Below are 51,117 nucleotides of genomic sequence, written 5' to 3' on the forward strand. Positions count from 1 at the left end.
GATACCTATAAGCGCTACTCTGCCTGATGGCGTGACTGAATTGGTTTGCTCGATTCCGATAGAAGTCTGTCGTTTTATAGCGGATAGGCGGGGGAAAGTTGGACTGTTATGTATGTGTCTGAAGATAGCCTTAGCTCGTTTGGTTAAGTCAGTGCGGTAGTCCGTCTCATCGCGAATATCCATAGGATAGGCTTCCAAACTGAACTGAGTCGATTCTGGCTTTTCCTTCAGCTCTACTGAGATTGGAAATCGCAAATCTGTGTACTTGCTGGTCTGGGCAACGCGGCGCAGAATATGCATGACTTGGTCAACATCAACCTGGTGACTCAGGTAGAACTCAATGACGACCAGCGCCTCTAGCTGGCCACGATTAGCATTGATCACAGGTTGCGTCCAAACCTGATTGTGAGGAATGGTGACCTCCCGATCTTCTAGCGTTCGCAGTCGAATGCCGCGCAGGCCGTAACGTGTTACCTCGCCATACTGCTCTCCAATTTGAATGCGATCGCCTACCTGATAAGGCTGCTCAAACAGAGAAACCAAGCCAGCGCTGACGGAGCTAGCGTAGTCTCTAAAGGCAAAGCCCAAGCCCAGCAGAAAGAAGGCAGTCAGGGCTAGCAAATTACTAGGAGAAAGCTGCAAGAAACGGCTCAGGAACAGAACAAGCGCCACCAAAAGTACCAGGGCGCGGCAAAAGGGAAGCGACTGCTTGATGCTGAGACGAAACTGTAGGGGTACCTGCTCTGATAGCCAGCTAATAGCTTTGTCAAGCAGGATGAAAATGAGATAGGTAAGTCCTAAGATTGAGACTGCTTGGACTACCCGATCAAGCGTAATTTTTTGAATAAGGGCTGTGATTTTATCAGCGGATTCAAACAGAGTTTCAAACATACGCTTTTCTCATCAAAACAGCTAATCAACAATGAAGTTATTGCGCCTAAGATTAGCCCGTAGGGATAGATAATAAGCTGGATTGAGCTGATAGCTAGCATGAGCAACGGCAATTAAATCTTGACGCTGCAAGGGCAAAGACTGGTTCATGGTTTGATCAATACTGTTGCCTAAAGACAAGGCTAGGTGGGCAATACTCAAGGTGCGATGCAAGGTCAGTGAAAACAGCAGATAGCGATCGCTGGCCGTCAAATCAGGTAGCTGGGTAAAGGCTAGCTTTTTGAGAATGACAGAATTGCTTTCACTAACTGGCTCTGATGTGGACTCGGCTTCCTGATAGCCGAGCGATCGCAGCCACAGAGCGGCTGCTACTTGGCTAATGCCGCCAGCTGCCGCCGCCAGAGTTTCAAAATACTGCTGCTCGGTTGGGGAGGCCCACTGCTCTGAGACTTCATCGCCAGCGGCGGCGGGCTTCTCTGAGGCAGCTTGTTCTGCCGTCTTGAAGGTGTGGTCTACACTGGCCTCTAAGGGAGAAAGCCACTGCTTGAGCGCTAAGCCGTCCAGCTTAGGGACCCTAAATATCTGCTTAAAGTAGGCTTGAATATGGCAGACACTGTCAAGGTAGCGCCAAGCCCACTGGTTGCAGCTCAATACCCAAAAATGGTTGCGATCGCTCGTGACGGCATCCCTGAGATAGTCAATCCCCGCCAGCCCGTCGGCACACCGCAGAAAACACTGGTCCAGGCTGGGTAAAACAATCACCTGTCCCGGTTCATCACCTGCTTGAACGGTTTCTACCGCCTGGGTCAGCTTCTCCACCATCACCGTGTAGTCCGGCGGACGCTCAGCCCAGTCTGACAGCAGCGCCACCGCTGCCCAGTCACCCTGCTCTAGTATCCAACGGCGATATTTTTCTAACGGCTCGGTTGGCTCGGTGATGATAACGAGATGGTTGGGGACTTGTGGGTCTGAGCGCCACTGTTGAAGGGCCTCATCCACCTGCGATCGCAGAGTGTCTTGATATGTTTGTGGCAGGGATAAATCTGCAATCGCGAGGGAAAATTTCTGAGCGATCGCAGCGGGCAAAGGAACCGTCGCTAAAATAGAACCCGTCGTTTCTGAGTCAGTCACCTCCAGGCCGTCAGTCGATGAGGCCGAAGTCAGCCAGCGCCGTATTGGCTGCCATGAACGGCTTATGGCACTAAACATAGCCTCTCTCATGGGCTAGTCCTGCTGTAACTTGGCTTGCTGCTGATGCATTTGCGCTTCCAGTCCAGGCGGAGCGTTGCGAAACAGCAGGGTGTAAATCTCGGTGGGCATCTCTACATCAGCCTGCTGCAGGGCTTCCTTGATGGCCTGAGCCACGTCAGAAGTGGTGCCTAAAAACTCGCCTCGGCGCGAATCGACCCAGAAAAGCACCTCCAGGTTAACGGTGCTAGCTGCCAGTTCCTGCACTAAAACTTCAACCGGAAACTCAGGGGTAACGCCTTTAATCTGGCGAGCAGCGGTGGTCATAATTTGCTTGGCGCGGGCCACATCAGCGTCGTAGTCAATGCCGACAACGACAGAGCTACGGCGCTGGGTCGAAGCCGTATTGTTAGTGATACTGGCCTGAAAGACTTCCTGATTGGGAATATAAACCATGCGCCCATCGTAGGTTTTGAGGGTAGTGGCTCGTAGCTGGATCTGCGTGATGGTGCCTTCGTAATCGGCAATCATTACCTGATCTCCTAGCCGGAAGGGGCGAGCGGCCAGCAGAATCACGCCGGAGATATAGTTGCTCAACACGTCTTTCAGGCTAAAACCAATGGCCACACTGGTCAGCCCCAGCGCCCCCAACAGCGCCCCAAAGTTTAGTCCCATGACCCCCAGCGCAATGATCGAGCCAACGACCCAAACGCCGCCGTAGCCCAGGCGGCCTACCAGGACTTCTGTACTGCGATCGCCTTCTGTCTGCTGCGCCCAGCGAAAGGCGCCGTAGCGAACTCCGCCAGCGACAGCCCAGGTAATTAAAACGATAATGAAAGCCCCGATAAAAGCAGGCAGGCGATCGATAGTATCACGCCCTAGATCCCGCAAAGTGGTGTTAATCCGCTGAGCCACATCAATGGCCAGGGGTGGCTTATTGAGTGCCTGCGTTAGCTGCTCAGCCCAGCGCTGAGCCAAAGCCTCCAGCGGCAGCCCGAAATCGTCAGCATCCTGCTGGGTAATCGTCATCAAGATTCGATTGTTGAGTCTTAAGGTTGCTAACGTCCCCTCTGCATTCAGCTCGGCTTCTACCTGACCAGGGTTTTCGGCATTTTGCACAATACTGGCAATGCGCCGATTAATAATCTGAGCGCGCTGCCTAGCACCAATATCGGCCAGCCCGCCCAGCTGAAAAATCGGACGGCCCCGAACCACAACGTCAGCGAAATACAGTCCATCATCTTGTTGAGAGCCTGTATCTTCTGCCGGTGCAGCCAGCTCGCTGGCTTCAGGTTCTGACTGAGCCTGCAGGGGAATAGGAATTGATATCCAAAAGCTGCTAACTACAATTAAAAATAACCATCGACAATACTGTCGCAAAGCCGAGGACTGAGTCACTATCTTTAAATACGAATAAATTCAATCTAATTCAGCGTAAATCTATTTGTTTATTTACACAAGAAAGGGAGGTAACAACAGTCACCTCCCTCTCGTCAAAAAGCGATTAAGCTAACTAACTGTAAATTAGTCAATTGCTTTTTTAACGTTATCCTTAACGTCTTCCTTAGCGTGCTGGGCTTGGGCCTCAACCTGCTTAGATTTGCCTTCGGCCTTATCTTTAGGATCGCCGGTTACTTCTCCAGCAGCTTCCTGAACCTTACCTTCGACGTTCTTAGCAGTGGCTTTCATTCTATCTTCGGCAGACATAAATATTCTCCTTTTTAGTTGCAAAAATTAGCTTATTTATAACTAACTTTTTTTAGTATAGAGATTGACAGGCTGAAGCTCATCTATCTGACGAAGTATCTTGTTAGCATTGCGGTTATGGAAAACCGCTAAATCCTAAAAATAGAGTAAATGAAGCTTCTAAGTTGCGCTCTTGCCTGCGGAACAGAAACAGACTACTGATACGTCTAAAGATAGGTAGGCGCAGTTAGACGTGAGCAATGTAGGTTGCGGTTGAGGCGCGAGCCCAACACTCTATCAATAATTAGGTTCGCCTACTTAAATAGCCAGTAAGGAAACCTAATGACTGATAAGATGCCCGTGATCCTGTAGGACTATAGCCTTTGGTGTGACTGCGCTAAGGCTTCGCTCTAATTTCGCTCCGATGAAATTTAGAAATATTCATGCCGGGGTTAAAGTCATGTCGTCGAGGGGTGCGCTAACCTTGGTTGCATGTGATAGGTTCGCAGACTGTAATATGCAGTCGCTGTGCAAGTAGGATACCTTTCGATGAAAAGAATTTTAGGTCTCATGTCCGCTCTGCTAGGGGTGATCGCTGTGAGTGAGTTAGGACTACTCACTTCCACGGCGCGCGCGCAAGAGATTTTACAGCAGCAGGGACAGCTCAATCCCGTTGAAGATGAATACACGTTTGCGGGGGAAGCAGGACAGGCAGTCACCATCGAGCTTTCTAGCAGTGAGTTTGATCCGGTTCTATCGCTGCTATCCCCTGAAGGGGAGGAAATTGCGGTTAACGACGATTATGGCGGCACGCTCAACTCAACAATTGTCATTACGCTGCCAGCTGACGGAACTTATAAGGTTCTAGCGCGTTCCTATTCCTGGCAGGGGGGGAGCTATACCATTACCGTTAAGCCAGCCTCTAATTTTGAAATTACTTTTACCGAAGCCTTAGAGGCGGTGCAGCAGAGAGACTTTGCCACAGCAATCGCCAAGTACACTGAAGCCATCGAGTTTGAGACTGTTCATCCTGAAGCCTATGTCGGTCGAGCAGATGCTTATTTAGGCGCTGCTTATGAGGAGTTGGGAGATACCCTCACCGGCCCGGAAGCCCTGAGCACTGAAACGCGAACCGCGATCGCGGCTGACTATGAAGCGGCAGCCGAGCTATATGAGGCTCAAGGTGATCCTGAGCTAGCGGGATCTTTGCGGGAGCAGGCTAGCTACATTCGTACGGGCGAAGAGCCAGAGCTACCGGAGGCGACTGAAGAGAATTCTTAAAAACTTACTCTGTAAACACTTGATTCGGTAAAAAATTAGCGTAGCTGACAACCAAGCTACGCTAAGAGGCAGGTGATTACAGACAAGTGCTGTCCTTACCGCCAGTTGCGCTCACCGTCTTCATCAGTGCGCGCCTGCCGGATGACATCAGATATCTCTTCAGCGTCTTTGACGTGGTGTAGTGCTTCTTTCTCGCCATCACCTTCTTCAACCACGAAGTAGGTCGGCACCGTCACGTGATCGCCGGTGATGTCTGGAGCATCCACAGCAACCTGCTTGGCTTTTTCTTCAAGCGACTTAGGACCATCAACGCGATCGCCCGGATTGACTGTCAAATCTTCGTTTTCAATCGCTTCTTTGTGAGCTTGCTTCTGCTCTGGAGAAACCTGCTCTGGAGAAGTTGGCTGCTGAATATGATTTTTTTCTTCAGGGGCGTTATGAGTAGCCATAATAATTTAATTAATCCGCTTACTTCGTTGATTTATCTAGGGTTCATAGTAAGACAGTCAGCTAAATCACTACATCGCTCAAAGGAGGTAAGTTGCAGCTGATGCCAGTGCGAACCTTACTAACAAACCTAATCAAGCCTAAAAGTTCTGTCGTTGGTTAGAGGTTGCTGATATTTTCTTCGCTGCAACAGGTTAATAGGCAATCGCTCTACAGCCGCGATCGCCCAAACCACCTAGCTATTCAGTGCAGCTTGCTAAACCTGCTCCCGATAGAGCGACTGCAACAAATTCTCTAGCTGATCTTCGGAACAACAGTCAACCAGCATCTCAAATACGTCAATCAGCTTAGCTGCCCGTTCTCCCATCAGCGGATTGAGATCCCAAACATCTTGCATCCACTCCCGCGCCGCTGTTTCATCAAAAATCAGACGCTCTATCAGTTGCTTCGCTTCAGGTTTAGAAAGCGGCATCGGCTCACAATAACGCTACAAAACTCTATCCACAATACACCAGACCATTCTCTCCTTCCCGTCTATCACTCATCTCCGACTGCTGCCTCACTGCCGCCGCATCGCCAGCGTCAGCCCATCCCCCAGCGGCAGCAAACTTAAGGCCACTCGCTCATCCTGATGCAGCTTTTGATTTAGAGCGTGAATTTTTTTAGTGCGATTGTCCTGGTTTGGCTCCGCTACCCGGCCCGACCATAAAACATTGTCGATCGCAATCAAACCGCCCGGACGCAAAAGCTGCAGCGATCGCTCGTAGTAATTGTCGTAGTTACCCTTATCGGCATCGATGAAGGCAAAATCAAACGTACCAGCCGCGCCAGACTCTAGAAGCTGATCGAGGCTGTCGAGTGCAGGTGCTAGGCGCAAATCAATCTTGTCGGCCACTCCGGCCTGCTGCCAGTAGCGGCGAGCGATCGCCGTATACTCCTCGCTGACATCGCAGGCCACCACCTTACCGTCTGCAGGCAAAGCCAAAGCCACTGCCAACGTGCTGTAGCCTGTAAATACGCCAATTTCCAGCGTTTTTTTCGCCCCCATGAGCTGCACTAGCAGCGCCATAAACTGCCCCTGCTCTGGCGAGATCTGCATTTGGGCCATTGGCTGCTGCTGAGTTTCCTGACGAAGTTGCGTCATTAGCGCCGGTTCGCGCAGAGAATTATCGAGCAGATACTGGTAGAGGGAATCTGTCAGATTGAGGGTACGGCTAGACATAAGCTGGCAATCATCCTGATCTAAGCGACCGAGCAATAGGGCTACCTATCGTACCAGCCTAGCGCCAATAACTGCTGGCTGTACCCGCGCTGAGCGATCGCGCTAATTGAGCGCCAAAAAGTCGGGTAGCTGCATCACATGAAAGTAGAACAGACCAACAATGACGGCGCTGTAGAGGGTGGAGGTGCCTAAGCTCAGCAGCAGATCCTGAGTGAAGTTGCGGCGGCGATCGCTAAAAAATAGATCGCCAGCCCCCCACTGCATCATCAAAAAGCCCAGCAGATTGGAGAGCCAATAGCCAGCGATTGTTCCTGGCAGCAGCCAGTCGGCATTGAACCAACTGACGCCGTAGCCAAATCCATAGGCAATGGGCAGGTTAAAAAAGAGATCGTTCCACCACGACAGAGGCGACAGCATATAGCCCAAACCGACGATAAAGCCGCCCCACAACTTTTTCCGCATCAGCCACACATAACTTGGCGCATCGTCTTCATATTGCCAGGTAAATCGTGCTGCATGGCCTGCTCAATCAAAAAGCCGGGAACTGGAATCAGCGCTGCCGCCTGTACCGCATAGGTCAGCAGCGTCCCCTGGCTAAAGGACTGTAGCGTCAAGTCGGCAGAAAAATCTGAGAAAGTCCCTTTTTCCAGCCGAAACTGGAGCTGCTGTGCCTGCTTTTCAAACACCTTGAGATAAATTTCAACTTCTGCCGTCAGCATTAGAAAATGCTTGCGCCCGCGCTGATAGAGTCTTCGCATTCCGGCTTTGCTGACGGACTCTAGGGTTTGACTCTGCACGATATCGGGAAAATATTCGACCCAGCGAGGATAGTCAGTGAGCTGACTCCAAACCCGCTCCGGTAAAAGGGGCAGATACATCTGAGCCACAACCGCACCGCCGCCAAAGCGATAGGGTTTGGTTTGCGTGAGGACCTCCCCAGCGATGAGAGCCTGTTCTGCCGTTTGCAGCGGTTGGCGACAGGGCAAGTTGGACGCAAAGATTCCAGAAGTACTGACCATATAGCAATTCCTCCTAACACCAGCTTGGGTCTTGTTCGCTTTAGCCACTTGAGTAATAGCGGCTTTACGATTCTTGACGAAAGCTCTTTGCCGTATTATCCCTAGTCTCGTAGGTAAAACCATCAGGCTAGGGTGATTTATCGTTAAATTTTTAATGAACTTTGAATAAATGCCAAAATAAAAGCGCTTTCATTTTTGAAAAACTGCATAATTTTTGACAACCTATGAATTCTTCCTCAAATTTGGCGATTAGAATTTTTTTAACGACGCTGGGTGTTGTTTTAGTCCTAGCGGCTATTATCTTGCTGCTGAAGGGATTCGGGGTTATCAGTCAAATTCCTGGTTATGTCATTTGGGCTTTGGTGCTGATTGCGGTAGGGATTGGTATTTTGGGGGGACTGCGCGGCGGAGACTGAGCCGCTATCGTTCCCGGTCAGTAAGTAAAGCAGAGGGGCCTGCGGCCAATCAAGTCAGAACTTAATATAGATTGCCCAGTTCAAGGGCCAATTCAAAATCCTATGATGTCTCGTTTTCAGTTTGATACTCAGCTCTTTTTAGGTGTCCTCGCTCTAACGGTAGTTGTCTGGCTGCTGCGCGGTTTAACCCTGCTAGCCTTTCTACCCGGCATAGTGCTGTGGATTTTAATCCTGCTGTGCTTTGGCAGTGGCATTTTTCTACTGCTGCGGCGTTTGCGCTAGTTCCCAGCTAGGACGATTTACTAGAAGCCGTCAGGCTTTTACCAGACTGGGACGGGAATAAAGGTTTTACCCCCATTGCCCGGCCCACTGAGACGTTGAGCTGATCGCCGATCAAGAGCACCAGCGAGCTGAGATAGAGCCACAGCATTAGCACGATGACGGCTCCTACCGCTCCATAGACTCTGTTGTAATTACCAAACTGAGAGACATAGAGGCGAAATCCAGATGATAAGCCAGCCCAAGCTAGCGCCGCTAAGACTGCCCCTGGAATCAGCGGTTTTCCTGCAATCCAGCGGCTAGGGCCAAAGCGATAAATGAAAGCGATGGTAGTTGAGAGAATGCCTAAAGCCGTCGGCAAGCTCAGCCAGCGCCAAATTCTTAAAATCCAATACTCTATGGTTTCGCCGCTCTGCAAGGCCAGTCTGAAAATAATAATTTCGCTAATCAAAAAGAGACTGGAGGCAATCACGATGAGCAAGATGGTACCTGCAGTGAGTCCCAGGGAAACCAGTTTAGCTTTCCAAAAGGGGCGGGTCTGGCGGTTGGGGATTTGATGAATCTGATCTAAGGCCCGCATAGCAGCGCTGATAGCGCCGGAAGAAGCCCAAAGCGCTACCAGAAAGCTAATTGAAAACAAACTGCGGTTCTGACTGTTGCTAATCTCGCTGGCAAAGTTTTGGATCAACGTTAGCGCTTCTTGAGGCGCAATTTCACTGAGCTGCCAGGCTAGCTGCTCGAAGGTTTTGCGCAGCGGCCCAATTAGGCCGATCGCGGTGAGAACGGCCAGAATAGAGGGAAATAGCCCCAACATTGAGTAGTAGGCCATTTCGGCTGCGAGTCCCGGTAGGCGCTGGTTGAAGGTGCAGCTAATGACCTCTCGAATGGTAGAGAAGTTGATATGACACAAAAATCGCCAAAAGGCTCGAATTGAAAGCGATCGCCTTAAACGACGCAGAGACATAGCCGGGAAGTACCCCAGGTAAAATTTGGCTTGAAAGGTGTTACGGATAGCGGCATTTAACAGGGCAGTTCGCTCTTGCATCAGTTCCTATCACCCACTGGCGAGGGATGGCGCTATGGAAAGCAGCTTCCATCACGCTAGTTGATTTAAATAGTAGAACTGATCTGAGAAATTACGGATTCTTCGGCCCCCTCTAATTAAGTTTTAGCGATTTATACGGGGCTGATAAACTCAAGCCGCAAGCTTTTTTGACTGGCACAGCAACAACTGTCCCGGCTGCTGCCTAGTTTTTAGCGGTCTGAATGTACGGAGAGCAAAAAGCACATTAGTACGCAGAGGCGATCGCCCATGAGGCTAAACAGCTTGCAACTGCCAGGTTGACAGTTAAAGCGGGCTGCTTGCAAAAAACAGCTAAAGAGCATCTATCTCAGGAGGGAATTCTGGGCACATTTACTGGAAAGTGCTAGGATTTTTCCAATCTGCTATGTACTAGCAGCCTATCAAGCCTGCCAGATAGTGATTGTACTTATGGAACAAAAGCTCAGAGATTTGGTAAATCAGCCTCACGTGTGGCTTTATCTAAAAAGCAGCAGCGGCTGGTTTAAAGATGTTCATATTTTGGATGTAAGTTCTGAGGTCGTCACCTTCCGCTATGAGCATGAGTCGGAGGAGGAAAAGCGGCTCTGGGAGAAGACAACTCGCCTAGAGAATGTGGCTGAGGTTGAGGTAAAGCTGCTAGCGATTCCTAAAGATGGAGAGCAAGTGGCCCAGCTCAAAGGACAGCTTTCAAACCTGTTGGAGCAAGACCATTATCGCCGCGATTTGAGCTAATAGTCCAAACAATAAAGCAGCTCTCTAGAAAACTAGAGAGCTGTCAATGTTGAGTCTAGATTTTTCAACAGTCTGAAGGCTGAGAATCTAGGTTATTCCACCTCTTCGCCTTCCATCTCGCCTTCTTCCATCTCGCCCTCTTCCATCTCACCTTCCATGGCGCCCTCTTCCATAGGGGCTTCCTCAACGCCTTCTTCTACAGGTTCTTCAGTTGCTGTTTCACCACAGGCAACCGTTGTCACCATTAAACCTAGGAACAGCGGCAGCAATAGCAATAGTCTAGCCATGAGATTCTCCCACTTGCAAATGAATGACTTGAGACAGGGACAACAATTTGCACCTGACGCAGTATTGCAAGCAGCTCGAAATACAACATCTGTCTACCGCTAGAGACACATATTTGTTTTGCGGCGATTAAAAGCCTAAGTGGAGCTATCGAGGGGCCGCCCGGAACAGGTGAGTATGAGCTGGACTGTACAACTGCGATCGCTGCTGAGTGGCTTCCAGGGCAGGGCTAATGATGTAAAGCGTGGTGCGGATTAGGTCTTCGGCCTCAGTGGTAGCGGCCATCTGCTGCAGCGGAACGACTCGAATTTTCTCATCTTCCCAACCGACCCGAAAACAAATAGCCACAGGGGTTTCTGGCGCATAATGCTGCATCAGTTTGGCCTGAGCCGCCTCCACGTGGCGAGCGCTGAGATAGAGGCACAGACTGGCCTGATGGGCTGCCAGCGAAGCCAGTTCCTCAGCTTCAGGAACCTGAGTGCGACCGCTGATGCGGGTCAGAATGATTGACTGCACTAGGCCGGGAATTGTCAGTTCTAAATTGAGCTTGGCGGCGGCAGCCTGAAAAGCGCTAATACCTGGAACGACTTCAAAGGGAATATCGGCCTCGGCCAAAGCATAGATTTGCTCATTGATGGCGCTGTAGAGGCAAGGATCTCCAGAATGCAGCCGGACAACTGATTTATGGGCCTGAACCCGCTCAATCATTAGGGGCAAAATTGCCTCCAGGGTCATACTGGCAGTGCCGATGCGCTCAGCCTCTGGCCGGGTCAGTGCCAGCATTGGCTGCGGCACTAAGGAATTGGCGTAGAGAATGACATCTGCCTGCATCAGCAGTCGCTGAGCTTTAACCGTGAGCAGTTCAGGATCGCCGGGACCAGCCCCCACAATGTAGACTGCCGGATAGAGAGCAGGTGAGGTTTGCGGTGAGGCGGACTGGGCACTGCGGACAGAAGAGTTGGCTGTAGACATATCAAAAGAAAAACGGCGCGGACGGCTAGTTTTGTCAGCTCTAGGTAGAACCGAGTCGAAGCTTCGAGCTGAGTCGAGAAGACAAAATACTTTGTCAACCGCAGATCTCGAAGGCAGTCCTTTCATTAGAACTTAATACAACTTGCCTTAGATAAAAAAGCGATGAAGTCTTAAGCGTTTTCCGGATTTAGGGCCGCGATCGCCGCAAAAGGGACTGGTAGATGCACCCTGATTAGGCCCCCAGAGACAACTCTGCGGGGCCTTTTTTTGCTTTCACGAGTTGTCGTCGTTTCAGGTAGCTCAGTTCTGCCAGGTGTATTTAGCCAAAACCGATACTAGTTCGGCAGAGTTGATTGGCTTGCTGAGATATCCCTGCATCCCAGCTTCTAGGCAGCGATCGCGATCGCCCGCCATCACCAAAGCCGTCATGGCAACAATGGGAATACTGCGCCAATTTGGATTTTGGCGAATTTGGCGCGTAATTTCGATGCCGTCGGTCTTAGGCAGGTGAATGTCCATCAGGATCAGCATGGGCCGATGGGTTTGCAACCACTCCAGCGCTAAGTGACCGTTGAGGACATGGTGGGTTGTGTAGCCCCAGTATTTCAGCATGTGCTCTAGCAGCATCGCATTGACTGGGTGATCTTCCACCAGCAAGACTTCGCCAGTCTGTCGGGGTGTATCCGGCTGAGCAAATGAGGTGTGATTTAAACCGCGATCGCTGGTATCGGCCTGCTGGAGCTCAAATTGGGTTTCTGAAGGCCCTGAAACAGGAAGATAGACGGTAAAGCGGCTACCTTGATTGACGGCAGACACCACGCTGACATCGCCCCCATGCAGCTTGGCGAGCTTATAGGTCAGGGCCAAGCCCAGTCCGGTGCCCTCATGCTGACGAGACAAAGAGCTGTCTAGCTGCTGAAACGGCTGGAACAACAAGGACTGCTGCTCAGAGGGAATGCCAATTCCCTGATCCCAAACGGTCAGGTGAATTTTATGCTTAACCTGCTTGGCGACTAGGCCAACAGCTCCCCCCCGCCGAGAAAACTTGACGGCATTGGATAGCAGGTTGAGCAGCATTTGCCGAATCCGCAATTCATCCCCCTGAAGGCTGGGTAGATCAGGCTCAATGTCCAGTTCCAGAGCAATCTCTTTAGCGGTAGCCTGAGCGCTAATCATATTCAGCGCGTTTTGGCAGACCCCGGCAATGGAGACAGCCGCCACGTTGAGAACCATCTGACCGGCCTCAATCTTGGAGAGATCAAGGACTTCATTGATAAGGCTGAGTAAATGCTCGCCGCTCTGGTAGATTTGCTGCACGTAGAGGTGCTGGCGCTCATTCAGCGGCCCAAAAATCTGCTGTTCTAGCAGCGAAGAAAAGCCCAAAATTGAGGTCATGGGAGTTCGTAGCTCGTGGGACATATTGGCTAAGAACTCAGACTTCATGCGGCTGGCCCGTTCTAGCTCTAAGTTTTTAGACGCTAGCTCGGCCTTGATCTGCTCTAGCTGGGTAATATCTCGATAAATCAGCGAGACGGCGGTTGGCTGGTTATTTTCATTGCAAACGGGACCGACTGAAACTAAGGCAGTAAAGGTTTTGCCATTTTCGCGCTGACAAACCACTTGCCCGCTCCAACCGCCCTGCTGCGCCTGCTCAATTAGCCAGCCCGACTGGGCCGCGCTAGGATAAAACACCTCGGCGGACTGGTGCATTAACGCTGCAGGCGATCGCCCTAAAATGCGCTGGGTCGCTAAGTTAGCATAGAGAATTTTGCCGGTCAGGTCAGTAATGACAACGCTGTCGTTGGCGGCATCTAGCGCTTTGGAGAACATCTGTAGCTGTCGTTCAAAACGCTTGCGTTCAGTGATGTCGCGGCCAATTCCTAATCCGCCAATGAGCTGGCCATCCCGGTAGAGCAGGCGGCCATTTACCTCGACGCAGATGCGGCTGCCCCCTTTCTGCAAAAGCGTAAACTCATAGTCCCGTAGCTCCCCGGTTAGCAGCAAATTATTGAAAGCTTTGCTGGTGGACTGACGCGATTCGGGGGCAACGAATTCTAGATAGGGTTTGCCAATGATGTCTGCTTCTTCACCGCCAAAGAGCTTCGTGCCGTAGCTGTTGATAAAAGAAAAGCGCCCCTCTAAATCGAGGGTATAAACCACGTCGTTGGCCGTCTCCACGTAGGCCCGAAACAGGTCGTCAGTGATTTGGGCCGCAGCCTCCTCCGGCAAAGCGGGGGGGACTTCAGGGGGGGCTTCCTCAGCTTCAGTGAGGCGACCGATACAGATAGCACCTGTAATCTCCTGGTCCTGTCGCAGCAGACTGGCATTAATAGCGAGGGTGAGCGTTTGTTCTGAAGCCGTACTGAGCCATAAAGTCTGATTCTGCAGGGATCCCCGCGTCAGTAACCGCACCACCATCTGCTGCGCTCGCAGCTTAAACCGCCAAGGAATTAGCTCTAGCAGCGATCGCCCTAGCAGTTCTGCCGGTGTGCGTTCCAATTGCTGAGCGCCATAGGCATTGATATAGCGAATTTCCCCGTCGGTATTAATGGCAAAAACGATATCGTTAGCCGCATCTAAATAGGTAGATAAGCAGGTTGCTGAAAGTGGTTGGGGTTCAGTAGGAGTTGGCGGGGTCAATTCTTCGGCAGACATAGCTTAGAAGTAGCACGGATAAAGTGTAGGCAGACGCGATCGCGTTGTTGCAATCCACTAAGAACTTCAGGGGTAAGTCCGCCAAATCAGGCTATCTAGCAGACAATTTAACCAAGTGGGCGCGCAGGCATAAACAAGCGTAACAATCTCCGGAAAAGCGGCTGTTACCGGATGAAGAAAATAGGGGATCTATGTCTAGACCTAATCACGATAGATAAGGACGGCAAAAGCGGTGAGGCTGTTTCTGAAACGTCGCCAATTTTTACAGTTAGCCGGAACTACTCTGACCGTACTGGGAGCAGAAGCGCTGCGCCAGCGCTACGAACCAGCCCTGGGTCAGCCTAGTCCGCGCCGACTAGCGCTGCTGGTGGGCATCAACCGCTATCCGTCAAATCCGCTGTATGGCTGCGTCACAGATGTAGAACTTCAGCGATCGCTGCTGGTTCACCGCTTTGGCTTTGACCCAGCTGATATTAAAGTCGTCACTGATGAAGCCGCTACCCGCGAGGGCATTCTCAACGCTTTTGAAAGCCACCTGATTCAGCAGGCGCGTCCGGGGGACGTGGTGGTGTTTCACTATTCGGGGCACGGCGCTAAAGTCCTGGATCCGACCCCGCTACCTGACCAGCCGCTCAACAGTACTCTGGTGCCAATTGACAGCCCCGATCCGACCGGGGGGCGATCGCGGGGCGAAACCGTCCCCGACATTACGGGGCAGACTCTATTTCTGCTGATGCAGGCGATCGCCACTGAAAACGTCACCGTGGTTCTTGATAGCTGCTACTCTGGCGGCGGCAAGCGGGGCACGCTGCGGGTGCGATCGCTGCCCGACAGCCTGGAGGTGCCACGTCCGGCAGAAATTGAACTGGCCTACCAGCAGCACCTCATCTCCCGGCTGCAGCTCACGCCAGAAAACCTAGCCCAACAGCGTCAGGCGGGTGTTGCTAAGGGATTTGTCATCTCTTCTGCTGGCCCAGATCAGCTGGCAGTCGATGCTGAATTTGGCGATTTTTCGGCGGGCGCCTTTACCTACTTGATGACCCGCTATCTCTGGCAGCAGGTAGGCAATGAACCCGTGCAGCAGGCGATCGCCAATATTGGCCGCAGCACGCAGAGCTTGGCAATGGATTTCTCCCGGATTATTCAAGAGCCAGAGTTTGAGGCCAATGTCGCTCCCGATAAGCGCGGCGCGCCGCTCTACTTCATCCCCCATCAGACGCCCCCGGCCGAAGCGGTGATCACCCACATGCAGGGCAATCAGGTTGAGGTCTGGCTAGGGGGCATCGATCCGCGCAGCTTAGAAGCCTTTGGCGCAGAGACGCTGTTTACGGCGCTAGATCCGGCTGGTCAGACCTTAGGCCAGGTCAAAATTCTCTCCCGTGAGGGCCTGACCGGTCGGGGCGAACTGCTCAGTAGCCGTCAGGTGCGGGGAGCCGCTGCGGAAATCTTTTTGCAGGAGACGGTCAGAGCCATACCAGAGGGAATCAGCCTCAAAATTGGGGTCGAGGCGGAACTGCTGACGGCGGCGCGATCGCTGCTCTCGGCACTGCCCCGGCTAGAAGCGGTTGCCGCCACTGCGACCCACGACTACTATTTGGGACAAATGACGCCAGAGCTGGTGCCCTTACAAACCGGCTCTGACCTAGCTCCCGTAGGTTCAATTGGGCTATTTCTCCCCGGTCGCGATCGGATTCCCGGCTCATTTGGCCCGGTCAATGAAACCCTAGAAGCGGCGATCGCCCGCCTCGCCCCCAAATTCAAGCTGCTGCTGGCTACCCGCATTCTGAAGCTGCTGCTCAATCCTAATGCCTCCCGGCTCAACGTGGTCACAGCGCTCCGCCGCGTAGACGGCGGTGGGGAAGCGATCGCCTCTGAGGTCACGGTGCGCAGTCGGGGTGGGGCTGAGCCCGGTGAGCCGGGCGTTCTGCAGATTCCCGTTGGCACAGAAATTCAGTTTGAAGTGGAGAATTTTGAGGCCCGTGACCTGTTCATGAGCCTGCTAGTAATCACGCCAGAGGCCGACTTGCTGCTGATTTATCCCAATACCTGGTCGGCTCCGGCTGAGGCGGCGCGGGTGCAGGCCGGGCAGAGCCTGCGGATTCCCGAACCGGGGCGCGATCGCTTCAGCCTGGTGATTGAAGGCCCAGTTGGTATGGTAGAGGTATTGGCGATCGCCAGTGCTGCTCCGCTAAGCAATGCGCTCCAGGTTTTAAGTGCTTTAGGGACGCGCCGAGGGTTGCGCGATGGTGAACCCGCCACAAGTGATGCCGCGCTGCTCGACCTCGCCGATAATTTACTGCTGGATTTTCACACTAGCGCAGGTCTACGAGGCGGCGGCGTCACGGCGACTGAGGACGTTCGCCAGATTGATATGCGAGACTTGGCCGCTTTCTCTCTCATGTTTGAGGTTGTTGAAGAAGTTTTATGAAAAAGGCTCAACTTTGGATTACTGGCATTGTTGGAGCCGCCGCCGTTGCCGGAGGCGGCATTGCCGTGATGCAGTCCCAGCCAGATACACCGGATGTGATTGACTCGGTGACGGCGCCTGGCGAAGAGTCGGTACCTGCTGATGAAGCTCCTCTAGCAGAATCGCCTACCGCCCCTGATACCCCGACAACTCCCCAAAGACCTGACCCGAAACTGTCCGACTTTCCCCATAAGCGACTGGAGCTGACAGATGAGGTGAGCGAGGGCAGTGAGTTTGACCAGTTCCGCGATCGCCTGCAAAAAGCCATTCAAGACCGGGATACCGAGTTTGTCCGCTCGATTTTGCCAGCCGAGGGCCTCACCTATGGCTTTGGCGGGCCGCTACGGGTTGATGATATGGACTTGAATCAGGAAGACGGCTGGTTTTGGCAAGAGCTAGAGAAAATGATGGCCCTTGAGAGCTGCGAAACCAGCGAGTATCCACCCGTCGAAGCGGGTGGTACAGTTTGGGTCTGTCCTAATACGACTCAGGCATTCTATCGCCAGTATCCAGCCCCTGCCGATGCCGAAGGCATTGAGCACGAGTTTAGCAAGGTGATGGTAATGGGTCAGAATGTCAACGTTCGCGCCGCGCCTAACACCGACTCCCCGGTTGTGGGCATTTTGTCCAATGAGCTAGTTGAGTTTGACCAAGCCGCAGCGACCCGACAGTATGAAGCGAACCCTGACGCTCGTCCCGGCGCAATCAAAGGCTGGACGCCCGTTATTTTGCCCAACGACGTGCAAGGTTATGTCTATAACCGCTATGCCTATGCCCCTCTAGACCCCAGAGGACTATTTGAGAACGTCAACGGCCAGTGGCAGCTCATCCGCGTCCTAGCCGGAGATTGAGCAAGGCAAAGTCCAGCGGCCTAAAACCTGCCACAAACACGTAGGGCGGGCACTGCCCGCCTTATTTGCCATAGCCTAATTTTTGCCAGAGATTTCGCTCTGCAGATAGACACGGCGGGCAATGCTTGCCTCGTTGGCCATATCTATTTTTGACAGAAAATTTTGGGGAAGAAAACTAGCTAGCCAGATCTGTACCGGCCACCCATGTATCCAAGCCGATGGGTTCGCCGCCGCCGATAGTGGCATTGCCGCCCAGATAGACGCCGTCTCGAATATTAACCAGCGTCGGCGCCATTTTTTGACTAAAGGGCGAGCAGGATAGGTTGATGCCGCCGATGACTGAGGAAGTCAGGTTCTGATCGATTGGCTGGGTTAAATAGCCAACTGCCTGACGCCCGTGTTTTACCCAGTTAGACTTATCAGCCATGTGTGATCGTTACTCCGCTTCGTTGATCTGCTGTAAAAGTTCCCTAGCCTTGACTGCTAGTTCTCCACTCTTATCGAATGTTTTAACAGACTCTAAGATTATTCTAGCCTGTTCTAACTTGCTTCTATGATAGTAAGCCAGTCCCAGGTTATATCTCGTAACAGCTTGTTTATCGCCTAGCTTGATGGCAGTCTCATAGTGGGCGATCGCCTGATCCCACTGCTGCATCCGAATGTGGGCAGCCGCTAAGTTACTGTGAGTGACATATTGCTCATCGCCCAGCTCAATCGCTTTTTGATAGGCACTAATTGCTTTTTCCACCTCACCCTGTCGCACCTTGAGCAGGCCGTAGTTGGCATAGGCATAGGCTAAGTTCTCATCGCTTTGGATTGCTCGCTCAAAATCGAGATTGGCTTTGCTGTAATAGGCAGGGCCGAGCTGCAAATAGGCATAGCCGCGCCGGGCGTAGTTCTGAGCCGAGCGCTCATTGGTTAAAATAATGGCGCGACTTAGCTTTTCAATCCCGGCTTTGTAGTCACCTAAGCTGCAAAGAGCCAGTCCCCAGCTAGACCACAAGCCAGCACTTTCATAGCCGATTAAATAGGCTTTTTCAAAGTCTGAGACAGCACAGCGGAACTCAGCTTCGCCAGTGGCAAGCGTATTGTAAGCAACTCCCCGGTTATAGTAGGCAACTGCTAAACGATGATCTAGCTCTAGGGCCTTATGAAAGTTTTCGAGGGCAGAATTAGTATCACCCTGGCGCATCAGAGCCAGCCCTAAGTTGTTAAAAGCGCCAGCATAAAAAGGATTAATTTGAATTGCCTTAGTTGTATCGAAGATAGCTAATTCATAGTTCTCTTGATCAATATGGATAAAGCTGCGGTTGCTGTAGGCTTCGGCTAGCCGACCATCTAGCTCAATTGCGTAGTTGTAAGCTTGTAAAGCTTTATCTTTTTGACCCGTGAGGTAATAGCGAATACCAATTTCCACAAATAGCTGAGGCTTTTTAGGATTTAAGTCCAAATAGGTTCTCAGCTTTTCAATTTCGGCTTCAATGGCTTCAACGTCTTCTGCACTTTCTAAAGCTACATCATTGTCGCCTAGCAAATCATGCACATTAGTCAGCAGGCTGCCGCCAATGCTGTACTGAGATCCCAAGGTACTGAGAATAGATTGCTTGCCGCTGCTGGCCTGCTCGCTAGCAATATCGGCGATCGCGGCGTAGTATTCCTGAATGTAGGCATAGTTTGGATAGTTAGAATAATCGCTTAGCCGCTGGACTTCATCAGCCGTCATCACCCCTAAAGAAGCGGCTAAACGTTCTCGGTGATTAGCTTGAGCGTCTTCACGAGGAGAGTTTTCTGCAGTGCCATTGAGCTGTCTGCTAGGGGCCGGATTGGGCAGGCGGGTGAGTGCGGTTTGCAACTCATGAAAGGTAATAATTTGATTCTCGGTGAACCGATCAACCTTTGACCCCACTTTCATATGCAGAATCGCCTGATCGATCCAGTTAATGATTTGCTGAGTATCGAACTGGGTGGTCAGCAGCAGCTTGCACATATCCGCTGTTGCCAAGCTCTGGACATTATCGATGCCCAGTTCTGCGAGGCGGGCCTCATGCCAGGTGTTGATGCCGATAATCTTTCTCAGCGATCGCTCGTTGTAGCGATCGAGCGGGTCACTTAAGGCGCGGCTGACAATAAAGTTGAGCCAGCGCACGCCGCGACTGGGAAAGATGCCGATGATAAAAGCCAAAACCTGCCAGGGCACTAGCTGAACTTCATCTACGCGGCCCTCTGCTTCGCCTGACTCGGCGACGGGACCTCCCTCTGCGGCAGAATCGGCAGATAAGGAACTAAACTCACTGAAATTTTCAATAATTGAAGCAGCGCTAAATGTGACCACAACCGCCAGCAGCGTTCGCAGAATAATAGAGCTGTAAACCTGGGGCTGCAAGTCAAACGTGTTGTAGCGGCGTACAACGAGCTGAATGCCAAAAAAGTAAGCCCCTAAAAAGCCATAGAAAGTGATTTTGACAACGGCTGCCTCAATAAATGAGAAGGCCTGACTGTCAGTGCTGACCGCATAATAAGCGCCAAAAATCAGCGTAGAGAGCGCCGTCAGCAGAATAATATAGACAACAAACTGCAGCGGGCTGTAAACCGTTTGATATAGCTCGTTGATTTCGCTAATTTTTTCGTCTGTCACTAATCCCAGCAGCCGCAGATCATCTTTTAGCCGCTCTCGCTGCACCCGCGAACGATAGAACAGGTAGGCGATGTAAGAAGCTGGGAAAATGCCTGTCAATGCCCCAATCACCAGGGTAAAAATAATTGCTTCACTTTTATTGAGCGTGACTAGGAAGCTAATACTAATGATGATGGCGAGAATAGCCAGCGTCACCAGAACGGCCAGTCGATGCTGAGAGTTGAGCCGTTTGATATTTTTTTGCAGCTTCTCATGCTCTTGATCAAGAAACTGCAAATGCGCCAATACCTTCTGACTCGCCTGTTCAGGCTTTTCTCGCATCAACCGGGCCAGATCCTGTGGAGCAGGTAGCTCAGCGCCGTCAAAGAGTTCTGAGGGTTTGCGGCGTCTAAATTTCATGCTTTAGATAGGTGACGAGACAGTTTCACCTGTATCGTAAGCGACTGTTCCACGGGGAAGACAGGATTGTAACCCTTGTTATTGCTGCGTTTAGCCGTAGTATTCCTGGTACCAGCGAACAAAGCGCTGAATGCCATCCTGCAGCGGCGTATCCGGTCGAAACCCGACATCGGCCATTAGATCATCCACATCAGCGTAGGTAGCGGGCACATCCCCCGGCTGCATGGGACGGAAAATCTTTTCGGCAGGCTTGCCCATCGCCGCTTCAATCACCTCAATGAAGCGCATCAGCTCTACCGGATTGTGGTTGCCGATGTTATAGATTTTGTAGGGAGCTTGAGTGTTGAGGCCAGCGGCGATCGCCTCCTCTGGTGTCGGCGGCTGGGGCGGCTGGCGCATTACCCGCACTACTCCTTCCACTACATCGTCAATGTAGGTGAAGTCTCGCTTCATTTTGCCGTGGTTGTAGACCTCAATTGGCTGATCGTTGGCGATCGCCCGGACAAACTTGAAATAGGCCATGTCAGGGCGTCCCCAGGGGCCATAGACCGTGAAAAAGCGCAGCCCCGTCATTGGCAGGCTATATAAATGGCTGTAGGCGTGGGCCATCAGCTCATTGGCTTTTTTAGTGGCGGCGTAGAGGGATACCGGGCGATCGACGTTGTCAGTGACGGCAAAGGGTACCTGACGGTTAGCCCCGTAGACCGAGCTAGAAGAGGCAAAAACTAAGTGGTTGACCTCAGTGTGGCGACAGCCTTCCAGCAGGTTGATGAAGCCGCTGAGATTACTGTCGGAGTAGGCATAAGGATTTTTGATGGAGTAGCGCACCCCCGCCTGAGCCGCCAGGTGAACCACGGCGTCAAACTGATGCTGCTGAAACAGCTCTATCATGCCCTGGCGATCGGCTAGATCGAGCTGCTGAAATGTAAAGCCAGTATGAGGTAGAAGCTGAGCTAGCCGATCTTTTTTCAACTGCACATCATAGTAATCATTGAGATTGTCAATGCCATAGACAGTTTCGCCTTCGGCTAGCAATCGCTGGGTCAAGAAAAAGCCCACAAAGCCCGCTGCCCCAGTCACCAAAACGTTCATCGCGTACCTACTCTTGACCTGAATGCTGGCCTGTGTAAGGGTTACAGCTAGCAGGGCGGCCTGCTAGCGTTAATAGCTTTCACTATAGCCACTGCGATCGCGGGACTCCTAGTGATTTCCCGTAAGTTAATCGTTTTTTGACAGTGGCTTTACAGCTTGGGCGTAGATGAATTGGTTTTAGCCGGATTCAGCCGGATTTTGCGCGTGAACTGCTCGGTGGTTGCTAGTTGGCTAGTAGCTAACTGAGTTGAATAGCGCCGCTTTAGAGCGCATAGCTGACACATGTCTTCTCTCCTAACCTTTGCGCACGATGTAGTAGCTGTTTTGAAAATCGTGAGCCAGGTGCTTGATTTCAACGCTGCTAAATCCGGCTGCTTCCAGCATTTCCAGGGCTTTTTCTTCGCCCCACATAGTCCCCAGTCCCATACCGCCAGCGGCCAGCGAAACGGTCATGCAGTGCATACAGGAAACGGTGTAGAGCAGTGGCCCCACGGGATGATCGAGGTTGTTCTCTAACCGGCTAGAGGCAGTAATATCCTGCATTAGATAAACGCCATCCGGACGGAGAGCCTGCTGAATATTGCGCAGAACGACATCAGGATAGGCCTGATCGTGAATGGCATCGAAGGTCGTAATCAGGTCATACTGCTCAGTGGCCTGAAACTGAGCCGCATCGGCCACCTGAAAGACAATGTTGCTCAACCCTTGACTAGCGCTTTCGGCCTGAGCCGTGGCGATCGCCTCTGCTGAGATATCAATACCGCGAAACTGGCTATTAGGGTAAAGCTTAGCGAGCTTGTTGAGGGCGCGGCCGCTGCCGCAGCCGACATCGAGCACTTCAATGCCTCGCTCCAGGGCCTCTGATAGATGAGGAATGAGGGGCAAAATGTGGTCAGTCAGCGCGGCGACAACGGTTTGGCCGCTGTCTTCAGCCATGACGGGGTGAAAGCGCTTGAACTCGGCATAGGGAACGCCGCCGCCGTGATGGAAGCAGTCAATAATTTTGTCTTCTACCGTGCCGAGCAGTCCAATGTATTGGGCAAAGGCGGCAATGTTGTCGGGGCTGGCAGCGCGGGTCATGACAGCCGCGTGTTCGGGGGGTAAAAAGTAGGTTTGGGTGTCGGCCTCGTAGCGAATAAACTGACCGACGACCATTGCCCCTAGCCATTCCCGCACATAGCGCTCGTTGAGACCAGCAGCCTGGGCAATCTGTTCGCTGGTGGAGGGCGGCAGCGTTGCCATTGTGTCAAACAGGCCAGTGCGGTGGCCAACCGACGTCATCAGCGCGATCGCGCCGTGGTTAATAGTATCCAGCAGCCGTTCGGCAAACTGGTCAGTGGTTTGCGTATCGAGTTGAGTCGTCATGATATTGACCTCAAGTGACGTGTATTTTAGGGACGTATCTTGGCAGTGGGATTAGCGTTGAGCCGCTCCTCGGCCCGGTTGTGCAGTCGGTGTAGAGACAGGGCGGCGTTGAGTCGGCGTAGCTGGAGCCTTATCGCTGCAGAGATAAGCTAAATCGATGGTTTGGCCCTATTTTGTTGCAGATCGCAGAGGAGAGACGGTGCTGCAGTTTGGGCCAGGATTAGCGGTGCGTATACCCAAATACTAGCGGCGATCGCCCCTGCCGAAAGCCAACGACGGACAGGAACCGAGCGTGAGAGTAGAAGCTGGGTGGAATGGCGTTTCATGATCACTCTTACCTGGTGGGTATAAAACGGTTTCGGACGGTGGTAAGTCTCAACCTAGAGCGCGATCGGGAACAAGCCGTGAATGGTTCGGCCTGAAATCTATGACCAACGCAAAAAACATGACGTGACCTGCCCCGCCAGGCATCCCCGTCTTTGCCAGAAATCAAAAACTTCTGTAAAAGTTCGTCACAAAGTCGATAAATTGGGCAACGTCGGGTGATACGATTCCGAACAAAAGTGTTGAGAGATAGGATTCAAATGGCAGAAGAACTGACTGGAAAAACTCCTATATTCGGCGGTAGCACTGGCGGCCTTTTAACCAAAGCCGAGGTCGAAGAAAAATACGCAATTACCTGGACTAGCCCCAAAGAGCAGGTTTTTGAAATGCCGACAGGCGGGGCCGCTATCATGAACGAAGGTGAGAACCTGCTGTACCTGTCTCGCAAAGAGCAATGCCTAGCCCTGGGTGCCCAGCTTCGCACTAAGTTCAAGCCTCGGATGGACGACTATAAGATTTATCGGATTTATCCCAGCGGCGAAACTCAATATCTCCACCCGGCTGACGGCGTTTTCCCAGAGAAGGTTAACGAAGGTCGGGGCTACAGCGGCACCAAAGATCGCAAGATTGGCGATAATCCCAATCCGGCTACCATCAAGTTTAGTGGCAATGATCCTTACGAAGTTTAGTTCTACAGCTAGGCTAACCTGACTTATCCTTAAGTCATCCCTCAGGGCGCGGCAATGCCGTGCCCTGATTGCACTTTTAGGCATAATTGGTATGATTTTCCCCGATCTGAATCAGTTTTCTCGACTGGCCCAGCAAGGAAACTTTATTCCGGTGTACCAAGAGTGGGCTGCCGATCTCGATACGCCGGTTTCAGCCTGGTACAAGGTTTGTGCCGGTCAGCCCTACAGCTTTTTGCTGGAGTCGGTCGAAGGGGGCGAAAATCTAGGCCGTTATAGCTTTTTAGGCTGCGACCCGCTGTGGATTTTAGAAAGCCGAGGCGATCGCACCACTCAAACCCACCGAGACGGCACCGTTAAAAAGCTTGAGGGGAATCCGTTCCAAAGCCTGCAGCAGTGTTTAGCGCCTTACCAGCCGGTGAAGCTGCCCCAGCTTCCGCCCGGCATTGGCGGCCTGTTTGGCTTTTGGGGCTATGAGCTAATTCGCTGGATTGAACCCACCGTTCCAATCTACGAGCTAGCTGCAGATGACTTACCGGACGGCCTGTGGATGCAGGTAGACAGTCTGCTTATTTTCGATCAGGTGAAGCGGAAAATTTGGGTGGTGGCCTATGCCGACATTCGCCAGAGCGCAGATTTAGCACAGGCCTATCAGCAAGCCTGCGATCGCGTCCAGCAGCTTGTCGATAAATTGCAGATGCCGCTGAGCCGCAGCGATTCTCTGCTCTCGTGGGCCGCTCCGGGCAGCATTGACGGGCAGCAGGTAGACTACACCAGCAATCGCAGCGCAGAAGAGTTCTGCGCCAGCGTCGAAAAGGCGAAGGAGCATATTCGCGCCGGTGATATTTTTCAGGTAGTGATCTCGCAGCGGCTGTCTACCCAGTATCAGGGAGATCCCTTCAGCCTCTATCGCTCTTTGCGGCTGGTGAACCCATCTCCCTACATGGCCTATTTTCATTTCCATGACTGGCAGATTATCGGCTCAAGCCCTGAAGTCATGGTGAAAGCTGATCACAGCGAGACTCCAGACTCTCCTATGGTCGCCACCGTCAGGCCCATTGCCGGGACGCGGCCGCGCGGCAAAACAGCCCAGGAAGATGCCGCTTTGGCCGAGGATTTATTGCAAGATCCCAAAGAAATTGCCGAACACGTGATGCTGGTGGATTTGGGGCGCAACGATTTGGGCCGGGTTTGCCTCAACGGCAGCGTTACGGTTGATCAGCTCATGGTGATTGAGCGCTATTCCCACGTGATGCACATTGTTAGCAACGTGGTAGGGCAGCTCTCGCCGGATAAAACCGCTTGGGAATTGCTAAAAGCCTGTTTCCCAGCCGGAACCGTCAGCGGCGCCCCCAAGATTCGGGCAATGCAGATTATTCACGACCTAGAACCCTGTCGCCGGGGGCCATACTCTGGCGTCTATGGCTACTACGACTTTGAAGGTCAGCTCAATACGGCAATTACGATTCGGACAATGGTAGTGCGACAGCAGCCAGATGGCAGTTCGCAGGTGAGCGTACAGGCTGGGGCCGGACTAGTGGCCGATTCTGAACCCGAACGCGAGTATCAGGAAACGCTGAATAAAGCCAAGGGGATGCTGGAGGCGATTCGCTGTCTGCAGGTTTAGGTCATGGCAGAGGTTCATAACGCTTTAGTAACAGGCGTGGCGTTTGTCCTGGCTCTCCTCTGGCTAAAGCTGATCAATTCCCTGGCCGATCGAGGTTTAATATCGCCTACGCTCAGCCGCAAAATCATTCACATCGGCACCGGGCCGCTGTTTGTGCTGGGCTGGCCCTTTTTTACCGCCAGCGACGGAGCCCGTTTTTGGGCGGTGCTGATTCCGCTAGGGTTGACTCTGCGATTTTTTGCAATTGGTCTGGGCTGGCTGACAGATGAATCAGCCGTTAAAGCCATGACCCGCCATCACGATCCCCAGGAGCTGCTGCGGGGGCCGCTGTACTACGGCATTGCCTTTATAGTCTGTACGCTGCTGTTTTGGCGCACCTCCCCGACCGGCATACTTGCCCTAATGACGATGTGTGCCGGCGATGGCTTAGCCGACGTAGTGGGCCGCCGCTGGGGCAAACATAAACTTCCCTTTGGCTCTGAGAAAAGCTGGATAGGCTCTGCTGCGATGTTTGTTGGCAGCTGGAGTTTGGGCTGGGCCATGGTGGCGCTCTTTGAGACTTTGGGCTACTTTGATCTCTCGCTGGCAACACTGCCCACAGGCGGAATCATTGGGGCGATCGCCCTAATTGCTACGCTGGTTGAAGCCCTGCCGTTTCGCGATATCGATAATCTCACCCTGACGGCGACAGCGGCGGCGCTGGCTCAGTGGTGGCTAGGATAGAGGGCTGCAGCAGACCCTGCCACAGGGGACTATAGGGATGAACGACGTGGGTGATTTGTCCTGCTTGAAACACCGGATATCCCTGATTCATCCAGTCAAAGATTGAGCCTTCCAGGTTGTAGACCGACGAGTATCCTTGACGCTGAAGCTGCTGGGCCAGGCGGGATGAGCGATAGCCAATAGAGCAATAGGTGACGATGGAAAAATCTGGCGCAGGGGCCTGCTGCATAGCGGCTTGAACGGTTGGCGCGTGCCGAGCGTCTTTGAGATGGCTAACGGCAAATTCGCTGGCAGTGCGCGTGTCCAAGAGCAAGATGGGGCTGTCTGTCTGTAAACGTTGGGCTAGCTCAGCCGCCGAGAGATGAGCGACCTGGGGAAACCGCCAGCGAATTGCCTGCTTGAGCACAGCCCAGGCGATCGCCCGCAAATCAGCGGTGCCATATTTATCGTCGCTTGATTTGCTTTGAAGCACTTTTTACGGTGTTTTATAAAGGTTCTATCGACTGCTAATGAGAGATATAGATTTGCTTTGAAGCACTTTCATGCCCAGAAAGGTAAATAGCGAGCATAACGAGTAGATGCTGAATCGGAGGTATCTGATTGAATTAGACCAGCCTCCTTTGTTGCTCTAATGATATTCGAGGCTGCACCTGACTGGTTTGCCCCCAGCCGGAATCTCTCTCTGAGAGTTTGATTGGACATTTGCCTATTACTGACGTAAAGCAAGCAGCAATGCTGATAGCAGGCCCGAATGCGATCTGATTTGCTCATGTCAGCGAAATCTTGATGAGAAAACAGTACAGCTGTAGTGCGGGTTTCTCCAATTCGAAAGTCTGGAGCTGGAAGTTGAAAGACCTCTGCCGCATCAATGACTTTATCAATGCCACTTCCTTTTTCTTCACAAATACCAAAACGGCGCATTATATCGGCAAGCTGTTCATTGCGAGAACGATATTCATCGATAAAGCGCTCGGCTGGAATAGGGGGAATGCCAGGATTGGAGATTTCAACACGATCGCTATACATCTCAATCATGACTGAGCTGCCTGTTGCTACAAAGTCTTGATGTATTAGAGCATTGGCGATCAGCTCTCGTAGAGCTTGTTTAGGAAACATTTTTACTTCTTCCCGCACCACTTCCTCAACGAAGCGATTTTGTGGAGCAGCAGTATGAACATAGTTGACTAACCCTTCAAAACCCACAGCGTAGCCACGATGCCCTACTATTTCATCGCGGGTCTGTAGTTTATTGATCCCCCCGTAAATCACGAAGCGAGGTGCTTTACGAGCCAAGCTTAAAGAAAAAGCGTCAAGCTTTTTAGCCAATAGAACAGCAGCTAAGTTGGTGATTACCCATCCACGGGTGGTTTGTCGAATAAAATCTTCACTTTGAAGTCGTTCTAACACCGCATCGCGCGTCGTTGGGTACGGCATGTCTAAAAGTTCAAAGTAGGTTTGGGTGTCAAGTAAGGCGATAACATCGTCTGCACTAGCATCAGACCGAGCTGAATGAGAAAACCAGTCTTGCTGATCTTCGGCAAAGATAGCTTTGAGCACATCGGGAGTCATAGCAACCAGATCTTCACCTGCTCGCATTAGATAAGCCCCATCAATTGCTTTAGGCTGGCCAACGGGACGAGGTGGAATTTCAAAAACCAACACGCGACCCTTGGGATGTTGCAATTCGTTAATCTCAACGCGGAAGCGAAGCTTATCAACAATGCGAGCTTTGATATCATTCAGGTCTGTCACAGCTGCAAAGGCACGAGTACCTACAACCTGACGTGGAGGCTTATTGGTTACACCCAAGATGAGATGACCGCCTCCCTCATTTGATAAAGCCACGCAGTAGCGGAGTAGCTTGGTAATATCGTACTGCTGCTTGGCTTCTTTAAACTCCAATCGCTCAGTTTCTGCGGGTACGTTGAGCCACTGGTCAAGGGTTTGAAGGGTGATCATGCCGCTATTACGTTTTTAGCGCTTGACTGGTGATAGTGATAATCAATTTGATAAAACCGAAAACCTTTTCAGCCTTTTCAGAATAAATCAATTGAGATTGCTGAAAACAGCATTTTTCCCAAGTGATAGTTTTAGGCATTGTGTCTTAATCGTAAAAGCTAGACCCTACTAAACTCTAAGATAAAAAACTTTACACTGCGGAAGCGATGCTTGACTTTGCTCTTTGGAATAAACTGCTACAGGCTTATGTGGACACTGAGGGCGCAGTGGATTATCGTCGCTGGCAGGCAGAGGCGAAGTCTGACCTTGAAGACTGGTTAGCCACCTTAGACGATTTGGAGACAGATGCCCTGACAGATGATGACAAGCTGGCGCTGCTGATCAATCTCTACAACGCGCTGGTGGTGCAGCAGATTCTGCAGCGCTATCCCCTCAAAACAATTCGTCCTCAAATTCTGGGCATTCCCAACTGGGTGGCGTTTCTCTACTTTTTTATGAAACCGGTCTATCGATTAGACCATCGCCGCCTCAGCCTCAATGCCCTAGAACATGACGTGTTGCGACAGCAGTTTCAGGAACCGCGCATTCACTTTGCCCTGGTTTGTGCCTCGGTGGGGTGTCCCCGCTTGCGTAACGAAGCCTACTGGCCTGACAGAGTGCGATCGCAGCTAGATGCCGACGCTCAGCTTTTTGTTAACAACCCCAAAAAAGTTCGCTATGACCGCGATCGCCAAGTTCTCTACTGCAGCAAAATCTTCAAATGGTACGAGGCTGACTTTTTACAGGTCGCGCCCTCAGTCACCACCTATATTCAGCGTTACTGGCAGAGTGAGCCGCAGCCGAATAGTCAAGCTGCGATCGCCTACCTGCCCTACGACTGGAGCCTGAATCAGCGCACCTCTTCATAAAAGCGCTTGAGCCGCTGGGCCGGAACCCCCAATCCCCAGAGACAGCCAATGCTGAGATAGATAAAATGAGCCTTCAGCGGCCCCCACTTAGCGACGCGGCGATTGGAAGACTGCACCACCCGGTTGACCTGACAAATCCGGCCTAGCTGACTGAGCCGCACACAGAGATCGGCCTCTTCCATAATCGGCAACTCAGCATCAAAGCCGCCGCACCGCCAAAACAGCGATCGCGGACAAAACATCACCTGATCGCCAAACAGCAGCCGACAGCCGCGCCAAAATAGATGAGGCCGAAACAGCAGCGGCGCGTAGTAGGTTTTTAAAAAGTTGTGCAGACTGACGCCCCAGTGAGTGCGCAGCGGCCCCGTCATGAGGGAGATAAAGCCGCCGCAGGCGATCGCCGGATTTGACAAAGTTTTCTCAATGACGGCAGCGAGATCATCGGGTACCTGAGTGTCAGCATGGAGAAAGCAGAGAAACTGACCTGTAGCCTGCTGGGCTCCTAAATTCATTTGGTGAGAACGCCGGGGGAAGTCGGCATAGATCACCTTAATGCCTGCGGCCTGCGCGATCGCTACCGTTTCATCGCCACTGCCGCCATCGACTAAAATCACTTCCCGGACAGGCGGATGCAAACAGCTCAGCTGCCTCAATGTACGCGATAAGTACGCGGCCTCATTCAGCGCTGGGATAATCACAGAGACATCAGCCGTCAAATTCGGGCGGTTTAGCATATCGGAGTTAACAGGCTTATTTGCATGAAGTTCAAAAACGATTTGGGATTTTACGATCGCCAAGCGGCTGAGTGGTGGCAGCCCAGCGCCAAGATTTATGCGCTGCATCAGCTTAATCCCCTCAGGTTTCAGTTTTTCGATCGCTACGTTGAAGACTGGCAGGGGCTGCGGGTGTTAGATATTGGCTGCGGCGGTGGCTATACCTGCGAGTTTTTAGCTCAGCGGGGTGCCCAAGTCTGGGGCTTAGACCAGTCAGCCGCCTGCATTGCTGCCGCTCAGCAGCACGCCGCTCACCTTCCTATTAATTACACAACTGGGGTGGCAGAGCATCTGCCTTACGGCGATCGCCAGTTTGATCTGGTCACCTGTGTCGATGTGCTGGAGCACGTAGAAGACCTACCTCAGACGCTACGGGAAATCCGCCGGGTTTTACGGCCAGAGGGCCTTTTTTGCTTTGATACGGTGAATCGTACCTGGCGATCGCGGCTGATTATGATCTGGCTGCTCGAAAATATGCTGCGAGAAATTCCGGTCGGGATTCACGACTGGCACAGGTTTATTGCTCCGACTGAACTCACCCAGCAGCTCCAGAAGGTTGGCTTTGCTCAGATCAGAATTCGCGGATTTAATCTGTTTGGCAGCAGCCTAGCTGAAACAATTGCTGCCTACTGGCACTATCGCCAAACCGGCCAGTTTCAAATTAGTTTTGATGGCGATACTTCGGTGATGTACATCGGCGTGGCTGGCCATCTTTCACCCGCAAAACTCTAGCCTTTGATTAGCTCAAATTGACCCGCAAGATAGAGGCATTGTGGAAAACTCTGTGGAAAACTAGCCCTCTAAAGGTATTGGGCTTAACAAAAATGTATTCTTCTACCGATCCGAGCGATCGCTTAGAGCTGCTTAAAGGTTCTCGCTGGGGCGTGATTTTAGGCATTGTCATGATTGTTTTAGGGGTGATTGCGATCGCCTTACCTGCTGTCGCCTCGCTAGCGGCTACCTTCATTTTTGGCTGGCTGATCCTGCTAAGCGGCATTGCTCAAGCTATTTATGCTTTTCAAAGTCGCAGAGCGGGGCAAATTGCCCTGAAGCTGATTTTGGGCCTGCTCTATGCGATCGCAGGCCTGGTGATACTGCTGAACCTGTTTGAGGGCGCTTTGGCAATCGCCTTTGTGCTGGGCGTATTTATTCTGGTGCAGGGCATTTTTAAGGTGATTTTGGCTTTTCGCCTTAAGCCTGCGGCTAGCTGGGGTTGGGTGCTAATCAATGGCATTCTTGGCATTGTTCTTGGCATTCTCATTTGGAATCAGTGGCCGTTTGAGGCCCTTTGGATATTGGGTCTGCTGCTGGGTATTACCCTGTTTATTGATGGTCTAGCCCTGTCCCTCTTCTCCCTAGCAGCCCGCAAAGCCCTCAGCGATGAACCACGCCAACTTAATGATCTTTACTGACTTCAGCAGGTTTGACAGCCTGTCTTTTGAATTTGCCTGAAAGGGTGTGTTAATGTCCTAGCACTGTGTATTCAGCACTCTAAAGGTTGCGCCTCTGTCGGTCTCCGCAGAGGCTTTTTCATGGCTGGCTGCAGATTTAGATATTGACGGGTGGGTTCTCAGTCAGCTTAAAGTTATTGTTGATATATTAAGAACCTTTTTGTCTTACCGAAGTATATCAATTTCTCAAAATAAGGTTTAAGTTTGGCGGGCGATCGCCGCATCTATCTTTTGCCCTGGATAAGCTTTTAGTAGGACTCTCTTAGCATTGGCTAAGAAAGCAGTTGCTGGCGTTTTATTCTCAACTATCAATATCAGTTATAGAGCCCACTGTTCTCCACGTTCTAGGAGTTTGAATCCATGAAAGACATGGTATGGAAGCCTGATAAAGAGCAAGATCAAAAGGCTAATCAGTATTTAGAGCAGATTAATCACGCCCCCTATGAGGTCATTTTTACTGTAGGCTTCGCTATTTTCTGCCTGTTTACTTTAGTTGTGCTGATTGGTATTTTTTAAGCCGAATTAAACAGTGAAGCTGAGGTTTTCACATCGTGTGGAAGCCTCATTTTTCTTAAGCATTAAAAAAATCTCAAGTTTCCAGTTAGTGTACTCATCTACACATCGACTGCGGCAGTCGGCGCTTTAAAACAGACTCGGTGGGTTTTATCTCTCACCCAGCGATGCCAGATAGCTCAGCTTTGTCTAATATCGCATTAGCTCACGACTCCATCCACTGAGACGCTATGCAACTGACTCACGGCTTACATCTTCGCAATCTGCGGGGAGATCTCTTTGGCGGGCTCACTGCCGCCATTGTCGCCTTGCCGCTAGCCTTGGCCTTTGGCGTGGCTTCGGGGGCAGGTGCGATCGCCGGACTCTATGGAGCCGTTTTTACCGGGTTTTTTGCCGCCCTGTTTGGCGGTACGCCAGCCCAGGTCACAGGCCCCACTGGCCCCATGACTGTGGTAATGGCAACCGTCTTCACTAAGCTGATTGCCGCTAATCCCGAAAACGGTCTGGCAATGGCCTTCACGGCAGTTATGCTAAGCGGCGTCTTTCAGATCCTATTTGGCATATTGCGGTTAGGGCAGTTCATCACGCTGATGCCCTATACGGTTATTTCAGGGTTTATGTCGGGTATTGGGGTGATCATTATCGCTTTGCAGCTAGCCCCCTTGCTAGGACATCCAGCCCAAAGCAGCGTCATTGACAGCCTGCAGCAGCTACCAGAAGTGCTGGCTGATCCCCAACCCGTCGCAGCCGGACTGGGCATTCTCACCTTGGCTATTGTTTTTGGCTGGTCGGGGCGACTGGCGCGAACTGTACCCTCGCCGCTGGTAGCGCTGATTGTCTGTACCGCGATCGCTATTTTTGTCTTCCCTAACAGCGATGTAGCCCGCATTGGTGAAATTCCTCAAGGCTTTCCAGAACTACAGTGGCCCCGCCTCAATCTCAATCAGCTCAGAGATATTGTCGGCTATGGTCTAATGTTGGCGACGCTGGGGGCGATCGATTCGCTCCTCACCTCCTTGGTTGCCGACAATATTACCCGCACCCAGCACGACTCGGAACGGGAGCTGGTTGGTCAGGGCATTGGCAATCTGCTCTCCGGTCTTTTTGGGGGGTTACCTGGTGCGGGGGCCACCATGCGCACCGTCATCAACGTGCAGGCGGGTGGGCGCACACCCCTCTCTGGCATGTTCCATGCGCTGGTGCTGCTGTGCATTGTGCTGTGGGCTGGCGATATTACCGCTCGAATTCCCCATGCGGTGCTGGCCGGGATTTTGATTAAAGTGGGGATCAAAATTATTGACTGGAGCTTTCTGTGGCGGGTCTGCCAGGTCTCTATGCGAGCCACGCTGGTCACCTACGGCGTGCTGTTGCTCACCGTCTTTGTAGATCTAATTACCGCCGTGGTGGTAGGGGCTTTTGTGGCCAATATGCTGACCATCCACCGGCTCACCAGCATTCAGATTGAGCAGGTACGAGCCATTACTCACCCTGACGAAGATCCCAAAGTCATCCTTACCCCAGAAGAACAACAGCTCATGCATCAGTGCCAGCGACGGGTTGTGCTGATTCAAATGAGTGGCCCAATGAGCTTTGGTGCCGCCCGAACCATCGCCTATCACATGGGCCGTGACTATGAGGTATTGATTTTAGACTTAAGTAACGTGCCGCTAATGGGCGTTACGGCTTCACTAACGATTGAGTCTGAGGTAAAAGCCGCTCGTCGCCGCCGTCAGGGTGAGATTTTTATTGTGGGGGCTAAAGGTCAGGTCAAAGAACGACTGCGGCGATTTCAGATTCAAGAAACGCTGCCGACGAGAAACTTTTTGCCCAGTTGCGACTATGCTCTGAGGTTAGCGCTGGCGCTGCTTGATAATACTGCTGCTCCTGACCCGGTGGTTTCTTCCCCCCATTCTTCAGTCCACCGATAAAGCTGGATGCGACAGTGAATTGCGTCTAGATCAGTTGTACCTATTTCCGAAAAACGGGTGGCTCTTTGTAAAGCGTGCTTTTGTACGTTTCTAAAGGCTGAGCCGGGTAGATTTCCAAAAAAGCGACCGTAGCTCTCTCTGCAGAAAAAGCAATTCCCTGCTGGGGATAGACATAATGTTTCGCTTTTTTACCAGCCCTAGAGCGCAGGACGGCTGTGGCTTCGCCCAGATCGGCCTGCAATTTTTGGGCATCGAAATGCTGCAGGGCTGCATCGTCACCGAGATAGATTAGGACAAGCAGCTTGTCCTTGAAGTAAAAATGAGCTGGGCTAGCGTCCGGATTGTGGACTTTGGTGAGCTGTTGCAAATTACCATAGCCAAAGCCAGACTCCACCTGGCTATCACTGGCTGAGAGTTGCTGCTGGATTTCAGCCAATGGGCGATCGCGCATTGCTATCAGCGAATTTAGTAAGTCATTCATGGGTTGGATCAATGAGCAGTTAGCTTAACAACGTGGAACACCAGGGACTTATTCTGACTTCTTGGGTTTCCAGGCAGCAACCGTTTTCGTTAAAAAGTTGTAGCGCTCAGGGCATTTTTTCTTCAAGGTGGCGGGTTCTACAAAGAAGTACATAGCGGCCTCTGAAAGGTCTTCGCTAGCATTGGTTTGACCATAGTCCGTGATGGGGGCTTCTGCTCCCGCTTTGCCGCTGGCCGTATTTTTGTCTAGCCAGTAGTCGAGCGTACTTACATAGTCACTGATGGCATACTCTAGAAGACCGTGGGCAATTTCATGCACCGCTGTCCCTTCTAGCTGCTTGTCATTGTCTTTGAAGTCAACCGTGCTGTTCGTACCGGCTGAAAACATGCTGAAATTTTTGGAGCTTTCAAAGTATTCGCCTAGCGTTGTCGTATCGAGTTCGCCATCGACGCTGTCCTCATCAATTGCCTGATCAACTTTACTGGCAGAGGTAATTTCCTGATCGGTACCTGAGCGAGACGATTTAGCACGCTTGTCTCCTAAAATAGGCGAGAAATGTTTCAAAGCCTGCTCAAGCGCTTTCAGCTCTTTTAGCTTCCACTGCTTCGTCTTTAAGCTGTCTCTGACGTCTTTGGGCGCGCTGGTGTAGTCTTGCTTGATGGCATCGACGCCCGCCTGAGAAGACACATCAATGCCATACGTATCCTTGATGGACTGGATGATCCGAGTGGCTTCAAACAGTTCTTCCGGACTAGAAATATCAACTTTCTCGGAACCTACCGTTACGGTCTTCTCTTTATCTGATTTGTCAGCCTGAACCAGATTTCCGGGACTGTTGGAGATATGCAAAGCCGCAGGCGGCGAGATGGCCCCCGCTGTTTCCGCTCTGGGCAGGATCGAAACTTTTGTCCAGTCGTAAGCTAAGTCTGCAGGTGCAGATGGGGCAGACGATACGTTCTCCACAGCCGTTTCTCGCTGGACAGGCTGGGCAAAAGGTCGGCTCTGCAACTGGCGATCGCCGTCGGTTTCAGACAGATTTGAGGTTTGGGGCAGCGCGTGGTGAGAAGGCTTGGCCTGGGAAGATTTTCTTTGGGCGTGTGTCATAGCTATAAATGCGATAAGGGAATCGAGCCAATCTGGTAAATGCTTAATTCTGCTTGGGCAGCCACCCCTTCACCTCAGCATCGGTTAGCGGTCGCTCTAGCTTAATGTACTCGGCCTGCGAGGCTTGCAGAATATGATGCATCTGCACAGACTCATCAGCATCTGCGGCCAAGAAAGCGGCATTCAGCGCAATATTACGTATATTTCCCCCAGAAACGCTGAGCTTTGCCAGTTTGTCATACAACAAATCCTTAAGCGGCGTTTGGGCCGGGAAAATGCGCCGCCAGATTTCGGCCCGCTGCTTGGCATCTGGGAAGGGAAACTGGACGATGAAGCGAATGCGCCGCAGAAATGCCTGATCTAGGGAGCTTTTCAGATTTGTGGTCAGAATGGCCAGTCCCCGGTAAGCCTCAATCCGCTGCAGCAGGTAGGCCACTTCCATATTGGCGTAGCGATCGTGAGAATCCTTGACCTCCGATCGCTTGCCAAACAGCGCATCCGCCTCATCAAACAGCAAAATTGCTCCGCCCGTCTCAGCCGCATCAAAAATGCGGCGCAGATTTTTCTCCGTCTCGCCAATATACTTGCTCACCACCGTACTGAGATCTACCCGATAGAGATCTAGCTTTAGATCGTGGGCCAGCACCTCTGCTGCCAGAGTTTTACCCGTACCGCTCGGCCCCGCAAACAGGGTACTAATTCCCAATCCGCGACTGCCCTTACGGCCAAAGCCCCAGTGCTCATAAACCCTGGCTCGCTGTCTCACATGGGCTGCAATTGTGTGCAGCACCTGTAGCTCTTTTTCGGGTAGTACCAAGTCCTGCCAGTCAGCCCCTGGTGGAATCGCCTGAGCCAGTTCGTCTAAGCGGGGACGGGCCTGGGTGAGACAGGCTTCCCAGAGGAGAGGCAGGGGAGAGGCGTTATCGGCGGAAGCGGTCGGCCAAAATTTTGAGTTTTGAGCTGAGGGCGCTGTTGAGTTCCCTACAGTCTGTAACTCTGGATCACTCTCCTCGTCTCTCTCTGTCCACAGCCGCCGCGTCCTATCACACGCTGCTGCAATTCCGGCTGGCGACAGGTTGAAATAGGAAACCAGCGTGTCGATATGGCCGTTGAGCTGAGCGGCAGTTTCGCCCAGGTGAAGCTGCCAGAGGATGCGCTGTTCCTCGTAGGTGGGGGAAGGAATGGAGAAGGTCATGAGCGATCGCTGGCGCTGAGGACGGCGATCGCGGCTGAGAATAATCACCGGACAGTAGAGGCTATCGATGAGGCGATTGACGGCGCTGTTTTGCTGGGCCGCTACGCCTTCGCCGCTCTCAGTGCTGCTGATAGCGCTGCAGTCGAGGATTAAAATGCAGTCGGTTAGCAGGGCTTCCCGCTCGCAGAGAGCCTTAGTCAAGTTGAACTGGCCCAGTTCGACGGGTAAAACATCGGCGGTAATCAACAGTCCCTGATGCTGTATTTGCCGACAGGCGGCAAGGGCGATCGCCCGTTGGGTCGTGTCGTCGCTGCCGTAGAGCTGAATGGCCGGGGCCTGGTTTGAGTCGGCTGGCTGTAAAACATGGGCTACCTGACTGACAATCGCCTGGTAGGACGGAGGCAAGGTTTCAAAGGCGGCCAGCCTCTCCGGCAGCGGCGTCAGAATGCCCTTAAGCCGCGTATCGGTGTATTTGATGCCGAGCAGATAGTGCAGAATGCGCTCGTCAACACGCAGCGGACTGTGGGTCAGGGCATTGCCACCGCCAACTTCAATAATGTGCCAGCGGCGCAGGGCGCTCTCAGGGGTTAAGGCCCACCAGTGGGGCGACGGCAAAATCGATAGGGCCAAGCTATAGGTGGGATAGCCCTGCTGCGGGTCTGCTTGAATCGTGGCGCACAGGGGCGCGACCATCGGATTTAGCTCCATCCCCGCACAGAGGACGAGAATATCTCGCTCAAACCGAGAAAGCCCCAGCAGCGAACAGAGATGGTCTAAGGCGGCCAGCGGCTGAATTGGCGCCGGATCGGCAGGGATGGTAGTTGTCTCTGCTGAATGGGCCTTGCGCTCTAGGCGGGCAATCACCTGAGCGATCGCCTGCATCAGATAGCGGTGATTTGCCTCGCGCCAGAGTTCGGTTGCCGTCGCCATATCGTCATCCCGAAACGTCTCGAATCAAGTCCTGTAAATAAGTCAGCGCTTCTTGAGGCGGCAGCAAAATAATTTTGCCCTGCCGCAAAATTTCGTACTGACCGCGATGGTAGCCATGACCCGCAATCAGACCCATCTGAATGGCCTGGTTGCCTAGCTCGGTGAGCTGATTGACGCTCATGCCTTCTAGTTCCAGATTGAGCTGCTGTCTGATATAGTCATCCTCTGCCATGTCACTGTCCTCAATGAAGGGTGATGCGGGGGCCGGTGAACCAGTTCTCCGTGGGACTTCCTGGCGTATTATCAATTTCTAGCTGGCTCTCGGCCCCGTCAATTTGCAGCCGCACCAGGTATTCTCCCGGCTCAACGTCTTTGAAGGGAATGGCGATCGCTGGGCTATCTTCTGCTCTGGGTTCCGCTTCAAAAGAATAGTCTCTGGGATTTTCAGTAGACCACTCATTGAGGAATACTACGACCCGCTGCCGCATCCCAACGGTCAGGTTAACGGTGATGAAAATTTCTCCGGCTCGTGGCTCATCACTGCTCTCTTCAGCGACTTCAACCCTAACCTGGGTGACGACCGGACGCAGCACAAACGGCGCGGCGTTAGACTCAACCCCGCGCCGAGGACTTTGGCCGTAGGTATCAGCGGGCGGATGAAATACCTGCAAGCTTTGTACTCCTGCCCGGATCACGGCGCTGGGTATGTCAGCTAGAGCAAGCTGAATTTCGGTGGGCTTAACCAGAGTGGGGAGGATGTCAACGCCGCACAGCCGCACATAGGTCGCCTGATCTCCCTTGAGATTTTTGCCCCGCAGAATCAGGTCACTGTCTAGCAAAATTGGCTCATAACGGCCTGCTGCAGCTATCACCTGCTCGACGGCGGGCTGGCTGAAGTAAGGGGCTAAACCGCTAGCACGGCGATCGCGCACCGGCAGCGCCCGCCGCGCCGTTTTCTCCCCTTCAATCAGCACTACCATAACTTTATAGGCCACTGATAGCACGTAGGGCGTTTGAAAAAAGACCGTCCAGCTTTTGGAAAGATCTTCTAGGTTCAGATCGAGCGGCATCAGGGTAATCTGCTGAATCTGATCGGCCAGGCGCGAGTCCTGCAGAAAATTCAGCGTTGAGTCTTCGCAGGCATCACGAATAATTTCCGCCGGAATCATGCGGTAGTCATTGAGGGTGCTGACAACGCTGCCTAAGAGCCGCTGCGGTGCTAGCTCGGTATCGTTGCCATAAAAACTCAGCATGTAGTACAAGTCCAGCGCTGCCTGCCGCTTCACTGGATTGCCGCGACTGCGAAAGGGCGTAGCGTCAATATTGTTGAGGGCCGGATTGGTGATGATCTGGTAGAGAAAAATGTTCACGCCGGTTTCTGGCGTGCCGTTACCAATGTCGCTAGGGCGCACCGTCGTCACCCGTGACCCTTCAACATCGAGCTGCACCGCCGCCTGTAGCGTTCTCTGCAGCGTAGCCGTAACTGTCGCAATGGCGAGGTGATTACTCATAGGGGCCGAGAAGAACCATGATAGGACTCAAACCCGCACCCGCACCCGGAGCCGCAGGGAGCTAGATGAACACCGTCTGGATCACACACTAGCGTTCCCTGGAGCTGCGATCGCAGCCAGTCTAGTTTCTGGGTTAAATCTGAGCAGACTGTAGCCATAAGCCAACACTAAACTTATATCTGAACCTGCCTCATGCCGCTACTAGTCCCAGCTTTAGGGCTTTGACAATGGCCTGGGTGCGGCTGCTGACTTCCAGCTTTTCAAAGATGCCGGTGAGATGGGCTTTGACGGTAGCTACTGTAATATGCAGCCGTTTAGCGATCGCGTCATTAGAAGCCCCCTGCACTAACCAATGCAATACCTCCTGCTCGCGCTCGGTCAGATGTACTTCAACATTGGCCAGCATGGTGCGCCCGCTATAGAAATGAAATAGCCGAAAGAAGCGAGTAGCCACTTCAGCGGAAAGATATACCTGGTCTTGCATTACCGTAGCGATCGCCTGAGAGAGCTGATGGGCCAACCGTTCTTTGAAAATATAGCCGCAGGCCCCGGCCTGCATAGCCCGAAAAACCCACTCATCTTCCTGATGAGCTGATAGCACTAGAACCCGGCTCGGCTGCTTGAGCTGTCGCTGCTCGATTAAAAAAGTAACGCCATCGTTTTGAGCCAGCTCCATATCCAGCAAAACAAGCTGGGGCTGCTGCTCTTGAACGAGCTGTAAACCTTGCTCTACCGAAGCTGCATGACCGACAACGCGGCAGGAAAGCGAGCCGGTAGTGTGATAGAAGCCTAGCAGCGTTTCCAATCCGTGTCGGAACTGATGATTATCATCTACCAGCAAGACAGAAAGGGTCTGTGTGGCCGGTTTTGGCAAATACTCTACTGACATCATCCCCAATGGCTCCCAATGTTCCGACTAAATTAATAAGGGTCATAACGCTAAGGAAACTAATCTAAGGAAACACTCAATCTAGGAAACGCTTACGCCAATCGCGGCAAACTAATACAAAACTGCGCCCCCCTTTGAGGCAAATTATCGGCCCAAATGCGCCCCTGATGCTGCTGGACGATTTGCTGAGCGATCGCCAGTCCTAGCCCTGTGCCGCCGCTGCGACGGGAATAAAACGGCTTAAAGATTTCTTTCATGTCAATATCAGACAATCCCGCACCCTGATCACAAATCTCAATTAAAATTTCTTGTTGAAAGTCCGTCCAGCGGCAGGTAATCGTGCTTTGAGGCGGACTAAAGTAAATGGCATTGCTGAGCAAATTATGAAAAACCTGTTTCATCTGCCAGGTGTCCATTTCTATGACTAGCGCTGCCGTCGGATAGACAACCTGTAACCCTTTTTGCTCAATCCACGGGTGTAGTCCCCTCAGGCTATCTTCCAGTAGCTGTCGCACATCCTGGGCCTGAAGCTGCAGTTGAGCAGTGCGACTATACTGCCGGATCTGCTTGAGGCTGTTACCAATGTCGGTAATCGTATCGCTGATCTGCTGGGCCTGCTGCTGCTGTTTGGGCTGGCTTAGATTTTGCCGGAGCAAATCGGCATAGAGTCCTACCAGTGCTAAGGGGTTGCGCAGCTGATGCTCAATCCGCTGTAGTATCTCCTGCAGCAGATTGAGTTGGGGAGACTGGAGCGGCGGAGATTTTGGGCACAGCGTCAGCCCCATTAGGCGGGTCTGCTGAGCGATACAAAACTGCTGGAGCTGGCTCAGTGGCTGCTTTGACCATATCAGCAGATAGTAAGGCGCGTCAGGATTATCGCCGCAGAAGTAGGGGATTAGATCGCCAACGGCTAAGTCGAGCCGCTCTACCTGTAGCGGCACAAAATCGGGGCATAACCAGTCTTCTGATTCAAGGTAAGTGAGCATAGCCGAATTAAAGCAGCATTCTCCTTGCCAATAGCGGGCAACAGCCTGGTAGCGGCTAGTCGGCCCGGCTCGAAAAACGCCCCAGATGGCGGTGACTGATAGCTGGTCAAATAGCTGATCAATTAGCTGCTGACAGCTCGACACAAAATCAGTTGGCTGGCGATCCTGTTTAACAACTCTTAAAGGAGAAAGTAAATTGTTTTTAACCTGAGACTGCATTGTGATGGCAAATTGTTAAGAAAATAGACGTTCTTGAAAAATTTTCCAGTTAAGCAGATCGGCTGAATGAAAAATTTGAGTTGGGCTAGGAAATAAAGCGAAGAGCCTTTTGTTAAAAAGAAGCCTCCCGACCTACCTTCTATAAAGAATTTGGGGCTTTCTAATCCATTATTAACTCAGCGAAATTAAAGAATTTAAGCAAATCAAATCCTCAGCGAAAATACTAAGACCAAGCTATTTAAGATGAGCCTATTCTATTCGCACCCTGTGAGCGATCGCACAGAGTTTATACAAAGACTTCACAATAAATAAGCCAGGCGATCGGGAAAAAATCGGGATTTTTGTAACGGTTTGAAATCTCGACCAAAGTCTAATGACCAAGTTCTGGGCCGCTGCCTAAGGTTAGAGTGTGTTTTCGACGCCCTAACGCCTTATGATTCCGGCTGTCGCCCAGACACTTGCGGAGGTTCTTACCAGCCGAACTTCCCTCATTAGCAAGGAACAAATCTCTTTTAATCCTCCCCAAGTCAATCAGGACAACCGGCCGGTGGTGAGCCTCTATTGCTATCACATCCAGCCGGGGTACGGGCAGCCTGCTATGCAGTCAGGCTTAGCCAGACTTGAAGATAGCGCTGACGGGTGGCTTAACCTACTTTTCTTGATCAGTGTTTCAGACTTCACGGCGTTAGGGGAGCAGCGGTTGCTCTCCGAGATTTTACTGCTGTTCTTAAACTGCCCATACTTACCGGAAGACGCTTTAGCGCCGCAGCTAAGAGGGCAGCCTGCGATACCTGTGCAGGTATCGATCAAGAGCGCTCTGGATGCCATGACGCTATGGACGGCGCTTGGCGTACCCTTGCGTCCGGCCCTTCATCTGCAGGTGACAGTCCCTTTAGGATCCTGTCCGCCTCTTTCAAAACAGGTATCGCAGGCGATCGCAGGGGTGACTCACCACACGGGTAACCCGTTGCCGGAACCCAAGGTTCTGGCTTTTTAACCATTGGCTGCAATGGTTTATGAATTGCTTATTAACCCACTGGGTCAGGAGGATAAAAAAAGCATGGCATTGGATTATTTCGCCCCTGGGGTCTACGTCGAAGAGGTCGATCGCGGCAGTCGCCCGATTGAAGGGATTAGCATGAGCGTCGCCGGGTTTATTGGCTTCACTGAAGATGTGCGCGGCGACGCCGAACTCTTCAAGCCCATGTTGATCACCAACTGGAGTCAGTACCTAGAGTATTATTCTCGGCCTGGCTCTGACGGATTTACTGACTTTAACGCCTATTTACCTTTCGCCGTCCAAGGCTGGTTTCAAAATGGAGGTGGTCGCTGCTGGGTGGTCAGTATTGGGACCAAGCTACCGGGTACGCAGCCTCCTTCGGCTGAAGAGTTGGCCACCAAAGTCCTGACACCGGGAGGCAAGCCTTCTCTAAGCCTTAACCTGCAGGGATCTGGCAGCAATGAAACTGGCACCCTGGCTCTGCCGCCCAGTAACGAAAGCCGCATCCTCGTTCAGGTAACTGAGAGCCATCCTAAGCTGGACGAAAACGCGGATGAAGATGCGGAGCCGCCGCTAGATACGGGTGAGTATTTTACGGTCAGCGTGCAGCAGGGCGGACGCGAAGTGGAGCGCTATGAGCACCTGACCATGAATCCCGAAGTGGATACTGCGGTTGGTGACTACGCGGTGACGGCGCTGCAGGAGTCTGAATATCTGCAAATCGCCGATATTTCCCAGAACGGCCAGCCCCTCTCCCGCCGCCCGGCCAACGGCTACTACGAAGTGGCCCCGCCGCCTTACATTGCCCCCCCGGATCGCCTCCCCCGGGACGTGCAGGGAATGCGAGATGACCGGGAAGGTCTGCAGGGTCTGTTTGAAATTGACGAAGTGGCAATGGTGGCCTGCCCTGACCTGATGCGAGCCTACCAGGAAGGTCTGCTGGATATTGAACAGGTACACGGCATTATGGAAATGATGCTGACCCTGTGCGAAAATTCCTTCCCCGGCCCCGCCTACCGCATGGCTGTCCTGGATTTGCCGCCCGTCAAGCTAGGCAAGAACGACAACCAGGCCGTACCGCCCCAAGAGCAAAAGCCTCAGCACGCCGCCCAGTGGATTAAAACCTTTAACCGCCGCTCGATGTTCGGTGCGCTGTATTATCCCTGGATTCAGGTGGCCAATCCCCGCAACGGTGGCCGACCGCTGATGGTGCCCCCCTGCGGCCACATGATGGGCATCTGGTGCCGCACGGATGAGTCGCGCGGGGTGTTCAAAGCGCCTGCCAACGAAACGCCCAGAGGCGTTACGGGTCTAGCCTACGAAACCAACATGCGCGAGCAAGAACTGCTCAACCCCCTTGGCGTCAACTGCATCCGCAACTTTGCCAACTACAACCGAGGTATTAAGGTCTGGGGCGCTCGGACGCTGGTTGAGCCGGACAACATTCAGTGGCGCTATATCAGTGTGCGGCGACTGCTGAGCTATATCGAGAAGTCCATTGAAATCGGTACGCAGTGGGTCGTCTTTGAACCCAACGACATGGATCTGTGGGAGCGGGTGAAGCGTACCGTCAACAACTTCCTAGAGCGGTTGTGGCGAGAGGGCGCTTTGTTTGGCGGCGCGCCGTCTGAGGCGTTTTACGTCAAGTGCGACGGAGAACTCAATACCCACGAAACCATGATGATGGGTCGGCTATATGTAGAAGTCGGCGTTTGCCCTGTCCGTCCGGCTGAATTTGTCATCTTCCGCATTAGCCAGTGGGCACCGAATCAGTAAGCCAACGCCTTGTTCTACAAGCGGTGGGTAGGTTGGGCGGAGCGATCGCAAGCTAGATTTCATCAAGCTCCACCCGACCTACAGAAAATCCATATTCAAAGAAATGCGAAGTACGCGGTGCGTCATGCGCTGTGTGGCACACCCTACAAAGTATCTACATTTGATCTATTGACCTATAGCTGTGCTTGAGGAGCAGTAACAATGGCTGATCTCAGACCTATCCCAACTAGTCGATTCTACGTAGAATTTGACGGTCTGACCGAAAAGATGATCAAAAGCGTCACCGAGGTGACTTTCACCGGACAAACTGCCGGACACGAAAAGCCCCTCGCTTCTACCAAAAGCGGTAAAACCCTGTGGCAGTCAACCTCTGCCGGCTTTGAAGAAAACCCCAATTTCACCATTGAAACCTTTCTCTGTGAGGGAGATTTGGACTGGTACAACTGGATGAAAGCCACCATGCCCAAAAGTGAGGGTGGCGACGGCAAGTGGTCTGACAACCGCAAGAACGGCTCCATTGTCGGCTATGACGCGGGCGATGAAGAAATCCTGCGCTGGAACATCACTAACGCCTGGATCAAAACTTACAAGGTTTCTGATCTTGCTGCCGATAGCAAAGACTTAGCCACCGAAACCTTTGAAATGGTTTGTGAGCAAATCAACCGGACAAAATAGCCTTGGGCTAAAAGCGCCTTAATCTGAAACGAGGAACATTGCCATGCCAGACAGTAATGATTTCAACGTATTAGCCTGCTCTAAGTTTTATGTGTCCTTTGATGGCCTAGAAGATCTGCTGGTGAAAAAAGTCAGCGGGATTGAAATTAAGCTGGCGACCGCAGGAGACGCCAAGCCTTTCGGCGTCGGTAAGGGCGGTAAGAGCACCATGCAGGCCACCGTCACCGGCATTGAAAACGGCAAAATCACCATTGAGTATGTAGATACGGTGGAAGACGATCGCCTGATGAAGTGGTACGAAGACTTCCACTCTGAACCGATCAAGGGCGGCGGGTCCGCAGCCAAAGGTCAGCTCAAAACCGGCTCCATCGTACTCTATAACCAGGGTGGGGATGAGGCTGCTCGCTGGGATCTAACCGGCGTTGCCCCGGCTAGCTACAAGTCATCTAAGTTTGAAGCCGGAGCCACCGATCTCGCCACAGAAACCGTTGAGATTGTCTATCACTCGATTCACCGGGTTAAATAACAGGTAGTGGGCACTGCCCACCTGCTGATTCGTTGAGAGGTGTCGTTGTGGCTGAAGACAAGTCTTACGAAGTCATTACCTCTTCGCGCTTCTATTTGGAGATTCATCTAGACGGCAGCGATGAGCGCATTGACGGCTATTTTATGGACTGTCAGGGATTTAAGCGATCGCAGGAGGTGATTGAGCTCTGTGAGGTCACACCTCAGAAATGGGGAAAAAATGGTACGCCGCGCGGACGCATGGTACGGGTGAAAATGCCCGGCAATATGAAAAGCGAAAATATCATGCTGAAGCGAGGCATGACCATCTCCAAAGCCATGTGGGACTGGTTTGCCGCTGTTGAGGAAGGCAAGTGGTCGGAGCAGCGACGCGACGGCGATCTGACCCTCTACGATCAGGCGGCGGAAGAATCAGTGCGCTTTCGCTTCAGCGGCGCTTGGCCAGTCAGCTACAAAATTTCCGATGTTAAAGCCGACAGCAAAGAGTTTGAGCTAGAGGAAGTGGAGCTGTCAGTCGATGAATTCAAGCGGGTGAAATAAGGGATGCAGACGGAGTTCGAGTTCATGCTGCCCAAAGGCTATCTAGATGCTGAAGGCAACGTACATCGCAAAGGCGTGATGCGGTTGGCTACCGCGATGGATGAAATTACGCCGCTGCGGGATGTGCGCGTGAAGTCAAATCCGGCCTATGCCACTGTGATCATTTTGGCCCGCGTGATTACTCAGCTAGGGGCTTTAGACGAAGTGAACCCTACCGTAATTGAGCGGCTGTTTGCCTGCGACTTAAACTATCTGCAGAAGTTTTATCGCCATATTAATGAGCTGGAAGAGGCTAATCTCTCCGAGCCGGTCACGCCCGCACCCGCGCCCTCGTCTGAATCTTAAAACGAGGGCAGAGGGGGGCATATCCCTACCACGAGCGTCTTTGATTTTGAACTGCGTAACGCCTAAAACTGATAGCCCTTTGCCTGAAGAACGATGACCCCTCTAGATCTAGTTACCGAATTTGAATTCACCCTGCCGAGGGGGCTGCTAGATGAATCTGGGCAGATTCATCAGCAGGGCAAAATGCGGCTAGCCACCGGACGCGATGAGCTTGTAGCTCAGCGCGATCGCCGCGCAGCTGACCTTCCCGGCTACCTCAGCCTAGTTCTACTCTCCCAGGTCATCACTCAGCTTGGCACCCTGCCTCAGGTACAGGCCGAGCAGCTCGAAAATCTGTTCACTCAGGACCTAGCCTATCTCAAAGAGTTTTACAACCGCGTCAATCAGCAGGGGGACGCTCACATTCCGGCGCAGTGTCCTCAGTGTGGGAATGCCTTCGAGGTGGAGCTGGCCCTGTCGGGGGAGTCGTAAGCTACCCCTCAGATCAACTCCACGAGGAGGTAGCCTACATTGCCCTACATTTTCACTGGTCTTTGGAGGAGATTTTAAGTTTAGTCAACAGCGATCGCCGCCGCTGGGTGAGTGAAATCCAGGCCGTTCGGCAGCAGTTAGCTCAGCAATAGCGGTGCAGGAGGGAAGATATGGCATTTCGGTTTCTCAGACGGGCTTTTAGCCACACCGTCATTGTCACTAGCCTAGTGATTACGGGGGGTGTGGTGCTGATTCGCTTTTTTGGCGCGCTGGAGGGGTTAGAGCTAGGGGCTTACGATCGCTTTATCCGCTGGAAGCCTGATGAGGGAATGGACGAACGACTGCTGGTGGTCGGCATCACCGAAGAAGACATTCAGCAGCGCCAAGAACTGCCCCTGCACGACGGTACCCTGGCCGACCTACTAGTCAAGCTGGAAAGCTATGAGCCGCGGGTGATTGGGGTAGATATTGGTCGCGATATTCCCCAAGGGCCAGCCGAAGGCCGCGATCGCATGTTGCAGGTCATGCAGAACAATGAAAATATTATTGTGGCCTGTCTGCTGAGCAACCCTGATTTTCCGGGAGTGCCGCCGCCAGAAGGGATTCCCGATACTCAAGTAGGCTTTGCTGAGCTGCCCCAGGATCCTGGCGGTGTGGTGCGCCGCAGCATTTTGCTGTCAGTGCCCTATCTGCTGGAGGATTCAGTAGTCGAATCTCACTACTGCAATACGCCGAATGTGCCGCTGGGCAAAGACTTTCCCCTGCCCCAGGAGTCCCTGGCTTTTCTGCTGTCGCTAATTTATCTAGAAGGCGAAGGCATCATTGCCGACCAAACCGAATACGGTGAGGTGCTGATTGGTGATACGGTGCTCTCCCCCATCAGCCTGACGTTTGGCGGCTATGCTTATTCCGACGCAGGGTATGACCTGATGCTTAACTACCGCTCTGCCCGCAGTGCCGTAGAGCAGGTGAGTCTGTCGCAGGTGCTCAACGATGAGGTGGATCCGGCCCTGATTCGCGATCGCGTTGTGCTGATTGGCTATACTTCTCAGGTAGAAAAGGACGTTTTCATTACGCCTTATCTGGCCGCTCAGGAAAATTTACGAGAGATGGCGGGCGTGGTTGTGCACGCTCAGGCAGTCAGTCAAATCATCAGCGCCGTCTTAGACGGGCGACCTTTGATTTGGGCCTTGCCGGAAATAGTCGAAATTCTGTGGATTTGGGTCTGGGCCTTTTTAGGAGGTCTGCTGGCCCTCTGGACCCAGCGCTCCTGGCAGTTTTTCCTCAGCGAGGGCGCGGCGATAATTTTTGGTGTCGGCTTGGCCTATGTGCTGTTTTTACAAGGCGGCTGGCTCCCTGTCGTACCGTCAACGCTAGTATTGGTGCTGACGGCGTTGGGAACTAAACTGGTCGATCAGGCCAATAAGGGGGGCTATACCCAAGCCATCTATGAGCAGCTCAAAGAGCAGCTACGCGGTCGTTCAGAAGTCAGTCACAAGCAGCGGCGAATTGACTATCTAGAAGATTTGGTGCAGCGGGCAAGGGCCATTCGTCAGGGCAGCGATGCGGCCCAACTGGCTCAGACAGAGCCAACAGAGGGGCCGCTAGATATGCAAAACCCACAGATGCAGGCAATCTACGAGCAGCTTAAGGCGCAAGCAGAGGCTGATTTGCGGCAGGAGCAGCAAACTGCTGTCCCCGCAGCGCCGACCAACACGCTGCAGGAAAAGCGCATCCACGATTTACTTAGTCGCGCTCAGGCGCTGAGAACGCCGTCCTCTGCAGCTTATTTGGCGACCCCAACTCAAACGGAGGCCGACCCCGACGTGGCCGCAGCGGATGAACCTGCCGATCGCAGCCAGGAGTTTTAACATCCGGAATGGATGCTTGAATTAAGGTAGAAATAACCAGGCGCTTGAGTATTCTCTGCCCTGGCTGGCTATTTAATTTTGATAGTCTCTCTCACTGATATTGCTGAAGAAACCGTCTCGTGTCACCCGCTAACTCAGGCTCACTCAACCGCCAGATTCAGTCAGCTCGGCATGAAACCATACCGAGGATAGTTCACTATGGTGGGCCATCCGGTCTAGCCGCGCCGCTGTCTGTACAAAATTATCTTGCAGATACAGACCAAGCCGCGATCGCTCAGCTAGCGGCAGAGCTGTTGGCCGATCCGCTAGCCGTTGAACAGCTAAGCGAACGAGTTTTTGAGCTGCTTCAAGCAGAATTGCACTATGCCCAAGAACGTTGTCGAGGCTATGGCAGGTAGGAACTATGGCAGATGATCCAATCTACGAACTGAATTACGTCAGTGCTAACCGCTTCTATGTAGAGATGGATAGCAGTCTCAGCGCCTCCTTTAGCGAATGCTCTGGTTTAGACATCCAGATCGATAAGGAAACTTACTTTGAAGGGGGTGTCAATGAGCAGCAGCGCATTTTTCTCAAGCAGGCGAAATTTGGTGATCTGACGCTTAAGCGGGGCATCACCGACGATTTGACCTTTTGGAACTGGATCAATTCGGTGCTACAGCCGGGCAAGGCGGAGCGGCGCAATATTAACGTCTTGGTGTTTAACCAGGCTGGGGAAACAATGCAGGCTTGGACGCTGATTGGCGCGGTGCCGGTGGGGTGGAAAACGCCTTCCTTGCAGGCCAGCGGCAGCGCAGTTGCAATTGAGGAACTGACTTTGGCCTATGAAGGGGTGAAGGTGGTGGCCAAATCTGGCGGTGGTGGCGCAGAAACCGGCATCAAGCGCGATAGCACTGGCTATTTTTCGGCCTCTAATTCTTGAGGTATGCCGTAGAACCAACGCGAACAGGATTCTTTTTAAGTTATGGCTGATCCGGCAGCAACTCCCGAATATCCGCATGAGGCGATCGCTGATCGCCTTGGAGATCGACCGCTGCTGCCTGCGTCACCCTTAGGCCAGTCAGCCCCAAACCTGCAGTTCATGGTACCGCTAGGCGCGCGATCGCTCTCAACCCTAGATCCCTCAATTTTTCAAGTTGAAGGGCTGGGCGCTGGCAGCTATCTCCAAGCCTTTCGAGACTGGCCGTTTCAGCCGCTGCAACCTGCTGTTCGTTCACCGCAGCCGTTACCTCCATCTACGCCCGCGATCGCTTCAAATCCGCCTGCTGTTCAGCGCCAACCGGAAACCCCGCCTCAGCCCGCCTCAGAAAGTAACGCTATTTTTGACACTCTCAGCGCCCTGGCCGGTAGCGATCCCGACTGGCCACCAGAAGCGCCTGTCACTGCGGTATCCGCCCCTACGCCTCTAACTGATTTAACGGACAGCTCTCATCGCCTTAGCTTACCAGCCGCCGCTGCCGCGTCAGAGGGACAGCCGCCCTCCCCTCAGACCTCTATGCCTGAACCCCCAACTGACACCTCCCGCAGTTCTGGGGCGGAAGTCGTTCAGCGATCGCCAGCACTACCCAATCAATCGCCTACAGCGCCTAGCGCCTCTGCGCCCACAGCCGCCAGTTCTTCTGGTGATTCAATAGACAGCCGTTCAACCGAGCGGCTAGATCCGCGATCGCCCGCACCTTCTAGTCCCGCGCTCAAGCAAACTCAACCAGCCAGTGTCTCTGAGGAGTCCACTTCTGTGGCGGAGCCTTTAGCCGGTGAAGCTGTTTCAGCAAGTAGGCAAGTGCAGCGATCGCCTCAGCCTAGCCCACCGGCTTCCCTGCCAGCCCCTAGAACGGCTGAATCTGCAGCACAACCTACTCCATCGCCTGCAGTATCTCAGAACCCACAAATTGCCGAAAAGCCTGTCAATCAGTCAGAGAACCTGCAACGGCAAGAGGATTCTGCTTCAATATCTGCAGAAAGTCAGCCTCCGGCCGTCTCTGATTTACCCGTTTCAAGGCAAGCCGACATCTCCCCGGAAATCGCCGCGCCGCCAATCTCTCCACCACAGTCTCAACAGACTGCGATACCGACCAATAAGCCAACCACTACCGCTGAAGCTGTCAGCCAGGCAGCCGATTCTCAACCAGAGATTTTAGACCAGCGATTGCCTCAAGCAGTAGAATCTCCTGACGAACTGCCCGCTTTAGCAGCGCCTACTTCACAGGGGAATAGCTTGCTCCAGCCGCTGACCGATGAGCCAGGAAATTTACCTGGAGTGCCATCGTCCCCATCAGCGTCATCGTCCCCATCTACGCCATCGTCCCCATCAGCGCCATCGTCCCCATCCGCGTCAATATCCCCTCAGACAGCAGCTTCCCCCAGCCCAACTGCTGATTCCCCACCAGAGACTAGCCTCGTAGGTGAGCAAAAGGCCTCCTCCCCGCTTCAAGCTAAAGCCTCAGACAGTAGCTCCCCGGGATCGTCTCCTACCCCAATGGTTCCGACCGTAGAAGATCCGTCTAATGCCAAACCGCCTCCCTCAGACGCAGACCGTACAGGCCGCAGCCCCGTCCAGCGATCGCCTGCGACCCGCCCGCCTGATCTCTCTGCAGTCCCGCCCGCGACCTCGCCGCCCGCAACGGCGGCTGCAGCGTCTAATTTGCCCTCTACAGATCTCAATAGCTTATCCTCCAGCCCTCCTGCCTCCCCCGCCCGCCCGCCCAATCAGCCCGCTAGCCTGCAGAGTGGTAGCGAAGATACCCTAACTGCAGCGGCGCAGA

At 52.7% G+C, this 51,117-nt stretch carries 56 protein-coding genes; 26 read left to right on the plus strand and 30 right to left on the minus strand.

The annotated features are described in order from the left end of the window. The 4 genes from QJQ48_RS03260 to QJQ48_RS03275 all read right to left on the minus strand — a co-directional run. Positions 1-891, minus strand: an 891-nt coding sequence (locus QJQ48_RS03260; RefSeq protein WP_346289751.1) for a mechanosensitive ion channel family protein, incomplete at its 3' end; no start/stop codon positions are given. A gap of 21 nt (positions 892-912) precedes the next feature. After that, on the minus strand, positions 913-2,100 hold the full coding sequence (locus tag QJQ48_RS03265) for a hypothetical protein (RefSeq protein ID WP_346289752.1): 1,188 nt from the start codon (positions 2,098-2,100) through the stop codon (positions 913-915). 15 nt (positions 2,101-2,115) lie between these two features. Beyond that, on the minus strand, positions 2,116-3,477 hold the full coding sequence (locus tag QJQ48_RS03270; protein WP_428843017.1) for a mechanosensitive ion channel family protein: 1,362 nt from the start codon (positions 3,475-3,477) through the stop codon (positions 2,116-2,118). Between the two features lie 126 nt (positions 3,478-3,603). Further along, positions 3,604-3,786, minus strand: coding sequence for a CsbD family protein (locus tag QJQ48_RS03275; protein WP_346289753.1), 183 nt, complete (start codon positions 3,784-3,786; stop codon positions 3,604-3,606). A 549-nt stretch (positions 3,787-4,335) separates the two neighbouring features. Here QJQ48_RS03275 and QJQ48_RS03280 point away from each other — a divergent pair. Next, a complete protein-coding gene (locus QJQ48_RS03280; RefSeq protein WP_346289754.1) occupies positions 4,336-5,046 on the plus strand; it encodes a PPC domain-containing protein in 711 nt (236 codons plus the stop codon). Between the two features lie 95 nt (positions 5,047-5,141). Here QJQ48_RS03280 and QJQ48_RS03285 read toward each other — a convergent pair whose 3' ends face one another. The 5 genes from QJQ48_RS03285 to QJQ48_RS03305 all read right to left on the minus strand — a co-directional run bounded on the left by QJQ48_RS03285 (position 5,142) and on the right by QJQ48_RS03305 (position 7,734). Continuing rightward, a complete protein-coding gene (locus tag QJQ48_RS03285) occupies positions 5,142-5,495 on the minus strand; it encodes a hypothetical protein (protein ID WP_346289755.1) in 354 nt (117 codons plus the stop codon). 254 nt (positions 5,496-5,749) lie between these two features. Next, the gene (locus tag QJQ48_RS03290; protein WP_346289756.1) at positions 5,750-5,965 is read right to left on the minus strand and encodes a hypothetical protein; all 216 of its coding nucleotides are present in this window, start codon (positions 5,963-5,965) and stop codon (positions 5,750-5,752) included. A gap of 87 nt (positions 5,966-6,052) precedes the next feature. Next, complete coding sequence (locus QJQ48_RS03295; protein WP_346289757.1) at positions 6,053-6,715, minus strand: class I SAM-dependent methyltransferase; 663 nt, start codon at positions 6,713-6,715, stop codon at positions 6,053-6,055. A gap of 102 nt (positions 6,716-6,817) precedes the next feature. Beyond that, entirely contained in the window at positions 6,818-7,177 is a 360-nt protein-coding gene (locus QJQ48_RS03300) for a DUF7980 family protein (protein WP_346289758.1), read from the minus strand. Continuing rightward, the gene (locus tag QJQ48_RS03305; protein WP_346289759.1) at positions 7,177-7,734 is read right to left on the minus strand and encodes an SRPBCC family protein; all 558 of its coding nucleotides are present in this window, start codon (positions 7,732-7,734) and stop codon (positions 7,177-7,179) included. Before QJQ48_RS03305 ends, QJQ48_RS03300 begins: the two co-directional genes overlap by 1 nt. Positions 7,735-7,958: 224 nt before the next feature. On the opposite strand from QJQ48_RS03305, the gene QJQ48_RS03310 reads away from it, so the two are divergent. After that, on the plus strand, positions 7,959-8,150 hold the full coding sequence (locus QJQ48_RS03310) for a hypothetical protein (RefSeq protein WP_346289760.1): 192 nt from the start codon (positions 7,959-7,961) through the stop codon (positions 8,148-8,150). Between the two features lie 102 nt (positions 8,151-8,252). Then, positions 8,253-8,432 (plus strand): hypothetical protein, encoded by a 180-nt coding sequence (locus tag QJQ48_RS03315; RefSeq protein ID WP_346289761.1) that lies wholly within the window; start codon positions 8,253-8,255, stop codon positions 8,430-8,432. Between the two features lie 7 nt (positions 8,433-8,439). Here QJQ48_RS03315 and QJQ48_RS03320 read toward each other — a convergent pair whose 3' ends face one another. Continuing rightward, positions 8,440-9,474: a YihY/virulence factor BrkB family protein gene (locus QJQ48_RS03320; protein ID WP_346289762.1), complete on the minus strand. Its 1,035-nt coding sequence runs from the start codon at positions 9,472-9,474 to the stop codon at positions 8,440-8,442. A gap of 447 nt (positions 9,475-9,921) precedes the next feature. Between QJQ48_RS03320 and QJQ48_RS03325 the strand changes: the two genes are divergently transcribed. After that, positions 9,922-10,224 carry a DUF6679 family protein gene (locus tag QJQ48_RS03325; protein ID WP_346289763.1) on the plus strand — a complete coding sequence of 101 codons (303 nt, stop codon included), beginning with the start codon at positions 9,922-9,924 and terminating at the stop codon, positions 10,222-10,224. Positions 10,225-10,316: 92 nt separating this feature from the next. On the opposite strand, the gene QJQ48_RS03330 is transcribed toward QJQ48_RS03325, so the two are convergent. The 3 genes from QJQ48_RS03330 to QJQ48_RS03340 all read right to left on the minus strand — a co-directional run bounded on the left by QJQ48_RS03330 (position 10,317) and on the right by QJQ48_RS03340 (position 14,136). Then, the gene (locus QJQ48_RS03330) at positions 10,317-10,511 is read right to left on the minus strand and encodes a hypothetical protein (protein ID WP_346289764.1); all 195 of its coding nucleotides are present in this window, start codon (positions 10,509-10,511) and stop codon (positions 10,317-10,319) included. A 145-nt stretch (positions 10,512-10,656) separates the two neighbouring features. Continuing rightward, positions 10,657-11,481 (minus strand): precorrin-4 C(11)-methyltransferase, encoded by an 825-nt coding sequence (gene cobM / locus QJQ48_RS03335; protein ID WP_346289765.1) that lies wholly within the window; start codon positions 11,479-11,481, stop codon positions 10,657-10,659. Positions 11,482-11,781: 300 nt separating this feature from the next. Further along, a complete protein-coding gene (locus QJQ48_RS03340) occupies positions 11,782-14,136 on the minus strand; it encodes a PAS domain S-box protein (RefSeq protein WP_346289766.1) in 2,355 nt (784 codons plus the stop codon). A 232-nt stretch (positions 14,137-14,368) separates the two neighbouring features. On the opposite strand from QJQ48_RS03340, the gene QJQ48_RS03345 reads away from it, so the two are divergent. Both QJQ48_RS03345 and QJQ48_RS03350 read left to right on the plus strand, forming a co-directional pair. After that, entirely contained in the window at positions 14,369-16,564 is a 2,196-nt protein-coding gene (locus QJQ48_RS03345) for a caspase family protein (protein ID WP_346289767.1), read from the plus strand. Next, positions 16,561-17,454: an SH3 domain-containing protein gene (locus tag QJQ48_RS03350; RefSeq protein WP_346289768.1), complete on the plus strand. Its 894-nt coding sequence runs from the start codon at positions 16,561-16,563 to the stop codon at positions 17,452-17,454. Before QJQ48_RS03345 ends, QJQ48_RS03350 begins: the two co-directional genes overlap by 4 nt. A gap of 175 nt (positions 17,455-17,629) precedes the next feature. Here QJQ48_RS03350 and QJQ48_RS03355 read toward each other — a convergent pair whose 3' ends face one another. The 6 genes from QJQ48_RS03355 to QJQ48_RS03380 all read right to left on the minus strand — a co-directional run bounded on the left by QJQ48_RS03355 (position 17,630) and on the right by QJQ48_RS03380 (position 23,271). Next, positions 17,630-17,881 carry a hypothetical protein gene (locus QJQ48_RS03355; RefSeq protein ID WP_346289769.1) on the minus strand — a complete coding sequence of 84 codons (252 nt, stop codon included), beginning with the start codon at positions 17,879-17,881 and terminating at the stop codon, positions 17,630-17,632. A gap of 9 nt (positions 17,882-17,890) precedes the next feature. Then, entirely contained in the window at positions 17,891-20,488 is a 2,598-nt protein-coding gene (locus tag QJQ48_RS03360; protein ID WP_346289770.1) for a tetratricopeptide repeat protein, read from the minus strand. 90 nt (positions 20,489-20,578) lie between these two features. Then, the gene (locus QJQ48_RS03365; RefSeq protein WP_346289771.1) at positions 20,579-21,580 is read right to left on the minus strand and encodes an NAD-dependent epimerase; all 1,002 of its coding nucleotides are present in this window, start codon (positions 21,578-21,580) and stop codon (positions 20,579-20,581) included. Between the two features lie 149 nt (positions 21,581-21,729). Further along, complete coding sequence (locus tag QJQ48_RS03370; RefSeq protein ID WP_346289772.1) at positions 21,730-21,864, minus strand: hypothetical protein; 135 nt, start codon at positions 21,862-21,864, stop codon at positions 21,730-21,732. A 10-nt stretch (positions 21,865-21,874) separates the two neighbouring features. Further along, positions 21,875-22,945 (minus strand): class I SAM-dependent methyltransferase, encoded by a 1,071-nt coding sequence (locus tag QJQ48_RS03375; RefSeq protein ID WP_346289773.1) that lies wholly within the window; start codon positions 22,943-22,945, stop codon positions 21,875-21,877. Positions 22,946-23,094: 149 nt separating this feature from the next. Beyond that, positions 23,095-23,271, minus strand: coding sequence for a hypothetical protein (locus tag QJQ48_RS03380; protein WP_346289774.1), 177 nt, complete (start codon positions 23,269-23,271; stop codon positions 23,095-23,097). Between the two features lie 258 nt (positions 23,272-23,529). On the opposite strand from QJQ48_RS03380, the gene psaD reads away from it, so the two are divergent. From psaD to QJQ48_RS03395, 3 genes are all read left to right on the plus strand, one after another. Beyond that, positions 23,530-23,958, plus strand: a complete 429-nt coding sequence (gene psaD, locus QJQ48_RS03385) for a photosystem I reaction center subunit II PsaD (protein ID WP_346289775.1) — start codon at positions 23,530-23,532, stop codon at positions 23,956-23,958. A gap of 91 nt (positions 23,959-24,049) precedes the next feature. Then, positions 24,050-25,582: an anthranilate synthase component I gene (gene trpE / locus QJQ48_RS03390; RefSeq protein ID WP_346289776.1), complete on the plus strand. Its 1,533-nt coding sequence runs from the start codon at positions 24,050-24,052 to the stop codon at positions 25,580-25,582. Positions 25,583-25,585: 3 nt separating this feature from the next. Next, a complete protein-coding gene (locus QJQ48_RS03395; RefSeq protein WP_346289777.1) occupies positions 25,586-26,305 on the plus strand; it encodes a diacylglycerol/polyprenol kinase family protein in 720 nt (239 codons plus the stop codon). On the opposite strand, the gene QJQ48_RS03400 is transcribed toward QJQ48_RS03395, so the two are convergent. Together QJQ48_RS03400 and QJQ48_RS03405 are read right to left on the minus strand one after the other, a co-directional pair. Continuing rightward, positions 26,256-26,777: a rhodanese-like domain-containing protein gene (locus tag QJQ48_RS03400; RefSeq protein ID WP_346289778.1), complete on the minus strand. Its 522-nt coding sequence runs from the start codon at positions 26,775-26,777 to the stop codon at positions 26,256-26,258. The two genes, QJQ48_RS03395 and QJQ48_RS03400, sit on opposite strands and share 50 nt — an antisense overlap. A gap of 68 nt (positions 26,778-26,845) precedes the next feature. Further along, complete coding sequence (locus QJQ48_RS03405; RefSeq protein WP_346289779.1) at positions 26,846-28,264, minus strand: ATP-binding protein; 1,419 nt, start codon at positions 28,262-28,264, stop codon at positions 26,846-26,848. Between the two features lie 206 nt (positions 28,265-28,470). Here QJQ48_RS03405 and QJQ48_RS03410 point away from each other — a divergent pair, with 206 nt between their 5' ends. Then, positions 28,471-29,172: a DUF547 domain-containing protein gene (locus QJQ48_RS03410; protein WP_346289780.1), complete on the plus strand. Its 702-nt coding sequence runs from the start codon at positions 28,471-28,473 to the stop codon at positions 29,170-29,172. Here the strand turns inward: QJQ48_RS03410 and QJQ48_RS03415 are convergent. Then, positions 29,154-29,906, minus strand: coding sequence for a TIGR04283 family arsenosugar biosynthesis glycosyltransferase (locus tag QJQ48_RS03415; RefSeq protein ID WP_346289781.1), 753 nt, complete (start codon positions 29,904-29,906; stop codon positions 29,154-29,156). The genes QJQ48_RS03410 and QJQ48_RS03415 overlap by 19 nt on opposite strands. A gap of 24 nt (positions 29,907-29,930) precedes the next feature. On the opposite strand from QJQ48_RS03415, the gene ubiG reads away from it, so the two are divergent. The 4 genes from ubiG to QJQ48_RS03435 all read left to right on the plus strand — a co-directional run bounded on the left by ubiG (position 29,931) and on the right by QJQ48_RS03435 (position 33,837). Then, positions 29,931-30,677 carry a bifunctional 2-polyprenyl-6-hydroxyphenol methylase/3-demethylubiquinol 3-O-methyltransferase UbiG gene (gene ubiG / locus QJQ48_RS03420; RefSeq protein ID WP_346289782.1) on the plus strand — a complete coding sequence of 249 codons (747 nt, stop codon included), beginning with the start codon at positions 29,931-29,933 and terminating at the stop codon, positions 30,675-30,677. Positions 30,678-30,769: 92 nt separating this feature from the next. After that, a complete protein-coding gene (locus QJQ48_RS03425; protein ID WP_346289783.1) occupies positions 30,770-31,357 on the plus strand; it encodes an HdeD family acid-resistance protein in 588 nt (195 codons plus the stop codon). A gap of 399 nt (positions 31,358-31,756) precedes the next feature. Continuing rightward, positions 31,757-31,912 (plus strand): hypothetical protein, encoded by a 156-nt coding sequence (locus tag QJQ48_RS03430; protein WP_346289784.1) that lies wholly within the window; start codon positions 31,757-31,759, stop codon positions 31,910-31,912. A gap of 227 nt (positions 31,913-32,139) precedes the next feature. Next, complete coding sequence (locus QJQ48_RS03435; RefSeq protein WP_346289785.1) at positions 32,140-33,837, plus strand: SulP family inorganic anion transporter; 1,698 nt, start codon at positions 32,140-32,142, stop codon at positions 33,835-33,837. Between the two features lie 40 nt (positions 33,838-33,877). Here the strand turns inward: QJQ48_RS03435 and QJQ48_RS03440 are convergent, their stop codons facing one another. The 8 genes from QJQ48_RS03440 to QJQ48_RS03475 form a co-directional block, all read right to left on the minus strand. Continuing rightward, a complete protein-coding gene (locus tag QJQ48_RS03440) occupies positions 33,878-34,318 on the minus strand; it encodes a hypothetical protein (protein ID WP_346289786.1) in 441 nt (146 codons plus the stop codon). A gap of 48 nt (positions 34,319-34,366) precedes the next feature. Next, positions 34,367-35,422, minus strand: coding sequence for a hypothetical protein (locus QJQ48_RS03445; protein ID WP_346289787.1), 1,056 nt, complete (start codon positions 35,420-35,422; stop codon positions 34,367-34,369). A gap of 43 nt (positions 35,423-35,465) precedes the next feature. Continuing rightward, positions 35,466-37,547: an ATP-binding protein gene (locus tag QJQ48_RS03450; protein ID WP_346289788.1), complete on the minus strand. Its 2,082-nt coding sequence runs from the start codon at positions 37,545-37,547 to the stop codon at positions 35,466-35,468. A 4-nt stretch (positions 37,548-37,551) separates the two neighbouring features. After that, positions 37,552-37,779 (minus strand): hypothetical protein, encoded by a 228-nt coding sequence (locus QJQ48_RS03455; protein WP_346289789.1) that lies wholly within the window; start codon positions 37,777-37,779, stop codon positions 37,552-37,554. Between the two features lie 10 nt (positions 37,780-37,789). After that, positions 37,790-39,058: a Pvc16 family protein gene (locus QJQ48_RS03460; RefSeq protein ID WP_346289790.1), complete on the minus strand. Its 1,269-nt coding sequence runs from the start codon at positions 39,056-39,058 to the stop codon at positions 37,790-37,792. Beyond that, on the minus strand, positions 39,055-39,216 hold the full coding sequence (locus QJQ48_RS03465) for a hypothetical protein (RefSeq protein ID WP_346289791.1): 162 nt from the start codon (positions 39,214-39,216) through the stop codon (positions 39,055-39,057). The genes QJQ48_RS03460 and QJQ48_RS03465 overlap by 4 nt, the downstream gene beginning before the upstream one ends. A 32-nt stretch (positions 39,217-39,248) precedes the next feature. Then, the gene (locus tag QJQ48_RS03470) at positions 39,249-39,950 is read right to left on the minus strand and encodes a response regulator (protein WP_428843018.1); all 702 of its coding nucleotides are present in this window, start codon (positions 39,948-39,950) and stop codon (positions 39,249-39,251) included. An 89-nt stretch (positions 39,951-40,039) separates the two neighbouring features. Next, complete coding sequence (locus QJQ48_RS03475; protein WP_346289792.1) at positions 40,040-41,152, minus strand: sensor histidine kinase; 1,113 nt, start codon at positions 41,150-41,152, stop codon at positions 40,040-40,042. Between the two features lie 433 nt (positions 41,153-41,585). On the opposite strand from QJQ48_RS03475, the gene QJQ48_RS03480 reads away from it, so the two are divergent. The 12 genes from QJQ48_RS03480 to QJQ48_RS03535 form a co-directional block, all read left to right on the plus strand. Next, complete coding sequence (locus tag QJQ48_RS03480) at positions 41,586-42,149, plus strand: Pvc16 family protein (protein ID WP_346289793.1); 564 nt, start codon at positions 41,586-41,588, stop codon at positions 42,147-42,149. A 63-nt stretch (positions 42,150-42,212) separates the two neighbouring features. Next, positions 42,213-43,928, plus strand: coding sequence for a phage tail sheath family protein (locus QJQ48_RS03485; RefSeq protein ID WP_346289794.1), 1,716 nt, complete (start codon positions 42,213-42,215; stop codon positions 43,926-43,928). Between the two features lie 201 nt (positions 43,929-44,129). Then, positions 44,130-44,603 (plus strand): phage tail protein, encoded by a 474-nt coding sequence (locus QJQ48_RS03490; protein ID WP_346289795.1) that lies wholly within the window; start codon positions 44,130-44,132, stop codon positions 44,601-44,603. A 43-nt stretch (positions 44,604-44,646) separates the two neighbouring features. Further along, positions 44,647-45,129 (plus strand): phage tail protein, encoded by a 483-nt coding sequence (locus QJQ48_RS03495; RefSeq protein ID WP_346289796.1) that lies wholly within the window; start codon positions 44,647-44,649, stop codon positions 45,127-45,129. Between the two features lie 47 nt (positions 45,130-45,176). Continuing rightward, positions 45,177-45,668 (plus strand): phage tail protein, encoded by a 492-nt coding sequence (locus tag QJQ48_RS03500; protein WP_346289797.1) that lies wholly within the window; start codon positions 45,177-45,179, stop codon positions 45,666-45,668. A 3-nt stretch (positions 45,669-45,671) separates the two neighbouring features. Beyond that, positions 45,672-46,013: a hypothetical protein gene (locus QJQ48_RS03505; protein WP_346289798.1), complete on the plus strand. Its 342-nt coding sequence runs from the start codon at positions 45,672-45,674 to the stop codon at positions 46,011-46,013. A gap of 93 nt (positions 46,014-46,106) precedes the next feature. Next, positions 46,107-46,484 carry a phage tail assembly protein gene (locus tag QJQ48_RS03510; protein WP_346289799.1) on the plus strand — a complete coding sequence of 126 codons (378 nt, stop codon included), beginning with the start codon at positions 46,107-46,109 and terminating at the stop codon, positions 46,482-46,484. Then, complete coding sequence (locus QJQ48_RS03515) at positions 46,436-46,636, plus strand: DUF6760 family protein (protein WP_346289800.1); 201 nt, start codon at positions 46,436-46,438, stop codon at positions 46,634-46,636. The genes QJQ48_RS03510 and QJQ48_RS03515 overlap by 49 nt, the downstream gene beginning before the upstream one ends. Before the next feature lie 18 nt (positions 46,637-46,654). After that, positions 46,655-48,355 (plus strand): CHASE2 domain-containing protein, encoded by a 1,701-nt coding sequence (locus QJQ48_RS03520; protein ID WP_346289801.1) that lies wholly within the window; start codon positions 46,655-46,657, stop codon positions 48,353-48,355. 119 nt (positions 48,356-48,474) lie between these two features. Further along, positions 48,475-48,753 carry a hypothetical protein gene (locus tag QJQ48_RS03525; RefSeq protein WP_346289802.1) on the plus strand — a complete coding sequence of 93 codons (279 nt, stop codon included), beginning with the start codon at positions 48,475-48,477 and terminating at the stop codon, positions 48,751-48,753. Positions 48,754-48,758: 5 nt separating this feature from the next. Next, the gene (locus QJQ48_RS03530) at positions 48,759-49,277 is read left to right on the plus strand and encodes a phage tail protein (protein ID WP_346289803.1); all 519 of its coding nucleotides are present in this window, start codon (positions 48,759-48,761) and stop codon (positions 49,275-49,277) included. A 42-nt stretch (positions 49,278-49,319) separates the two neighbouring features. Continuing rightward, on the plus strand, positions 49,320-51,117 hold a 1,798-nt coding region (locus QJQ48_RS03535), incomplete at its 3' end, for a hypothetical protein (protein WP_346289804.1).

The sequence above is a fragment of the Sphaerothrix gracilis Ecp01 genome, from assembly GCF_030405905.1.
GTDB classification, from domain to species: Bacteria; Cyanobacteriota; Cyanobacteriia; order Phormidesmidales; family Phormidesmidaceae; genus Sphaerothrix; species Sphaerothrix gracilis.

What these genes read in the sequence shown, in the direction of transcription:
- QJQ48_RS03370 (WP_346289772.1), bottom strand. Translation starts at nt 21,864, where the DNA reads ATGTGTCAGCTATGCGCTCTAAAGCGGCGCTATTCAACTCAGTTAGCT.
- ubiG (WP_346289782.1), top strand. Translation starts at nt 29,931, where the DNA reads ATGAAGTTCAAAAACGATTTGGGATTTTACGATCGCCAAGCGGCTGAG.
- QJQ48_RS03450 (WP_346289788.1), bottom strand. Translation starts at nt 37,547, where the DNA reads ATGGCGACGGCAACCGAACTCTGGCGCGAGGCAAATCACCGCTATCTG.
- QJQ48_RS03460 (WP_346289790.1), bottom strand. Translation starts at nt 39,058, where the DNA reads ATGAGTAATCACCTCGCCATTGCGACAGTTACGGCTACGCTGCAGAGA.
- QJQ48_RS03350 (WP_346289768.1), top strand. Translation starts at nt 16,561, where the DNA reads ATGAAAAAGGCTCAACTTTGGATTACTGGCATTGTTGGAGCCGCCGCC.
- QJQ48_RS03435 (WP_346289785.1), top strand. Translation starts at nt 32,140, where the DNA reads ATGCAACTGACTCACGGCTTACATCTTCGCAATCTGCGGGGAGATCTC.
- QJQ48_RS03365 (WP_346289771.1), bottom strand. Translation starts at nt 21,580, where the DNA reads ATGAACGTTTTGGTGACTGGGGCAGCGGGCTTTGTGGGCTTTTTCTTG.
- cobM (WP_346289765.1), bottom strand. Translation starts at nt 11,481, where the DNA reads ATGTCTACAGCCAACTCTTCTGTCCGCAGTGCCCAGTCCGCCTCACCG.
- QJQ48_RS03505 (WP_346289798.1), top strand. Translation starts at nt 45,672, where the DNA reads ATGCAGACGGAGTTCGAGTTCATGCTGCCCAAAGGCTATCTAGATGCT.
- trpE (WP_346289776.1), top strand. Translation starts at nt 24,050, where the DNA reads ATGATTTTCCCCGATCTGAATCAGTTTTCTCGACTGGCCCAGCAAGGA.
- QJQ48_RS03475 (WP_346289792.1), bottom strand. Translation starts at nt 41,152, where the DNA reads ATGCAGTCTCAGGTTAAAAACAATTTACTTTCTCCTTTAAGAGTTGTT.
- QJQ48_RS03265 (WP_346289752.1), bottom strand. Translation starts at nt 2,100, where the DNA reads ATGTTTAGTGCCATAAGCCGTTCATGGCAGCCAATACGGCGCTGGCTG.
- QJQ48_RS03415 (WP_346289781.1), bottom strand. Translation starts at nt 29,906, where the DNA reads ATGCTAAACCGCCCGAATTTGACGGCTGATGTCTCTGTGATTATCCCA.
- QJQ48_RS03330 (WP_346289764.1), bottom strand. Translation starts at nt 10,511, where the DNA reads ATGGCTAGACTATTGCTATTGCTGCCGCTGTTCCTAGGTTTAATGGTG.
- QJQ48_RS03340 (WP_346289766.1), bottom strand. Translation starts at nt 14,136, where the DNA reads ATGTCTGCCGAAGAATTGACCCCGCCAACTCCTACTGAACCCCAACCA.
- QJQ48_RS03485 (WP_346289794.1), top strand. Translation starts at nt 42,213, where the DNA reads ATGGCATTGGATTATTTCGCCCCTGGGGTCTACGTCGAAGAGGTCGAT.
- QJQ48_RS03395 (WP_346289777.1), top strand. Translation starts at nt 25,586, where the DNA reads ATGGCAGAGGTTCATAACGCTTTAGTAACAGGCGTGGCGTTTGTCCTG.
- QJQ48_RS03355 (WP_346289769.1), bottom strand. Translation starts at nt 17,881, where the DNA reads ATGGCTGATAAGTCTAACTGGGTAAAACACGGGCGTCAGGCAGTTGGC.
- QJQ48_RS03315 (WP_346289761.1), top strand. Translation starts at nt 8,253, where the DNA reads ATGATGTCTCGTTTTCAGTTTGATACTCAGCTCTTTTTAGGTGTCCTC.
- QJQ48_RS03440 (WP_346289786.1), bottom strand. Translation starts at nt 34,318, where the DNA reads ATGAATGACTTACTAAATTCGCTGATAGCAATGCGCGATCGCCCATTG.
- QJQ48_RS03285 (WP_346289755.1), bottom strand. Translation starts at nt 5,495, where the DNA reads ATGGCTACTCATAACGCCCCTGAAGAAAAAAATCATATTCAGCAGCCA.
- QJQ48_RS03430 (WP_346289784.1), top strand. Translation starts at nt 31,757, where the DNA reads ATGAAAGACATGGTATGGAAGCCTGATAAAGAGCAAGATCAAAAGGCT.
- QJQ48_RS03300 (WP_346289758.1), bottom strand. Translation starts at nt 7,177, where the DNA reads ATGCGGAAAAAGTTGTGGGGCGGCTTTATCGTCGGTTTGGGCTATATG.
- QJQ48_RS03530 (WP_346289803.1), top strand. Translation starts at nt 48,759, where the DNA reads ATGGCAGATGATCCAATCTACGAACTGAATTACGTCAGTGCTAACCGC.
- QJQ48_RS03445 (WP_346289787.1), bottom strand. Translation starts at nt 35,422, where the DNA reads ATGACACACGCCCAAAGAAAATCTTCCCAGGCCAAGCCTTCTCACCAC.
- QJQ48_RS03280 (WP_346289754.1), top strand. Translation starts at nt 4,336, where the DNA reads ATGTCCGCTCTGCTAGGGGTGATCGCTGTGAGTGAGTTAGGACTACTC.
- QJQ48_RS03380 (WP_346289774.1), bottom strand. Translation starts at nt 23,271, where the DNA reads ATGAAACGCCATTCCACCCAGCTTCTACTCTCACGCTCGGTTCCTGTC.
- QJQ48_RS03510 (WP_346289799.1), top strand. Translation starts at nt 46,107, where the DNA reads ATGACCCCTCTAGATCTAGTTACCGAATTTGAATTCACCCTGCCGAGG.
- QJQ48_RS03425 (WP_346289783.1), top strand. Translation starts at nt 30,770, where the DNA reads ATGTATTCTTCTACCGATCCGAGCGATCGCTTAGAGCTGCTTAAAGGT.
- psaD (WP_346289775.1), top strand. Translation starts at nt 23,530, where the DNA reads ATGGCAGAAGAACTGACTGGAAAAACTCCTATATTCGGCGGTAGCACT.
- QJQ48_RS03295 (WP_346289757.1), bottom strand. Translation starts at nt 6,715, where the DNA reads ATGTCTAGCCGTACCCTCAATCTGACAGATTCCCTCTACCAGTATCTG.
- QJQ48_RS03320 (WP_346289762.1), bottom strand. Translation starts at nt 9,474, where the DNA reads ATGCAAGAGCGAACTGCCCTGTTAAATGCCGCTATCCGTAACACCTTT.
- QJQ48_RS03495 (WP_346289796.1), top strand. Translation starts at nt 44,647, where the DNA reads ATGCCAGACAGTAATGATTTCAACGTATTAGCCTGCTCTAAGTTTTAT.
- QJQ48_RS03360 (WP_346289770.1), bottom strand. Translation starts at nt 20,488, where the DNA reads ATGAAATTTAGACGCCGCAAACCCTCAGAACTCTTTGACGGCGCTGAG.
- QJQ48_RS03375 (WP_346289773.1), bottom strand. Translation starts at nt 22,945, where the DNA reads ATGACGACTCAACTCGATACGCAAACCACTGACCAGTTTGCCGAACGG.
- QJQ48_RS03520 (WP_346289801.1), top strand. Translation starts at nt 46,655, where the DNA reads ATGGCATTTCGGTTTCTCAGACGGGCTTTTAGCCACACCGTCATTGTC.
- QJQ48_RS03275 (WP_346289753.1), bottom strand. Translation starts at nt 3,786, where the DNA reads ATGTCTGCCGAAGATAGAATGAAAGCCACTGCTAAGAACGTCGAAGGT.
- QJQ48_RS03290 (WP_346289756.1), bottom strand. Translation starts at nt 5,965, where the DNA reads ATGCCGCTTTCTAAACCTGAAGCGAAGCAACTGATAGAGCGTCTGATT.
- QJQ48_RS03410 (WP_346289780.1), top strand. Translation starts at nt 28,471, where the DNA reads ATGCTTGACTTTGCTCTTTGGAATAAACTGCTACAGGCTTATGTGGAC.
- QJQ48_RS03310 (WP_346289760.1), top strand. Translation starts at nt 7,959, where the DNA reads ATGAATTCTTCCTCAAATTTGGCGATTAGAATTTTTTTAACGACGCTG.
- QJQ48_RS03405 (WP_346289779.1), bottom strand. Translation starts at nt 28,264, where the DNA reads ATGATCACCCTTCAAACCCTTGACCAGTGGCTCAACGTACCCGCAGAA.
- QJQ48_RS03305 (WP_346289759.1), bottom strand. Translation starts at nt 7,734, where the DNA reads ATGGTCAGTACTTCTGGAATCTTTGCGTCCAACTTGCCCTGTCGCCAA.
- QJQ48_RS03455 (WP_346289789.1), bottom strand. Translation starts at nt 37,779, where the DNA reads ATGGCAGAGGATGACTATATCAGACAGCAGCTCAATCTGGAACTAGAA.
- QJQ48_RS03480 (WP_346289793.1), top strand. Translation starts at nt 41,586, where the DNA reads ATGATTCCGGCTGTCGCCCAGACACTTGCGGAGGTTCTTACCAGCCGA.
- QJQ48_RS03465 (WP_346289791.1), bottom strand. Translation starts at nt 39,216, where the DNA reads ATGGCTACAGTCTGCTCAGATTTAACCCAGAAACTAGACTGGCTGCGA.
- QJQ48_RS03325 (WP_346289763.1), top strand. Translation starts at nt 9,922, where the DNA reads ATGGAACAAAAGCTCAGAGATTTGGTAAATCAGCCTCACGTGTGGCTT.
- QJQ48_RS03470 (WP_428843018.1), bottom strand. Translation starts at nt 39,950, where the DNA reads ATGATGTCAGTAGAGTATTTGCCAAAACCGGCCACACAGACCCTTTCT.
- QJQ48_RS03490 (WP_346289795.1), top strand. Translation starts at nt 44,130, where the DNA reads ATGGCTGATCTCAGACCTATCCCAACTAGTCGATTCTACGTAGAATTT.